At 65.6% G+C, this 55,345-nt stretch carries 54 protein-coding genes and 1 tRNA gene (1 of these 55 cut by a window edge); 36 read left to right on the plus strand and 19 right to left on the minus strand.

The features are described 5' to 3' along the window. The first annotated feature begins 269 nt into the window (after positions 1-269). Positions 270-1,397 (plus strand): ATP phosphoribosyltransferase regulatory subunit, encoded by a 1,128-nt coding sequence (locus NN5_RS06845; RefSeq protein WP_067733407.1) that lies wholly within the window; start codon positions 270-272, stop codon positions 1,395-1,397. A 36-nt stretch (positions 1,398-1,433) separates the two neighbouring features. On the opposite strand, the gene NN5_RS06850 is transcribed toward NN5_RS06845, so the two are convergent. After that, the gene (locus NN5_RS06850) at positions 1,434-2,288 is read right to left on the minus strand and encodes an alpha/beta hydrolase (RefSeq protein ID WP_067733284.1); all 855 of its coding nucleotides are present in this window, start codon (positions 2,286-2,288) and stop codon (positions 1,434-1,436) included. A gap of 197 nt (positions 2,289-2,485) precedes the next feature. On the opposite strand from NN5_RS06850, the gene NN5_RS06855 reads away from it, so the two are divergent. Beyond that, the gene (locus tag NN5_RS06855) at positions 2,486-3,775 is read left to right on the plus strand and encodes an adenylosuccinate synthase (protein ID WP_067733286.1); all 1,290 of its coding nucleotides are present in this window, start codon (positions 2,486-2,488) and stop codon (positions 3,773-3,775) included. 4 nt (positions 3,776-3,779) lie between these two features. Next, a complete protein-coding gene (locus NN5_RS06860) occupies positions 3,780-4,280 on the plus strand; it encodes a L,D-transpeptidase family protein (RefSeq protein WP_067733287.1) in 501 nt (166 codons plus the stop codon). Between the two features lie 12 nt (positions 4,281-4,292). Here NN5_RS06860 and NN5_RS06865 read toward each other — a convergent pair whose 3' ends face one another. Continuing rightward, positions 4,293-5,081 carry a DODA-type extradiol aromatic ring-opening family dioxygenase gene (locus NN5_RS06865; RefSeq protein WP_067733289.1) on the minus strand — a complete coding sequence of 263 codons (789 nt, stop codon included), beginning with the start codon at positions 5,079-5,081 and terminating at the stop codon, positions 4,293-4,295. Positions 5,082-5,208: 127 nt separating this feature from the next. Between NN5_RS06865 and NN5_RS06870 the strand changes: the two genes are divergently transcribed. Beyond that, on the plus strand, positions 5,209-6,120 hold the full coding sequence (locus NN5_RS06870) for a LysR family transcriptional regulator (RefSeq protein ID WP_067733291.1): 912 nt from the start codon (positions 5,209-5,211) through the stop codon (positions 6,118-6,120). Positions 6,121-6,147: 27 nt separating this feature from the next. Here the strand turns inward: NN5_RS06870 and NN5_RS24995 are convergent, their stop codons facing one another. Then, positions 6,148-6,315 carry a DUF1674 domain-containing protein gene (locus tag NN5_RS24995; RefSeq protein ID WP_084384787.1) on the minus strand — a complete coding sequence of 56 codons (168 nt, stop codon included), beginning with the start codon at positions 6,313-6,315 and terminating at the stop codon, positions 6,148-6,150. A 54-nt stretch (positions 6,316-6,369) separates the two neighbouring features. Here NN5_RS24995 and NN5_RS06875 point away from each other — a divergent pair, with 54 nt between their 5' ends. Both NN5_RS06875 and NN5_RS06880 read left to right on the plus strand, forming a co-directional pair. Then, complete coding sequence (locus NN5_RS06875; protein ID WP_067733295.1) at positions 6,370-7,599, plus strand: RsmB/NOP family class I SAM-dependent RNA methyltransferase; 1,230 nt, start codon at positions 6,370-6,372, stop codon at positions 7,597-7,599. A gap of 89 nt (positions 7,600-7,688) precedes the next feature. Beyond that, positions 7,689-8,321, plus strand: a complete 633-nt coding sequence (locus NN5_RS06880) for a hypothetical protein (protein ID WP_067733299.1) — start codon at positions 7,689-7,691, stop codon at positions 8,319-8,321. A 3-nt stretch (positions 8,322-8,324) separates the two neighbouring features. Here the strand turns inward: NN5_RS06880 and msrA are convergent, their stop codons facing one another. Beyond that, the gene (gene msrA / locus NN5_RS06885; protein ID WP_067733301.1) at positions 8,325-8,852 is read right to left on the minus strand and encodes a peptide-methionine (S)-S-oxide reductase MsrA; all 528 of its coding nucleotides are present in this window, start codon (positions 8,850-8,852) and stop codon (positions 8,325-8,327) included. Positions 8,853-8,986: 134 nt separating this feature from the next. On the opposite strand from msrA, the gene aguB reads away from it, so the two are divergent. The 3 genes from aguB to NN5_RS06900 all read left to right on the plus strand — a co-directional run bounded on the left by aguB (position 8,987) and on the right by NN5_RS06900 (position 10,468). After that, entirely contained in the window at positions 8,987-9,850 is an 864-nt protein-coding gene (gene aguB, locus NN5_RS06890; RefSeq protein ID WP_067733303.1) for an N-carbamoylputrescine amidase, read from the plus strand. Positions 9,851-9,855: 5 nt separating this feature from the next. Then, entirely contained in the window at positions 9,856-10,410 is a 555-nt protein-coding gene (folK, locus tag NN5_RS06895) for a 2-amino-4-hydroxy-6-hydroxymethyldihydropteridine diphosphokinase (protein ID WP_084384782.1), read from the plus strand. Continuing rightward, positions 10,393-10,468 (plus strand) — tRNA-Lys (locus NN5_RS06900). Before folK ends, NN5_RS06900 begins: the two co-directional genes overlap by 18 nt. An 81-nt stretch (positions 10,469-10,549) precedes the next feature. Here NN5_RS06900 and NN5_RS06905 read toward each other — a convergent pair. The 4 genes from NN5_RS06905 to NN5_RS06925 all read right to left on the minus strand — a co-directional run bounded on the left by NN5_RS06905 (position 10,550) and on the right by NN5_RS06925 (position 14,658). Next, positions 10,550-11,377, minus strand: a complete 828-nt coding sequence (locus NN5_RS06905) for a protein-L-isoaspartate O-methyltransferase family protein (RefSeq protein WP_084384783.1) — start codon at positions 11,375-11,377, stop codon at positions 10,550-10,552. A 305-nt stretch (positions 11,378-11,682) separates the two neighbouring features. Next, positions 11,683-12,567, minus strand: a complete 885-nt coding sequence (locus NN5_RS06915) for a diguanylate cyclase (RefSeq protein WP_067733309.1) — start codon at positions 12,565-12,567, stop codon at positions 11,683-11,685. A 233-nt stretch (positions 12,568-12,800) separates the two neighbouring features. Then, the gene (gene rlmN, locus NN5_RS06920) at positions 12,801-14,078 is read right to left on the minus strand and encodes a dual-specificity RNA methyltransferase RlmN (RefSeq protein WP_067733311.1); all 1,278 of its coding nucleotides are present in this window, start codon (positions 14,076-14,078) and stop codon (positions 12,801-12,803) included. A gap of 76 nt (positions 14,079-14,154) precedes the next feature. After that, a complete protein-coding gene (locus NN5_RS06925) occupies positions 14,155-14,658 on the minus strand; it encodes a hypothetical protein (RefSeq protein ID WP_067733313.1) in 504 nt (167 codons plus the stop codon). Between the two features lie 231 nt (positions 14,659-14,889). On the opposite strand from NN5_RS06925, the gene sthA reads away from it, so the two are divergent. Further along, the gene (sthA, locus tag NN5_RS06930) at positions 14,890-16,284 is read left to right on the plus strand and encodes a Si-specific NAD(P)(+) transhydrogenase (RefSeq protein ID WP_067733409.1); all 1,395 of its coding nucleotides are present in this window, start codon (positions 14,890-14,892) and stop codon (positions 16,282-16,284) included. Positions 16,285-16,306: 22 nt separating this feature from the next. On the opposite strand, the gene greB is transcribed toward sthA, so the two are convergent. Continuing rightward, complete coding sequence (gene greB / locus NN5_RS06935; RefSeq protein ID WP_067733315.1) at positions 16,307-16,792, minus strand: transcription elongation factor GreB; 486 nt, start codon at positions 16,790-16,792, stop codon at positions 16,307-16,309. Between the two features lie 57 nt (positions 16,793-16,849). After that, positions 16,850-18,817 carry a lytic transglycosylase domain-containing protein gene (locus NN5_RS06940; protein ID WP_067733317.1) on the minus strand — a complete coding sequence of 656 codons (1,968 nt, stop codon included), beginning with the start codon at positions 18,815-18,817 and terminating at the stop codon, positions 16,850-16,852. 101 nt (positions 18,818-18,918) lie between these two features. On the opposite strand from NN5_RS06940, the gene dapA reads away from it, so the two are divergent. Next, the gene (gene dapA, locus NN5_RS06945; protein WP_067733319.1) at positions 18,919-19,794 is read left to right on the plus strand and encodes a 4-hydroxy-tetrahydrodipicolinate synthase; all 876 of its coding nucleotides are present in this window, start codon (positions 18,919-18,921) and stop codon (positions 19,792-19,794) included. A 31-nt stretch (positions 19,795-19,825) separates the two neighbouring features. On the opposite strand, the gene NN5_RS06950 is transcribed toward dapA, so the two are convergent. Next, entirely contained in the window at positions 19,826-21,763 is a 1,938-nt protein-coding gene (locus NN5_RS06950) for an alpha/beta hydrolase family protein (RefSeq protein ID WP_245656299.1), read from the minus strand. A 260-nt stretch (positions 21,764-22,023) separates the two neighbouring features. Here NN5_RS06950 and smpB point away from each other — a divergent pair, with 260 nt between their 5' ends. From smpB to NN5_RS06990, 8 genes are all read left to right on the plus strand, one after another. After that, positions 22,024-22,506, plus strand: a complete 483-nt coding sequence (gene smpB / locus NN5_RS06955) for an SsrA-binding protein SmpB (RefSeq protein ID WP_067733321.1) — start codon at positions 22,024-22,026, stop codon at positions 22,504-22,506. Beyond that, positions 22,503-23,114, plus strand: a complete 612-nt coding sequence (locus tag NN5_RS06960) for a DUF2062 domain-containing protein (protein ID WP_067733323.1) — start codon at positions 22,503-22,505, stop codon at positions 23,112-23,114. The genes smpB and NN5_RS06960 overlap by 4 nt, the downstream gene beginning before the upstream one ends. Next, positions 23,111-25,531 (plus strand): hybrid sensor histidine kinase/response regulator, encoded by a 2,421-nt coding sequence (locus tag NN5_RS06965; protein WP_067733325.1) that lies wholly within the window; start codon positions 23,111-23,113, stop codon positions 25,529-25,531. Before NN5_RS06960 ends, NN5_RS06965 begins: the two co-directional genes overlap by 4 nt. 202 nt (positions 25,532-25,733) lie before the next feature. Continuing rightward, on the plus strand, positions 25,734-26,804 hold the full coding sequence (gene recA, locus NN5_RS06970; RefSeq protein ID WP_067733327.1) for a recombinase RecA: 1,071 nt from the start codon (positions 25,734-25,736) through the stop codon (positions 26,802-26,804). Positions 26,805-27,011: 207 nt separating this feature from the next. Continuing rightward, positions 27,012-29,657: an alanine--tRNA ligase gene (gene alaS, locus NN5_RS06975; protein ID WP_067733411.1), complete on the plus strand. Its 2,646-nt coding sequence runs from the start codon at positions 27,012-27,014 to the stop codon at positions 29,655-29,657. Positions 29,658-29,845: 188 nt separating this feature from the next. Next, positions 29,846-30,151: a hypothetical protein gene (locus NN5_RS06980; RefSeq protein WP_169800962.1), complete on the plus strand. Its 306-nt coding sequence runs from the start codon at positions 29,846-29,848 to the stop codon at positions 30,149-30,151. A 35-nt stretch (positions 30,152-30,186) separates the two neighbouring features. Beyond that, the gene (locus NN5_RS06985; RefSeq protein WP_067733330.1) at positions 30,187-31,119 is read left to right on the plus strand and encodes a glutaminase; all 933 of its coding nucleotides are present in this window, start codon (positions 30,187-30,189) and stop codon (positions 31,117-31,119) included. Between the two features lie 118 nt (positions 31,120-31,237). Further along, a complete protein-coding gene (locus NN5_RS06990) occupies positions 31,238-31,759 on the plus strand; it encodes a hypothetical protein (protein ID WP_067733331.1) in 522 nt (173 codons plus the stop codon). Positions 31,760-31,782: 23 nt separating this feature from the next. Here NN5_RS06990 and NN5_RS06995 read toward each other — a convergent pair whose 3' ends face one another. After that, a complete protein-coding gene (locus NN5_RS06995) occupies positions 31,783-33,552 on the minus strand; it encodes a cation:proton antiporter domain-containing protein (protein ID WP_067733332.1) in 1,770 nt (589 codons plus the stop codon). A gap of 180 nt (positions 33,553-33,732) precedes the next feature. On the opposite strand from NN5_RS06995, the gene NN5_RS07000 reads away from it, so the two are divergent. The 6 genes from NN5_RS07000 (at position 33,733) to ligA (ending at position 39,925) form a co-directional block, all read left to right on the plus strand. Further along, entirely contained in the window at positions 33,733-34,530 is a 798-nt protein-coding gene (locus NN5_RS07000; protein ID WP_067733334.1) for an outer membrane protein assembly factor BamD, read from the plus strand. 168 nt (positions 34,531-34,698) lie between these two features. Next, complete coding sequence (locus tag NN5_RS25685) at positions 34,699-34,848, plus strand: hypothetical protein (RefSeq protein WP_157081046.1); 150 nt, start codon at positions 34,699-34,701, stop codon at positions 34,846-34,848. 110 nt (positions 34,849-34,958) lie between these two features. Next, a complete protein-coding gene (gene recN / locus NN5_RS07005) occupies positions 34,959-36,623 on the plus strand; it encodes a DNA repair protein RecN (RefSeq protein WP_067733335.1) in 1,665 nt (554 codons plus the stop codon). After that, positions 36,620-37,309, plus strand: coding sequence for a GNAT family N-acetyltransferase (locus NN5_RS07010; RefSeq protein WP_067733337.1), 690 nt, complete (start codon positions 36,620-36,622; stop codon positions 37,307-37,309). Before recN ends, NN5_RS07010 begins: the two co-directional genes overlap by 4 nt. A 178-nt stretch (positions 37,310-37,487) precedes the next feature. After that, the gene (locus NN5_RS25000; protein WP_245656301.1) at positions 37,488-37,790 is read left to right on the plus strand and encodes an endonuclease domain-containing protein; all 303 of its coding nucleotides are present in this window, start codon (positions 37,488-37,490) and stop codon (positions 37,788-37,790) included. Further along, the gene (ligA, locus tag NN5_RS07020) at positions 37,787-39,925 is read left to right on the plus strand and encodes an NAD-dependent DNA ligase LigA (protein ID WP_067733341.1); all 2,139 of its coding nucleotides are present in this window, start codon (positions 37,787-37,789) and stop codon (positions 39,923-39,925) included. Before NN5_RS25000 ends, ligA begins: the two co-directional genes overlap by 4 nt. Positions 39,926-39,983: 58 nt before the next feature. Here the strand turns inward: ligA and sciP are convergent, their stop codons facing one another. Next, a complete protein-coding gene (sciP, locus tag NN5_RS07025; RefSeq protein WP_067733343.1) occupies positions 39,984-40,286 on the minus strand; it encodes a CtrA inhibitor SciP in 303 nt (100 codons plus the stop codon). A 236-nt stretch (positions 40,287-40,522) separates the two neighbouring features. Here sciP and NN5_RS07030 point away from each other — a divergent pair, with 236 nt between their 5' ends. Beyond that, complete coding sequence (locus NN5_RS07030) at positions 40,523-40,798, plus strand: PilZ domain-containing protein (RefSeq protein ID WP_067733345.1); 276 nt, start codon at positions 40,523-40,525, stop codon at positions 40,796-40,798. Positions 40,799-40,810: 12 nt separating this feature from the next. On the opposite strand, the gene NN5_RS07035 is transcribed toward NN5_RS07030, so the two are convergent. Both NN5_RS07035 and bla read right to left on the minus strand, forming a co-directional pair. After that, positions 40,811-41,713 (minus strand): 50S ribosomal protein L11 methyltransferase, encoded by a 903-nt coding sequence (locus tag NN5_RS07035; protein ID WP_067733346.1) that lies wholly within the window; start codon positions 41,711-41,713, stop codon positions 40,811-40,813. Positions 41,714-41,718: 5 nt separating this feature from the next. After that, the gene (gene bla / locus NN5_RS07040; RefSeq protein ID WP_067733347.1) at positions 41,719-42,624 is read right to left on the minus strand and encodes a subclass B3 metallo-beta-lactamase; all 906 of its coding nucleotides are present in this window, start codon (positions 42,622-42,624) and stop codon (positions 41,719-41,721) included. Positions 42,625-42,771: 147 nt separating this feature from the next. Here bla and sdhC point away from each other — a divergent pair, with 147 nt between their 5' ends. From sdhC to NN5_RS25690, 4 genes are read left to right on the plus strand one after another with little or no spacing between them, the layout of a single operon-like run. Continuing rightward, positions 42,772-43,167 carry a succinate dehydrogenase, cytochrome b556 subunit gene (gene sdhC / locus NN5_RS07045; RefSeq protein WP_067733349.1) on the plus strand — a complete coding sequence of 132 codons (396 nt, stop codon included), beginning with the start codon at positions 42,772-42,774 and terminating at the stop codon, positions 43,165-43,167. A gap of 12 nt (positions 43,168-43,179) precedes the next feature. After that, positions 43,180-43,563, plus strand: coding sequence for a succinate dehydrogenase, hydrophobic membrane anchor protein (gene sdhD, locus NN5_RS07050; RefSeq protein ID WP_067733354.1), 384 nt, complete (start codon positions 43,180-43,182; stop codon positions 43,561-43,563). Continuing rightward, positions 43,563-45,371, plus strand: coding sequence for a succinate dehydrogenase flavoprotein subunit (gene sdhA / locus NN5_RS07055; protein ID WP_067733356.1), 1,809 nt, complete (start codon positions 43,563-43,565; stop codon positions 45,369-45,371). Before sdhD ends, sdhA begins: the two co-directional genes overlap by 1 nt. Then, positions 45,371-45,709, plus strand: coding sequence for a hypothetical protein (locus tag NN5_RS25690; RefSeq protein ID WP_157081047.1), 339 nt, complete (start codon positions 45,371-45,373; stop codon positions 45,707-45,709). Before sdhA ends, NN5_RS25690 begins: the two co-directional genes overlap by 1 nt. A gap of 101 nt (positions 45,710-45,810) precedes the next feature. Here the strand turns inward: NN5_RS25690 and NN5_RS07060 are convergent, their stop codons facing one another. After that, positions 45,811-46,101, minus strand: coding sequence for a type II toxin-antitoxin system RelE/ParE family toxin (locus tag NN5_RS07060; protein WP_067733361.1), 291 nt, complete (start codon positions 46,099-46,101; stop codon positions 45,811-45,813). Then, positions 46,089-46,340 carry a type II toxin-antitoxin system ParD family antitoxin gene (locus NN5_RS07065; RefSeq protein ID WP_067733363.1) on the minus strand — a complete coding sequence of 84 codons (252 nt, stop codon included), beginning with the start codon at positions 46,338-46,340 and terminating at the stop codon, positions 46,089-46,091. Before NN5_RS07065 ends, NN5_RS07060 begins: the two co-directional genes overlap by 13 nt. Before the next feature lie 110 nt (positions 46,341-46,450). Between NN5_RS07065 and NN5_RS07070 the strand changes: the two genes are divergently transcribed. The 3 genes from NN5_RS07070 to creD all read left to right on the plus strand — a co-directional run bounded on the left by NN5_RS07070 (position 46,451) and on the right by creD (position 50,108). Continuing rightward, entirely contained in the window at positions 46,451-46,837 is a 387-nt protein-coding gene (locus NN5_RS07070; RefSeq protein ID WP_067733365.1) for a BlaI/MecI/CopY family transcriptional regulator, read from the plus strand. Beyond that, the gene (locus NN5_RS07075; RefSeq protein ID WP_067733366.1) at positions 46,834-48,504 is read left to right on the plus strand and encodes a M56 family metallopeptidase; all 1,671 of its coding nucleotides are present in this window, start codon (positions 46,834-46,836) and stop codon (positions 48,502-48,504) included. Before NN5_RS07070 ends, NN5_RS07075 begins: the two co-directional genes overlap by 4 nt. Before the next feature lie 158 nt (positions 48,505-48,662). After that, positions 48,663-50,108: a cell envelope integrity protein CreD gene (gene creD, locus NN5_RS07080; protein WP_067733413.1), complete on the plus strand. Its 1,446-nt coding sequence runs from the start codon at positions 48,663-48,665 to the stop codon at positions 50,106-50,108. 66 nt (positions 50,109-50,174) lie between these two features. On the opposite strand, the gene NN5_RS07085 is transcribed toward creD, so the two are convergent. Continuing rightward, positions 50,175-50,840 carry a hypothetical protein gene (locus NN5_RS07085; RefSeq protein WP_067733367.1) on the minus strand — a complete coding sequence of 222 codons (666 nt, stop codon included), beginning with the start codon at positions 50,838-50,840 and terminating at the stop codon, positions 50,175-50,177. Positions 50,841-50,888: 48 nt separating this feature from the next. Then, positions 50,889-51,761, minus strand: coding sequence for a KPN_02809 family neutral zinc metallopeptidase (gene ypfJ / locus NN5_RS07090; RefSeq protein ID WP_067733368.1), 873 nt, complete (start codon positions 51,759-51,761; stop codon positions 50,889-50,891). A 265-nt stretch (positions 51,762-52,026) separates the two neighbouring features. On the opposite strand from ypfJ, the gene NN5_RS07095 reads away from it, so the two are divergent. From NN5_RS07095 to NN5_RS07105, 3 genes are all read left to right on the plus strand, one after another. Next, positions 52,027-53,520, plus strand: a complete 1,494-nt coding sequence (locus NN5_RS07095) for a M28 family peptidase (protein WP_067733414.1) — start codon at positions 52,027-52,029, stop codon at positions 53,518-53,520. Positions 53,521-53,644: 124 nt separating this feature from the next. Then, complete coding sequence (gene guaB, locus NN5_RS07100) at positions 53,645-55,102, plus strand: IMP dehydrogenase (protein ID WP_067733372.1); 1,458 nt, start codon at positions 53,645-53,647, stop codon at positions 55,100-55,102. A gap of 150 nt (positions 55,103-55,252) precedes the next feature. Continuing rightward, on the plus strand, positions 55,253-55,345 hold the beginning of the coding sequence (locus NN5_RS07105) for an RsmB/NOP family class I SAM-dependent RNA methyltransferase (RefSeq protein ID WP_067733374.1). It continues 1,080 nt past the right edge of the window; only the first 93 of its 1,173 coding nucleotides appear in the window; the start codon lies at positions 55,253-55,255; its stop codon lies beyond the right edge, outside the window.

Below are 55,345 nucleotides of genomic sequence, written 5' to 3' on the forward strand. Positions count from 1 at the left end.
CAGTAAGACTAAAGCCCACCGATTCGGCGGAATCGTCGACTAGATCGTCCTCATTGCCGTCCAGGAAGCCGGGCCGTGACAGGTCCGCTGCCCGTTTCATAGCCTTGAGATCGTCTGGTTCGTCGTGCCTCATGAGGCGGCATTTTAGCGCAGGCTTGGTTGGGAGGAGGTTTCGAACAATGGTTACGCGGCTCGCAGGTACGGGCTCGCATGACCGCGAGCCAACCCATTCGACATTCCTGCCTTACCCGGCTAAGGGCGCGGCCATGATGCAGGATACCGATCGCGATCTTCTCCCCGAGGGGCTGGGGGACCGGCTGCCGCAGCAGGCGGCGGCGTCCCAGCGGGTGCGCCGTGCGGCGCTCGATGTCATGGCGGGCCATGGCTATGAGCGGGTCGAGACGCCGATGCTCGAATTCGAGAAATCGCTGGCGAGCCGCATGGCCGGGGTGCAGGTGCGGCGCATGTTCCGCTTCGTCGATCCTGTCAGTTTGCGGATGCTGGCGCTGCGCTCGGACATCACCGCGCAAGTCGCGCGCATTGCCGCGACCGGGCTGGCGGGATCGCCGCGTCCGCTGCGGCTGTGCTATTCGGGGCAGGTCGTCACGACCAAGGGCGACGGGCTCGATCCCGCGCGCGAGCGGGTGCAGCTTGGCGCTGAACTGATCGGCACCGATACCGTCGCGGCGGCGGCCGAACTGGTCGAAATCGCCATCGAATCGCTGCGCGCTGCGGGCGCCACCGGGATTTCGGTGGACTTCACGCTGCCCGATCTGGTCGATACGCTTTCGGCCGGGCCGCTGCCGCTGGCCGGCACGCAGATCGCCGCCGTGCGCCAGATGCTCGATGCCAAGGATGCCGGCGGACTGGTCGATGCGGGGGGCGGGGCCTACCTGCCGCTGCTCTATGCCGTCGGCCCGTTCGAGACCGCGATCGAGCGGCTTGCCGAATTCGATACGGGCAGCGTGCTCGCCAGCCGCATCGCCGGTCTGCGTGAGATCGCCGCACGGGTGGACGGCGCGGCGCGCCTGACGCTCGATCCCTCGGAGCGTCATGGCTTCGAATACCAGTCGTGGTTCGGCTTCACGATCTATGCCGATGGCATTTCCGGCGCGCTGGGGCGTGGCGGCACGTATCGCATTCTCGGCAGTGCCGGGGACGAGCAGGGCGAGCCGGCTGCCGGTTTCTCGCTCTATCCCGATCCGCTGATCGAGGCGCTGGCCGCTGGAATGCCTGCGCGCAAGGTGCTGTTCCTGCCGCTCGGCCATGATCGCGCCTTGGCGGCCCGCCAGCGCGCGATCGGCTGGACCACGGTAGCGGCGCTGTCCGCCAGCGACGATCCCGTGGCGCTCGGCTGCTCGCACCGGCTGGAGAACGGCGAGGCGGCGGCGCTGTAAGCGCGCCTGCCGCCTGGGGTTTGCGGGGATGCAGCCTTAACCCAGCACTTTCGCCAGCCAGGCATCGACAACCGGCGTTGCCGGATAGTCCGGATCGCCCAGGTCCCGATTGATCTCCATGTGGCCGCGCAGCCCGGTGCCGTCGAAGGCATGGCGTTCGACCCGCGTTCCCGCCCGGCGCAGCGCCGCTTCCAGTTCCTCGGCTTGCCGGACGCCGTCCGGGCGCTGGACGTGGAGCAGCAGGAAGGCCGGAGCATTGGGCGCGGCGGCCTGAGCGGTGGGAGACAGGGCAAGCTGGCGGGAACGGGCATCGCCGAAGGCCTGCAGATAGGTCTTGCGCATGAACCGGCCGCTTTCGGCGATCTGTTCAGGCACGTCGTAGGCGGCCCCGTCGATGGGCACGACTCCGGCCACGTCGCGGTAGGACAGCCCGGCCTTGCGCAGATACTGCGGATCGGTGCCGACCAGCGCGACGAGATGCGCGCCTGCGCTATGGCCCATCAGCACCACTTTGCCCGGCGCGATGCCTAGGGTCTTCGCGCGCCGCAGCAGCGCGGCAAGCGCATCGGCTACGTCCTGTGCCTGCTGTTCCACCGTGGCATCGGGCACGAGCCGGTAGTCGGCAGAGGCGAAGGCATAGCCCTGGCTGGTGAAGTGTTCCGCTTTCCAGTGGCCGGTCGCATTGTCCTTGTCGCCGCGTTTCCAGCCGCCGCCGTGGACGAACAGGATCAGCGGGGCGTGGGCGCTCACGCCTTGTGCCGGGGTGAAGTCCAGCGTCTGGAGACGGTCCGGCCCATAGGCGATGGTCGCGGGGGCGGGCGTATTTGGCATGGCCGTCAGAGGAGGGGCCGCGAGAGCCATGGCCAGCGCGGCGGCGAGGGGCTTCAACATGCGCAAGGTCCTCGGAACACAAATCAAATGCGTCCCGTGAGCATCGGCTCATATCGGCGCCCGGACAATATCGAAGCTGTGACAAACCGTTTCAGTGCAATCATATTGCCACATAACGTCACCCGCGCCTTGCTCTCGGCGCTCGACTCCCCTAGGGCGCGCGGCGGACTTCAAAACAGCAGTGAAAGCGTCAAACGTTGGCCAACGTAACCGTGATCGGCGCCCAGTGGGGCGATGAAGGCAAGGGCAAGATCGTCGACTGGCTGGCAAGCCGCGCCGATGCCGTGGTGCGTTTCCAGGGCGGCCATAACGCCGGCCATACGCTCGTCGTCGGCGATCAGGTTTACAAGCTGAGCCTGCTGCCTTCAGGCATTGTCACCGGCACGCTCTCGATCATCGGCAACGGCGTGGTTCTGGACCCTTGGGCGCTTCAGGCCGAGGTTGAGAAGCTGCGCGGGCAGGGCGTCGAGATCAATGCCGAAAACTTCGCGATCGCGGATAATTGCCCGCTGATCCTGCCGGTCCACCGCGAGCTCGACGGAATGCGCGAGGCGGCGGCCGGTGCAGGCAAGATCGGCACTACCGGGCGCGGCATTGGCCCGGCCTATGAGGACAAGGTGGGCCGCCGCGCGATTCGCGTGTGCGATCTGGCGCACCTCGATGCGCTGGAGCCGCAGCTCGACCGTCTGTGCGCCCATCATGACGCGCTGCGCGCAGGCTTCGGCCAGCCGCCGGTCGACCGTGAGGCGCTGCTGAACGAGCTGCGCGAGATCGCACCGTTCGTGCTGCAGTTCGCGCAGGTGACGTGGAAGCGGCTCAACAAGGTCAGGAAGGCGGGCGCCCGCATCCTGTTCGAAGGCGCGCAGGGCGTGCTGCTCGACGTCGATCACGGCACTTATCCTTTCGTCACCAGCTCGAACACCGTTTCCGGCACCGCCGCCAGCGGTTCGGGTCTTGGCCCTTCGGCGACCGGCTTCGTGCTGGGCATCGTCAAGGCTTACACCACCCGCGTCGGTTCGGGCCCGTTCCCGACCGAGCTGGAGGACGAGACCGGCCAGAAACTGGGCGAGCGCGGGCACGAGTTCGGCACCGTCACTGGCCGCAAGCGCCGCTGCGGCTGGTTCGACGCGGTGCTCACGCGCCAGTCCTGCGCGATCTCCGGCGTGACCGGCATTGCCCTGACCAAGCTCGACGTGCTCGACGGCTTCGAGAAGGTGAAGATCTGCACCGGCTATCGTCTGGGCGGCAAAGTGCTCGACTACTTCCCCAGCCACGCCGCCGATCAGGCGGCCGTAGAGCCGATCTACGAGGAAATGGACGGCTGGCAGGGCACGACTGCCGGTGCCCGTTCCTGGGCCGACCTGCCAGCGCAGGCGATCAAGTACATCCAGCGCGTGCAGGAACTGATCGAAACCCCGGTCGCACTGGTCTCCACCAGTCCCGAGCGCGAGGATACTATCCTCGTGCGCGATCCTTTCGTGGATTGAGGCGGTGAGGGGCTGGCGCAACCTTGCTCCGCTCCTCTCCCTGCTCACGCTGGGCGCCGCGCAGCCGCAGGCGCCGCTGACCCTGCCGGAGATCGACTTCGTGCGCGTCCACAAGGCGGCGCGGACGATCGATCTCTATGCCGAAGGGCGGCTGGTCCACGTGATAGAGCATATCCAGCTCGGCGGCGCGCCGGCCGGGCCCAAGCATTTCGAGGGCGACGAGCGCACGCCCGAGGGGCTCTACGCGATCGACTGGAGTAACCCGGACAGCAGCTACTATCTCTCGCTCCACATCTCCTATCCGAACGCGGCGGACGTGGCCTATGCCGCCGCGCAGGGACGGTCTGCGGGCGGCATGATCATGATCCACGGCCAGCCCAACGCCTTGCCGGTGGGGCGTGTGCCGGGAGACTGGACCGATGGCTGCATTGCCGTGGCCAACGACGAGATGGACGCGCTGTGGGAAGCGGTGCCGGACGGGACGCCGATCGAATTGCTGCCCTGACCTGCGAAGGGATCAGTCGAAGCGGAACCCGGAAATCGCCGTGCGCATGACCAGTTCGTTATAGACCCGCTGGCCGGGCTGCTCGCTGGTTCCGGCCGCCACCATCAGCGGCAGCAAGTGCTCTTCGCGGGGATGCGACAGCCGTCCCGATGGCGCTTCGGCCCATTGCGCCAGCGCTTCCGCCCGCCCGCCGGCATCCTGCGCGGTGGCGGCCGTCAGCCAGGCATCGAATTCCTGCGAAACCGGGCTGAAGCGGGGATCGCCATAGGCGCGCATGTTGTGGAAGCTCATGCCCGAGCCGATGATCAGAACGCCTTCGTCCCGCAACGGCGCGAGGGCCTTGCCCGCGGCGATGTGCAGCGCCGGGTCGAGCGAGCGGTCGAGCGACATTTCCACCACCGGAACATCGGCATCCGGCCATGCCACCATCAGGGGAATGAAGACGCCATGGTCGTATCCGCGATCCGGATCGACATGGGCGCTCAGCCCGGCCGCTTTCAGCAGTTCCGCAGCCCGGGCCGCAAGGGTGGGATCACCGGGAGCAGGGAACTGCAACTCGTAGGTGTGCGGCGGAAAGTTGTAATAGTCGTAGATCAGGCCGGGCGCGGCGCCGCCGGTGAAGGCAAAACCGTCAGTTTCCCAGTGCCCGGATGCGACGATGATGGCGCGCGGTGGCTCGGGCAGGCGCTGCGGCAGGCTGCGCAGGAAGGTGGCCATGCCGGTCCACATGCCATGCGGATCGTCCATGAAGAAACATGGGCCGCCGCCGTGCGGGATGTAGAAGCTGGGCTGGCGAGTCATGCGATATACCTCCGGAATGGGATGCGCGGCGGCCTGGGGACACCGTTCTGTCCTCCACCATATGGGCTATTGTGTATGGATTGATAATAATACAATTTTGATAATCATTTTCAACTAATGGTATGTAATGGCAACCGACCGTCTCACCGGGATCGAAGTGTTCGTCAGGGCCATCCGCCTTGGCGGCCTGTCTGCCGCAGCCCGGGAATTACACATGTCCCCGGCGATGGCTGCGCGGCACCTGAATGCGCTGGAGCAGCGGCTCGGCACGACGCTCGTCAACCGCACGACCCGCAAGCTGGCGTTGACCGAAGCCGGCGCCGCCTATCTTGAGAAGATGGAGCGCCTGCTCGGCGATCTGGGCGAGGCCGAGGCGGAAGCACGGGCGCAGTCGGCATCGGTCGAGGGGCTCTTGCGCGTCTCGGCGCCTGCAGCGTTCGGTGTCGCGCATCTTGCCGGGCTGGTCCACGATTTCCACCGGCTGCATCCGGCCGTAACTGTCGAACTGGGGCTGAACGATCGCTATGTCGATCTGCTTGAGGAGCGCTGGGACGTGGCGATCCGGATCGGGCGGCTGGCGGACAGCAATCTGGTCGCGCGCAAGCTGGCGGACGTGTCGATGTGCGTCTGCGCCAGCCCGGCCTATCTCGACCGGAACGGGGTGCCGGTCTCGCTCGCCGATTTGGAGCGCCACGATTGCCTAGCCTATACACTGAGCCTGGAAACGGGGCGAAGCCACTGGAATTTCGGCCGCGACGGCGCACGGCAGGTCGCGGTGCACGGCTCGCTTCATGCGAACAATGGGGAGTTGCTCGTGCGTTCGGCGCTGACGGGACAGGGCATCGTCTATGGCCCCAGGTTTCTGGTAGCCGATGCGTTGGCGCAGGGGTTGCTTGTCGAGCTGGATCTGGGGGTGGAGCTTGTCGAGCTGGGCGGCATTCACGCAGTGACCCATCGCACACGCCGTCCGGCGGCAAAAACGCGGGCCTGGATCGACTTTCTTTCGCAGCGCATGAAAACGGCCGCCCGGAACTGGTGACCGGGAGCCTGTCACGCCTGTTGGCGATCAGAAATCGACGGCGATGCCCTTGCGCACCCAGTCGCCGTAGCGGGTGGGGGACAGGCCGTCCGGATCGGCCTGTTCCTTTGCAGCCTGCGGCTTGGGCGCAGGGTCATTGGTCCAGTGGGCCGGCTTGCGGAACTCCTCGGGACGTTTGGTGGCGCGCTGTGTCATGAACTGCATGTGGGGTGACTGGCGGCAAAAGGCAATCCGCTATAGGGGCACGGGATGGATATTCCCGGCCTTCCCGCGCGCCGTGCCGCGCTCAACCTTATCGATGCCGTGCTGCGGCGGGGCGAAACGCTTGACCAGGCGGCAGGCGCGGCCCTGGCGCGGGTGCGCGGCGACGCCGACCGGGCACTGGCGCGCGCGATCGCCGGAGAGGTGCTGCGCTGGAAGGTGGACCTCGATGCCCTGATCGACAGCGCCACCCGCCAGCGCCTGCCCGACGATGCCAAGCCGCGCGCGGTGCTCGAACTGATGCTGGCGCAAGTGCTGCGGCTGGAGACGCCCGCCCATGCCGTGATCGCGACCGGCCTGCCGCTGCTGGCGGGCGGGCCGCGGCGGCTGGCCCACGGGGTGTTCTCGACACTGACGAAGCGGGACGCGGTGCTGCCCGAAGTGCCGACGCTGCCCGATGCGGCGCAGATGCGCTGGGGCGCGCGGGTCGGGGCGATCGCTGCCGGGCTCGCGGTGCCGCCGCCGCTCGATCTGGCGCTGCGCGATCCGGCGCACACCGGGGAATGGGCGCAGAAGCTGGGCGGCATGTCGCTGATGCCCGGTCACGTCCGCCTGCCGCGCGGCACGGCCGTGGAGCAGCTCGAAGGGTTCCGCGAGGGCGCATGGTGGGTGCAGGACTTGGCCGCGAGCCTGCCTGCCCGGCTGCTGGGCAAGGGGGAAGGGCGCCGGGTACTCGATCTGTGCGCGGCCCCGGGCGGCAAGACGCTGCAACTCGCGGCGGCCGGCTGGGAGGTTACGGCGCTCGATATCAGCAAGCGCCGTCTTGAACGGCTGCGCGAGAACCTTGAACGCACCGGCCTTTCCGCAGAGGTGGTGCAGGCCGATGCGCTGAAATGGGAGCCGCTGTTGCCGTTCGATGCCGTGCTGATCGATGCACCGTGCACGGCGACGGGCACCTGCCGCCGCCATCCGGACGTGCTTCACCGCATCGGCCCGCGCCAGATCGCGGAGATGACGGACCTGCAGGCGGCCCTTGTCGCACGGGCCAGAGACTGGCTGAGGCCGGGCGGCACGCTGGTCTATGCGGTCTGCTCGCTGGAGCCGGAGGAAGGCGAAGCCCAGGCCCGCAAGGTCCCGCTGCAGCCCGTGCCCATTACTCCGGCGGAATTGCCGCAAGGGCTGGAAGTCACGGGTGAAGGCTGGCTGAGGACCGATCCGGGAATGCTGCCGGAAGCGGGCGGGCTCGACGGCTTCTTCGTGGCTCGCTGGCAGGCGTGAGGCTTGCGGCGGAAATGTCGAAAACCTCGGATAAACCCCTATAAAACTTTCCCGAGCCGCCGTTCTTCAGGGCGGTAAAGGAATCTATCATGTCCATTTCGGCTATCGGATCGTCCGGTGATCTCTCCAGCATGCTGCGCACGAGCGGTTTGTCGGCAGACAAGATCGCTGTCGTCCAGAAGGACGTCCAGGATCTTCAGGAGAGCACTTCGCCTTCGATCTCGGCGTCGGGTACGTCGTCGCTCGACAGCGAATCGTTCCGCAAGGCGCTGGAATCGCGTATCGACAGCGATGTCGAATCGGGCAAACTGAGTGAGCAGGACGGGACTGCCGTCAAGCAGGCGCTGGGCCTGACCGACGCAGCTTCGGCCGATGGCAGCGCCGATGCGGATGCCGATGGCGACACCACGGATGCCGCGGCCGGGACGGCCGCTTCCGGAGGCGCAGGCCGCGCTGGGGGACACGGCGGCGGTGGCGGCGGGACTGCGGAAAAGACCGAAGTCTCCCGCACCGAGACAGTGTCGAAAGGCGTCAAGACCACAGTGATCCTCTACGACGACGGATCGAGCGAAACGCAGACGAGCTTCACTTCGGCCCCCGACACGAAGCCGTCGAACGACACCGGCGCTTCCTCTGCCGAGGCGGCCCAGGCCTATGGGCAAGGCGCTGACGCTTATCTCAAGACGCTCGATCCGGGCACGCTGTTCGACGTGAAGGCATAACCTTCAGGCCTTCACTTTGGCCTGAAAGCTCTTGCGCAATTTCATCAGCTTGGGCGGGATGACCGCGAGGCAATAGGGGTTACGCTGCCCTTCGCCTTCCCAGTATTCCTGATGATAGCCCTCGGCCGGATACCACGGCGCCGGGCCTTCGATCGTGGTCACGACTTTGCCACCATGTTCTGCGTTGGAGCGGGCGATGGCGGCTTCGGCTTCCGTGCGCTGGGCATCGCCGAGCGGAAAGATCGCCGAGCGGTACTGCGTGCCGACATCATTGCCCTGCCGGTTGAGCTGCGTCGGATCGTGGGTGCCCATGAACACGTCGAGCACTTCGGCATAGGAAATCGCGTGGGGATCGTATGTGATCTTGATCGCCTCGGCATGGCCGGTCGCGCCCGAGCAGACTTCCTTGTAGGTCGGGTTCTCCACGATGCCGCCGATATAGCCGCTTTCCACTTCGGCAACGCCGATCACGTCGCGGAACACCGCCTCGGTGCACCAGAAGCATCCGCCTGCCACGATTGCCGTTTCCATTGCCTGTTCTGTCCTTGTCGCTCGGGTGGCTGTCACGAAGGGCGAAGATAGGAAGCCGGGCGGAACTTGTCATGGGGCATCCTCGCGCCTTGTTCGTGCTTCTGTTCCGCGCGCGCTGCTGATAGGAGGCCGGCATGGCTGAAATCACTGTCGCAGCATTGCAACTTGCCCTGGGTTCCGCCGACGAGGCGGAGAACATCGCCGCCGTCTCCGCGCTGGTCGAGGAGGCCGCCGGGCAGGGCGCGCAGATCGTGCTGCCGCCCGAGCTGTTTTCCGGCCCCTATTTCTGCAAGGTCGAGGAAGAGGAGCTCTTCGCGCTCGCCCGGCCGACTGCCGAGCACCCGTCGGTCGTGGCGATGCAGGCGCTGGCGGCGAAGCTGGGCGTGGCGATCCCCACCAGCTTCTTCGAGCGCGACGGCCACCATTACTACAACACGCTGGCGATGATCGGCCCGGACGGCCAGATCATGGGCACTTACCGCAAGAGCCACATCCCCGACGGGCCGGGCTATGAAGAAAAGTACTACTTCCGCCCCGGTAACGACGGGTTCAAGGTGTGGGACCTGTTCGGCACCCGCATCGGCGTCGGCATATGCTGGGACCAGTGGTATCCGGAATGCGCGCGGGTGATGGCGCTGATGGGCGCGGAACTGCTGTTCTACCCCACCGCGATCGGCTCCGAACCCTATGACGCCGATCTCGATACCAGCCGCATGTGGCGCCGGGCGATGCTGGGCCATGCAGTGTCGAACTGTATGCCGGTGATCGCCGCCAACCGGATCGGCGTCGAAGCCGAAACCGGCAGCCAGCAAACATTCTATGGCCATTCCTTCATTACCGACGAGTGGGGCGATTTCCTCGCCGAATTCGGCAAGGAGGAAACCGGCGTGCTCACCGCGACGATCGATCTTGCCCGCGCCGCGAAGCACCGCGCCGGCATGGGCTTCTTCCGCGACCGCCGCCCGCAGCTCTACACCCGCATCGCGCAGGATATCTGAGCCCTGTGAGCGGCCATCGCTACCTGATCGCGCTGGGTTCCAACATGCGCCACCCGCACCACGGTGCCCCGCGCGCGGTGATCGCGGCGGCGATCAGGGCGCTGGATCATGGCAAGTCCAAGGTTCTGGCCGCCTCGCCGGTGATCGAGACGGCGCCGCTTGGCCCTTCGCGCCGCCGCTATGCCAATGCCGCGGTCCTGCTGCGCAGCAAGCGTGATCCGGACGAAGTGCTGCACAAGCTGCAGAAGCTCGAACGCAAGTTCGGCCGCAGGCGCACCGGCCAGGCCTGGAGCGCCCGCGTGCTCGACCTCGATATCGTGCTGTGGAACGGCGGTGCCTGGGTGGGAGGCGAGGGCGATACCAGCCTCGTGATCCCGCACCCCGCCTTCCGCGAACGCGCCTTCGTGTTGCGCCCGGCCGCGGCGATCGCGGGCCACTGGCGCGATCCGCTGACAGGATTGAGCGTCCGCCAGCTATCAGCCCGCTTGACCAAGCCCCGTCCGGCCCTTAGGGCACCCGTTCCGCCGTCAAAATGCGGCAGTGGGCCCGTAGCTCAGTAGGTAGAGCAGCTGACTTTTAATCAGCGGGTCACAGGTTCGAATCCTGTCGGGCTCACCACACTTTCAAGCACTTGGATGCCGTTGCGCAAGGCGACTGCATTTTTCAGTCCTCCTCGCCTGGCGGCCTGCCAGTTAGTGCTTACGCGCCCGTAGTGACGGCGTTCCGGCTCACGCCTGTCAGGGGAACGAATTGGGCCGGGCAGATGATCGTCTCGTCCAGCCGGTCATGGGCGGTTTTGCGGAACAGCACCAGGTTCTGGCCGGAGCCGGCGTCTTCGATGGGCATGACCAGCCGGCCGCCGGTCTTGAGCAGGCTCACGAGGTTTGCCGGAGGCCTGTCCGACCTTGCCGCGATCACGATGGCGTCGAACTGGTGGCGGGGAAACGCGGCGGTCAATTCGCCGGCATCGCCATGCACTACCGAGGCATTCTCATATCCGCATTCGCGAATCCGCTGCCGGGCCCGCTCTGCGTGCGGGGCGATGATCTCGATCGAGGTCACATGCTCCGCAATCAGCGACAGGACGGCCGCCTGATAGCCGGAGCCGGTGCCTACGTCCAAGACATGACCGCCATCCGGATCTGCTGCGGCGACCAGGATGGCGACCATTTCGGGATGGGATATGGTCTGATCCAGTCCGATATCGATGGCCATCGGCAGATAGGCGAGGTCCGCAATCCAGGGGCAGATAAATCGCTCTCGCGGAACGCGGGACATCGCATCAAGCGCGCGCGCGATGGCGGCTGGCGGCAATCCATGCGCAAGGACGCTCAGGCGATGGCGAAGGGCCTCGACCATGAAATGGCGCTGCCCGTCGAATGCGCGCGGGGCTCTCAGGAGCCATTCCTCTCTGGTATCCTCATGCCACAACGCAGGATCAGAGGGGGCGCTCTCCGGTTCCAGAGAATGCCGAAGCTGTTCGATTTCAAGCCGGAGACCGCTCAACAGGATACCCTTTGGAGGCATCACGGGCCGCTGCCGTGCCCGACGGTTCCCGCGATGCACGTTTCGTGCACATCGGGCAATTGACGCCGCCGCTGGCTTCTTCCCTCACCGGGCTTCGGGCACGAAAAAGGGGCCGTGCCCCCCGACACGGCCCCCCGCACAGGGTAAGTTCCCCCCGGTGCTTATTTCGCCGGCATAAGGATCACGCTGCAGAGGCGGATGCACTGGCCGTTGAAACGGGTGTTACGCGAAAGTTTCGTCACAAGCGAGGCAAAATCCTCAGCAGGGTCAAGATGTTTCGGAAAAGGCGTAACGGCCCGACATTTTCATGCCATGACCGGCGTCCAGACTTGGGTCCGGTTGCGACCGGCGGCCTTGGCGGCATAGAGCGCCTTGTCCGCCCGGTCGATCGATGTCTCGACGGACACGTCGGGCGCCAGCATCGTCAATCCTGCGGACACGGTGACATGGAAGGGCGCGTGGTCCTCGCATTGGAACGTGGCCGCTGCGAATTCGGTGCGGATCTTCTCGAGAATGGCCGTGCCCTTGGTGATGTCCGCGCCGGGCATGCAGAGCAGGAATTCCTCGCCTCCGAAACGGAAGAACCTCTCTTGGGGGAGGATGTTCGCCGCGGCGAGGCGTGCGAATGCCTTGAGGACCTTGTCGCCCGCGCAATGGCCATGCTCGTCGTTGACCGACTTGAAGTTGTCGATGTCCAGCATCCCGATGGCGCAGGCGTGGATGTCGCAGCGCACCAGCCGCAGTTGTTCGCGCAAGTGCGGCAGCATACTGGTGCGGTTTTCCGCCCCTGTCAGCGGATCGAGGTTGCTCAGGGCATCCTCCAGTTCGCGTTTCATCGTCAGGACTTCCAGCCGCATCCGTTTCAGGACCGTGGCGAAGCGCTCGAATTCGTCGGGCGAAGGCGGACCGCTGTGCGCAGACGTCTGCAGCAGGGCTGCCGCGAGTTCATGGACCTGCTGATGTTCGACGGCGATCTCGGTGAAACCGGGATGCTCGTGCAGCACCCTTGCACCGTCCCCATAGTACCACTGGCCGAACCGGCAATGCATGTGGGCTTCGGGATCCGTGTCGCGGCTGTCGAGCGGGACGTGGCAGATCAGGGCCCGGACGATCTCCTCGGACCATTCTTCGTGATTGGTCAGCGCCTGGTCCAGCTGCGTCAGCGCCGTACGCATCAGGTTTGCATCCATGAATCCCGTTCCCGCCTTTCCGGGGCCGCCGGATTGGGCTCCGGTTGGGCCATCGACAGGTTTATTGCGACCTTGATTCTCCCTGCTTACCGGGAAAAGGTTCCCATTTGCTTGCGCAGGCCCCTGCGGCGGGAGCGGAGCCGCCGCTTTTTTTCATCAAGGCAGGCTTTCGGCGAAAGCGCGGACGCTTTCCCGGCCGGCCGTCTTCCAAGCCGCCCCGCAGGGCCGGGCGGTCAGCCCAGCGCCTTTTCCTTTTCGGCGTAGAGGCGCTCCAGTTCGGCGCGGCTCTTCTTTTCGGCGGCAGTCTTGAGCTGGCCGCAGGCGGCATCAATGTCACGCCCGCGCGGCGTGCGCACAGGGGCGGAAATCCCGGCTTCAAAGACGATGTTGGAGAAGGCCTTGACCCGCTCCGGCGTCGAGCACTCGTAAGGCGCACCGGGCCAGGGGTTGAACGGGATCAGATTGACCTTGGCCGGCAGCTTGTAGTGCTTGATGAGGCGCACCAGTTCGCGCGCATCCTCGTCGCTGTCGTTCTTGTCCTTCAGCATCACGTATTCGAAGGTGATGCGCCGGGCATTGCTGGCGCCCTTGTAGTCGGCGCAGGCCTGCAGCAGTTCCTCGATACCGTACTTCTTGTTGATCGGCACGATCTCGTCGCGCACGTCCTTGGTGACGGCATGGAGCGAGACGGCCAGATTGACGCCGATTTCCTCGGCGCAGCGTTCCATCTTCGGCACCACGCCGGAAGTGGAAAGGGTGATGCGACGCTTGGACAGGGCGAGGCCGTCGCCGTCCATGACCAGCTTGAGCGCATCGCGCACGTTGTCGAAGTTATAGAGCGGCTCGCCCATGCCCATCATCACGATGTTGGTGAGCAGGCGCCCGTCGGCCGAATAGCCGCCGTCTTCATCGACCAGATCGTCGTCCAGCGCGGCAAGGTCCGCCTGACCGGACTTGGGCCATTCGCCCAGAGAATCGCGCGCCAGCATCACCTGGCCGACGATCTCGCCCGCCGTCAGGTTGCGCACGAGGCGCATCGTGCCGGTGTGGCAGAAGCGGCAATTGAGCGTGCAGCCGACCTGCGAGGACACGCACAAGGTGCCGCGGTCCGCATCGGGGATGAAGACCATCTCGAAATCGTGCCCGTCCGCCGTGCGCAGCAGCCACTTGCGGGTGCCGTCGCTGGAGTGCTGGGCCTCGACGATCTCCGGGCGGCCGATCACGAACCGTTCGGCGAGCCAGGGGCGCATAGTCTTGGCGATATCGGTCATCGCCTCGAAGTCAGTGACGCCGCGATGGTAGAGCCAGTGGAACACCTGCTTGGCGCGCAGTTTTGCGGCCTTGGCATCGAGCCCGGCGGTTTCGAACAGTTCGGCAATGCGCTTCTTGGGCAGGCCGATAAGGTCGACGCGGCCATCCTCGCGCGGGGTGATCCCTTCGACGAGATCCGGGCGCGGAACGGGAACCGGGTCGATGTGGCCCGGGATCGGCATGAGTTTCGTGGCTGTCATGATTGGCGGCCATATAGTGCATACCGCGCGATTCCGGAAGAGCGCACGATTCTTGCGCCTGCGGGGAGAGTTCCGGTCAGCGCAGCTGGGCGCAGCCGATCGCGGCGGCATCCATGGCCGAGGCCGCCCCGGCCAGAGGCCAGGTGTTGGAAAAACCGCCGCCGGTCTCGCCGCGGGCATAGACGGTCATGCGCTTGGCTGAGCGCATGGCGGCGATGATCGCGGCATTGTCGCGATCGTCCTTCGGCCAGGCATCGCCGCCGCCGCCGGTCAGCTCTATGCGCTGGGCGTCGATGCGCAGGACGATCTTCGTGCCTTCCGCCATCTTGCGCGAGAGCCGGAAATGCACCTGATTGCGCGCCGCGCGCTTCGGCCATGTCCCGATCGCGGCAAAGGGCTGATAATCGCGGCGCTGCGTGCTCGGCTCGGCCATGGCAATGGCATAGCAGCGCGGCACCAGCGGATCGCGAAAGGCGCCCCATGTGCCGTAGAGGCCAAGGCTTTCACGCGCCTGCGCCACGCTTGCGAAAGAAGCGAGAGCGCAAATCGCGGCAATGACAGTGACCGGAAGGCGAGGCATGGCGGGTCTATAGGCTGCCCATGCCCGGCCGGGGAAGGGGGCTCGGGCAATTTCGTTTTCTGTTTCATCCACCGTCTTGCCGCCTTGTCTGTGAGCCATCCACGCCGCGAAAATGGGAGCCGGTGCAAATCATGTTGCGTTGCGGCACGCGGCGACGCACACTCCGCCGGCTCACGGAGGAGAGGGAACGGGCCCGGCCAACCGGCCGGCATGGCTTCCGGAGGCATGGACATGGCGGGGCGTTACGAGTTCGTCGTTATCGGCAGCGGGCCATCCGGCCGGCGGGCCGCGATTCAGGCGGCGAAACTGGGCAAGTCGGTCCTCGTGATCGAGGGGCGGCTGAAAGTGGGCGGGGTGTCGGTCCATACCGGCACGATCCCGTCCAAGACCTTGCGCGAGACGGCGCTGAACTTGTCCGGCTGGCGCGAGCGCGGCTTCTACGGCCGGTCCTACCGGGTGAAGAAGGAGATCGGCAGCGAGGACCTGTCGATCCGCCTGGGCAAGACGCTGGATTATGAAGTCGACGTGCTGGAGCACCAGTTCCTGCGCAACGGCGTTTCCACCATGGCGGGTTTCGCGCGCTTCCTCGATCCGCACAAGCTGCTGGTGACGTCGCCCGACGGCAGCGAGATGATTGTGGAAGGCGAGCGTTTCCTGATCGCGGTCGGCACCGTGCCGTTCCATCCCGAAGGCATAGATTTCGACGATCCGGCGATCATGGACAGCGATCAGGTGGTTGATATCCCGCGCCTGCCGCGCTCGCTGACGGTCGTGGGCGCCGGGGTGATCGGCATCGAATATGCGACGATCTTCTCGGCACTCGACGTGGCGGTGACGGTGATCGAGCCGCGCAGCACATTCCTCGATTTCGTCGACCGCGAGATCATCGAGGAATTCGTCCACCAGCTGCGCGACCGCGGCGTGACTTTCCGGCTCGGCGTGGCGGTGGATGCGGTGGAAAAGGGCGCGGACGGGCGCATTCTCACCACGCTCAAGGACGGGCGCGCGGTGCGCACCGAGATGCTGCTCTATTGCGCAGGCCGCATGGGCGCGACGGCGAATCTCGGGCTCGATAGCTGCGGCCTTGCCACGGACGCACGCGGGCGCCTCTCGATCAATCCGGAGACCTATCAGACCGATGTGCCGCATATCTATGCGGCGGGCGACGTGATCGGCTTTCCCAGCCTTGCCTCGACCTCGATGGAGCAGGGCCGCATCGCGGCCTGCCACGCCTTCGGCCTGCCGCTGCCGCCGGCGCCCGCGTTCTTCCCCTACGGCATCTATGCGGTGCCCGAGATCTCGACCGTGGGCATGAGCGAGCAGGAAGTGCGCGAGCGCGGGATCAATTACGAGACCGGCATAGCCCGTTTCCGAGAGACCTCGCGCGGGCACATCATGGGGCTGGAGCAGGGGCTGATGAAGATGATCTTCTCGAACAAGACCCGCCGCCTGCTGGGCGTCCACATCATCGGCGAGGGCGCGACCGAGCTGATCCACATCGGTCAGGCCGTGCTCAACCTGAAGGGCACGATCGACTATTTCATCGAGAACACGTTCAATTACCCGACGCTGGCCGAAGCTTACAAGATCGCCGCGCTCGACGCGTGGAACCGGATGGCCCGCTGACCTTTGATCGCGTGCGGGCCTGTCAGAGGCGCGGATATTCGATCGTCATCACTTCCCATTCCTTTTCTCCGGAAGGGAGGCGCACGGTCCGCAGATCGCCGATCCCCGCGCCCCGCAAGGCGCGGGCGAGAGGAGCGCTCCAGCCGATCTTGCCGGCCGAGGCGTCCTGTTCGTCGTCACCGACCAGCGTGACGGTCATGCGTTCATCGTCCTCGTCCGCCAGTTCGACAGTGGCGCCGAAGAAGACTTTGCCGCGCTCTTCCTGCCGCGCCGGATCGACCACGCGCAGGGCCTTCATCCGCCGGGCGAGGTGGGCGAGCTCCCGGTCGATCTCGCGCATCCGTTTGCGGCCATAGAGGTAGTCGCCGTTCTCCGACCGGTCGCCATTGCCGGCGGCCCAGGAGACGATCTCGACGATCTCGGGGCGTTCCTTGCCCAGCAGGTGGTCGTAACGGGCGCGCAGGGCGGCCATGCCTGCGGGGGTGATAGGAGGACCGGCGGGTTTCATGCGCGTGTCCTTAGGGGAGGGCTTGGCCGCGGCCAAGCACCTTGCCCTCCAGTCCGCTCAACCCGGCGTGCGTTTGCCCGGCATCAGGTGGCTGAGCTTGTTGGGGCCGTTGTAGTCGGACTTGTCGGGATACATCGCTTCATAGACCACGGCGTTTTCCAGCACCCGCTGGATGTAGTTCTTGGTCTCGTAGATCGGGATCTGCTCGATCCAGTCGATCCAGTCGACTGCGCCGGTGCGCGGATCGCCGTTGGCGCGCAGCCACTTGTTCACATTGCCCGCGCCGGCGTTGTAGGCGCCCACGGCCAGCGGGGTGGCGCCGCCGTAATAGTCCATCATGCGCCCGAAATAACCGTCGCCCAGGCGGATGTTGTACGTGGCATCGCTGGTCAGCATGTCGGCGCTGTAGCCCATGCCCATCTTGCCCGCCTGTTCGCGCGCGGTGGCGGGCATGAGCTGCATCAGGCCGCGCGCGCCGGCGTGGCTCAGTGCGTTCTGGGCGAACTGGCTTTCCTGCCGGGTGAGGGCGTGGACCATGGTCCAGTTGCTGCCGGGCGGAGTCGGGACCAGCGGGAAGGCGATTTCGCCGAATTCGCCGAAGCCGTCGGCATGGGCTTCCTGTCCGAGGATCACGGCGAGATCGCGGCGGCCGATTTCCTTGGCCAGTTCGGCGACAAGCACGTGGTCGGCCTCGGTCTGCGCATCGTCGGCGATTTCGCGGAAGAACTGCACGGTCGTGCGCCAGTCCCCGTCGCGGGCGACATCGCGCACGGCGTCGACGATCGGCCGGGCAAGGAAGGCCTTGCGTTCCTCTTTGGTCGGCACCGCCTGCGGCAGTGTATCGAGATTGGGCAGAGGACGGCCGAGGCGTTCGAGCGCGAGCTGGCCGTAGAAATACTGCGGATATTGCGCCGCCATCTCGAAATAGCGGTTGGCGCCCTGCATGTCGCCACCCTGTGCCAGCGCGCGGCCGGCCCAGTAGAAGCCCTTGGAGCGTGTCCCCGGCGTCTGTGCGGCCGCGCCGTAGCGGTAGAACAGCGGTGCGGCCCTGCGCGGATCGTGCAGTTCCCACAAGGCCTTGGACCCGCCCAGCCAGACCAGCGAGGTATAATCGTCGCGCAGGCGGTAGGACATGCGGGAGATGTCGGTGCCGGGCGCAAAGGCATCGTCGATCGAACTGGCGATCTTCACCGCGCTGTCCGCCCCGGCGCCGCGCGCGGCCGTAAGCAGTTCCTTCACCCACTTTTCAGGATCGAACACGGTTGCGGCCAGCAGCGGACGGTTGGCCAGCATGGTGATCTCGCTGGGCAGGTTGCCCGAGCGGCGGGCCTGCACCGCGCGGTTGTAGATATAGCCCGGATCGGCAGCGGCCATGGCGGGCAGCGCCAGGCCGAGGCTGCCGGGCGCAGACCCCTGCAGCAGCGCCAGCCGCTCCATGAAGATGGCGCGGTTGGCTGCCGAGACGAAGGAGATCTGCCGCTCTGCCTGATCCGTCTGGCCCTGCCAGAGCAGCGCGTTCATCCGCGCATCGTGGTCTGCGGGAGTGAAGACATCGCTGTAGAGCGAAAGCAGCGTGGCTTCCGCGTTCGGCGTCAGGCTGCCGCTGCGCCAGGCGGCGACGGCCTTGTCGCGCGCGTCGAAGCGGCGCACGGAGGCGAGCGCGGTGGCATAGCGCCCGGCCGCCTCACTGGTGAGCGGAGGGTAGCGGTCGAAGAAGGCGATCACGGTGGCCGCATCAGGCGATTCGCTCAGCAGGGCCTTTTCCGCGAATCCGCGGATTTTCGCTTCCTGCGGATAGCCGGGATACGTCAGCAGGAAGCTGGCATAGGCGGAAAAGCCCATCTGGCCGTTGGCCACGAGCTGGCGCCAGCGGTCGATCGACTGGTGCACCGCCATGTCGTGCGACTGCATCGACCGGGCGCGCGCAACGTCCCATTCGCGGCCGTCCTCGCCCCAGGCCGGCGCTCCCAGGCCTGCGAGCGAAACCGTCAGAAGCAGGGGGGAGACACGCAACATGCTGGACATTTTCGAAGAAGGCTCCTTATCAGGCGCTGAACGTTAAGGCCGACGTGGAGGGGAGAGTCCCCGACGGGCCCGATAATTGAACGTCAGCAGGGGTAAAGTCCATGTTCTCGGGGTCTATTCCGGCACTTGTCACACCGTTTCGCGACGAGACGTTTGACGAGCCGGCTTTCTGCCGTCTGGTTGAGTGGCAGATCGAGAAAGGCTCATCCGCGCTGGTCCCTTGCGGCACCACCGGCGAATCGCCGACAATCAGCCTTGAAGAGCACATGCGCATTACCGACGTGTGCATCGAAGTGACGGCTGGCCGTGTTCCGGTGATCGCCGGGGCGGGATCGAATTCGACGGCCGACGCCATCATGCTTGCCCGCCACGCCGAGGAAGCCGGCGCCGATGCCGTGCTGGTCGTCTCACCGTATTACAACAAGCCGAACCAGGAAGGCCTGTTCCAGCATTTCAAGCATATCCACGATGCCATCGGCATTCCTGTGGTGCTCTACAACATTCCCGGCCGCTCGATCGTCGATCTGGGGCTGGAAACCATGGTGCGGCTGGCGGAACTGCCGCGCATCGTCGGCGTGAAGGATGCGACCGGCGATATCGCGCGTGTTTCGGACTATCGCCGCGCGATCGGCGAGGGCTTCTGCCAGCTTTCCGGCTGCGACGAGAGTGCGCTGGCTCATTTCGCGCACGGCGGCTCGGGCTGCATTTCGGTGACGGCCAATGTCGCGCCCAAGCTCTGTGCCGATTTCCAGGCGGCCTGCGCGGCGGGCGACATCGTTGCCGCGCGCACCCTCAACGACAAGCTGCACCCGCTGCACCGCGCGATGTTCGCCGATTGCTCGCCGGGGCCGGTCAAGTACGCGATGACGCGCGTGTTCGACTGGATGACTGCCGACGTGCGCCTGCCGGTCGTGCCTTGCAGCGATGCCGCCCGCCAGGCGGTGGATCAGGCCCTCGCGCACGCGGGCCTGATCTGACCGGCCACGGACCGTTGCCACCCCGGCGGGGTCAGTCCGCCGGGTTGTATTTCTGGACGAAAGCCATGGCCGCCTGCAGCATCTGCTTGCGGGTATCGGCGCGGGAGAGCCAGTGGTCCTCTTCCTTGAGCGTGACGAAGTCATAGGGCTTGTGGGCATCCTTGAGCGCGTCGGCCATGGCGAGGCTCTGCTTGTAATAGACGACAGTATCGTCCTTGCCGTGGATCAGCAGGATCGGCGCATCCGCACGGCTGGCGAACTTGCGCGGCGAGATGCTGTCATAGCCTTTGGGATCGCCCAGAAATTGCCGCAGGACCCGTTTGGTCATGCGTGAGCCGTTGCTGGCATAGACGTCGGCGTCATACATCATGTCGACATCTGCGACTCCGGCGACAGCCACGGAACAGCGGTAGAAGCCCTGTTGCAAAGTCACGCCGGCAAGGGCCGCGTAGCCGCCGTAGCTGGCCCCCATGATGCAGGCGCGCTTGGGATCGACGATCCCGCGTTTGACCAGTTCGGCCAACCCGTCGGTCATGTCGCTCAGCATCCTGTGCCCCCATTCCCCGTCGCCCGCGTGCTGGAAGGCATCGCCGCGATTGGTCGAGCCGCGGAAATTGGGCTGGAATACGGCATAGCCGCGCGAGGCGAAGGCCTGGGCCCACCAGTTGAAGGCGACTTCGTCGTGCGAGGCGGGGCCGCCGTGCGGGAATACGATGACCGGAAGGTTCCTGGCTTCGCGCCCCGGCGGCAGCGTCAGGATGCCGTCCATTTCCAGACCGTCGCTGGCTGCGTAGTCCACTTTCGATATCGGGCCGACATCACTCGCATTGATGAGAGGGCGTTCGTTACCGATCGGGTCCGCCCGGCGATGGGGAAGGTCGACGATGAACCAGGTGCCGCTGTCCTTGTTGCCGTTGGTGCGGACAAGGACTTTGGTGAAGTCCGGCGTCCAGTCGACGAGCCGGGTGTCGCGCCCGGGAAAGGCAGCGAAGATCTTGGCGATCAACTTGTCCAGCACCGGATCGAACATCACTGTCTTGGGCGTGTCGCTGCGTTCGCGGTAGCCGATGATGCGGCCGGACGTGCGGTCGGTGTAAATGCGTTCAACCGCGGTGTCGGCCAGGAATTCCTGCGGCGTGCCTCCCACCAGCGGGACTTCGAACCAGCGCTTGTTTCCGTCCTCATCCTCGATCGCGTAAATGATCGTCGAGCCGTCCTTGCCGAAGGACAGGAGGCTGATGTCGCCGGTGGGCGCCAGGCCTTGCGCCAGAGTGTCGTGGCGGGCGTTGCTGATATGCCAGGCCCCCTTGTCCTCGGAGACGTCGAGCGTGGCGGCAACGGTTCCGTCCGGATCGACCAGCCAGTCGGTGTAATGTCCCTCTGACGGCGGTTTGGCGACCAGCCGGGCCCGGTCTTTGCTCAGATCAACCGCATAGAGGCCAGCGCGGCCATGGCGGAAGTAAACGCCATTTCCCGAGACATCCATGGCGATCCCGCCGAAATAGCCCGTCGTCTTGCCGTCGACCTTGCGGATGCCATAGCGGCCGCGCGTGGTGTTCGCGATTGAGGCTGTCCGCGAGAAGAGCATTTCCGAGTGATACGGGTCGAGCGAGATGACGATCGTCCCGGTCATCTCGTACTTGTCGAGCGTGAAAGTGGGGCCAAGCGAGACCGTGGCGGTGTTGGTCACGAGCAGGGTCTTGTCGTCGGCCCAGTCCAGCCAGCGTATCTTGGATTTTCCGGCCGGGGCGGAGAAGAGAATATTGCCCTCGGGATCGATGGCGACGACGCGCGCTTCGCCGCCGATTTTCGCCAGCGTGGCGATCTTGCCGCCGGGCGAGATGGCCATGTCCTCCACCGAAGGCAGGTCGCCATAGGCATCGAGCGGCGGCGGCGCGGCCAGTGCCGGCCATGACGTTGCAGTCAGCAGAAATGCCGGCGCGAGGGCCGGCAGGATAGTCTTGCGCACCTTGTTTGTATCCCCCCGTTTGCAAACGCTATTGCAGTAGGCGGTATCGCGATAGGTCCTGTGCAAGACAAGTATTTGACGGTGTTTCCTGCCCTTAACTCTTTGTAACTTTGCCTGCTTTGTGCCTTGGAGGCAGGGCAGGCAGGCGCGTTCACCGGGCATCTGTTGGCGGTGCGAGTGACGCATGGCCCCGCTGCTGGTGGGATTCGCCGAAAGGGCCGTTTTCTTTTCGCGCGCGCATCCCTACATGGCGCACCACCATGGCACGTCCGCAACATTCCACATTCGACAAGGTCAAGACCGTCGCCGAGAACCGCAGGGCCCGCTTCGACTATCATATCGAGGACAAGTTCGAGGCCGGCATCGCGCTCACCGGGACCGAGGTGAAGAGCCTGCGCTTCGGCGAAGGCTCGATCGCCGAGTCCTATGCCGAGATCAAGAACGGCGAATGCTGGCTGGTGAATGCCAATGTGCCCGAATTCAGCCACGGCAACCGCTTCAACCACGAGCCCAAGCGCCCGCGCAAGCTGCTGCTCCACGAGCGCGAGATCGCCAAGCTGCAGGGCGCGGTGGAGCGCAAGGGCATGACGCTGGTGCCGCTGTCGGTCTATTTCAACAGCCGCGGCCGCGCGAAGGTCGAACTGGCGCTTGCCAAGGGCAAGAACGCGGCGGACAAGCGGCATACGATCAAGGAACGCGACTGGAAGCGCGATCAGGCCAGGATTTTGCGGGACAACCGATGAACACCTTTCTTTCCCGCATGGGCCGCTGGCTGCACCGTCAGATGCCGACGCACGAACAGCTTGAGGCGAATCGCTTCACGGCGCCTTTCGCACACCGTCCGGAACTGTTCCGGTTTACCCGCCGTTCGGTGCCGCGTGGCGTTGCGGTGGGCCTGCTGGTGGGCATCTTCGCGCTGATCCCCGGCGTGCAGATCGTCGGGGCGGCGCTGATGTGCGTGCCGTGCCGGGGCAATATCCCGCTCGCCGCTGCCATGACGTTCCTGTCCAATCCGGCGACGACACCGCTGATTCTCGCGGGATCGATCTGGATCGGCAACCTGCTGGGATACCACGCCGACCTGACGACGTTCTACGCGCTCTATGAACGTCATGCGGGGCTGGGGTCCTGGACGCACTGGCTGGTGTCCGACGCCGCGCCCGCGCTGCTGGTGGGCCTCTTCGTGATTTCCACGGTCGCGGCCTCAATCGGCTATGTGCTTTCTGCCTGGTTCTGGCGTTTCTGGATCGGCCGCAAGCATCACGCCCGGCGGATGCGCTGGCACCACCAGGTGCATGGCACGACGCCCGATGCTCCGAAGACCCCCGCTGCCCCGGATACCTCTGCATGAAGCCCATGCCGGACGGGACCCGGCGTCTGCCCGATGCGCTGATCGTCGCTCTGGCCCTGATCCTGAGCGCTGGACTGGTCTGGCTGGTGTCCGGCGATAGCGTGCTGACGGTGATCTTCCTGGCCGCCATGGCCGTATTCGCCGCACTGGCCTGGATGATCTCGCACCGCCGGACTCCTGAGACCGAACCCGAGTTCGCACAGCCGGACTGGTCGGTGACGGTGACGGCGATCGACAGGCCGGATACGGCAGTTTCGGTGACGGACCGTGCCGGGCGTCTGGTCTGCGCCAATGCCTGTCACGAAGCATGGTTCGGCGTCGCCAGTGCGCCGCCGCGGCTGCCGGTCGACGATGCCTCGCTCGAATGTCTGGCGGATGCCACGCGCCTCGTCTGGCGCGAAGGTTCTGCAGAAACCGAGGTCGCTGGCCATCACGGCGAACGCTGGTGGGTGGAGGCGCGGCGGGCCGGGCGCGGTGACGATTTCCTCGTCTGGCGCATCACCCCGGTGAATGCGGCCGATTTCGTGGGCGATCTGGTGCGCCATCTCGATGGCAAGCTTGGCCGCTCTCTGGCAAAGGCGGGCATTGCCGCCGCGCTGGTCGATCCCGATGGCATGATCCGCGCCGCCAGCACCGGCTTTGCCGAGCGCGCCGCCGGCGATGCGCTGGCTGACATGACCGGGCAGGACTTCGTTTCGCTGCTGACCCAGGACGAGGGCGAGCGCATCGGCTGGGCCCGCGAAGGCGGCCGCGGCAGCGCGCTGGTGCTCTATCACCTGCCGGTCGCAGATCCCGATCTGCCGGTCGAGCCCGATCCCAACACCACCCCCTCGCTGATGCTGGTGGTGGAAGCGGGGCAGGGCATCGGCGCCAGTGCGGGCGGAAGCGCCGCCGTGCCGCATCTCGAAGCGCTGCTCAGCCAGCTTCCGCTCGGCCTTGCCATGGGCGACCGTGACGGACGCCTGCTGTTTGCCAATCCGGCCTTCATGCGCGCCGCCGGGCGGGAAGGGCAGGCCCCGCCGACCTATCCGACCGACCTTGTCGTCCGCGAGGACAAGCGCGCCCTGTCCGAAGCGATCCGCCGTTTCGCGCAAGGCCCCGCGATGGCCGGCGACATCGCCATCCGCCTCACCACCCAGCCTGACGATCCGGTCTCGCTCAGTCTCGCCGGCGTGCGCGGTCTGGGCGAAGCGGCGGTGCTGCTGGGGCTGACCGACACTTCGGAGGAAACCCGGCTCAAGCGGCAGGTCGCGCAGGCCACCAAGATGCAGGCCGTCGGCCAGCTCGCGGGCGGCGTTGCGCACGATTTCAACAATGTGCTCACCGCGATTCTCGGCACCTGCGATCTCATGCTGATGCGCCACACGCCAGGCGATTCGGACTATGACGACATCCAGCAGATCCGCGCCAATTCGAACCGCGCCGCTTCGCTGACCCGCCAGCTTCTGGCCTTTTCGCGCCAGCAGACGCTGCGGCCCGAAGTGCTGCAGCTTCCCGATGTCGTCGCCGATGTCTCGCAGATGCTGCGCCGCCTGATCGGCGAGAAGATCCAGTTCGTCGTCAGCCATGACCGCGATCTTGGCCCGGTACGCGCCGACCCGACCCAGCTTGAGCAGGTCATCGTCAATCTCGCGGTGAACGCGCGCGATGCCATGCAGTCGCGCGGGGATGGCTCGGGCACGCTGACGCTGGCCACCCGCAAGGTGAGCACCACCGACGTGCGCGCCATGCGCAGCGAGATCATCCCGGCGGGCGAATATACCGCGCTGATCGTCGAGGATACCGGCGGTGGCATTCCGCCCGAGCATCTCGGCAAGATCTTCGAGCCGTTCTTCACCACCAAGGAACAGGGCAAGGGCACCGGCCTCGGCCTCTCGACCGTTTACGGCATCGTCAAGCAGTCGGGCGGCTTCATCTTCGCCGAAAGCGAAGTGGGCAAGGGCACGCGCTTCATCGTTTACCTGCCGGTGTACCACGTCGCCCCCGGCAGCCTGTCCGACAGTGCGCCCGCCAAGGAAGAGGCGCCGGTCAGCCAGTGGGCGGGCGGCGGCCGCATTCTCCTTGTCGAGGACGAGGACCCGGTGCGCATGGTCGCCGAGCGCTCGCTGATGCGGCAGGGCTACGAAGTGACCAGCGCGCGCGACGGCGAGGAAGGGCTCGTGCTGGTGGAAGAGGGCGGCCAGTTCGATCTCGTCGTGTCCGATGTGGTCATGCCGTCGATGGACGGCCCCGCCATGGCCCGCGAGATCCGCAAGATCGCGCCGCACCTACCGGTTCTGTTCATGTCCGGCTATGCCGAGGAACAGCTGCGCAAGGAAATCGGCCTCACCAACGCCTGGTTCATGCCCAAGCCGTTCTCGGTGCAGCAGTTGGGTGAGAAAGTGGGCGACGTGCTGGCACGCACCGCCAAAAATTGACGCCTGCCAAATTCCTCCCTGTCGCGTAGCGATGGGGAGAGGGACCGCCCGCGAAGCGGGTGGTGGAGGGGTATGCCCCCGCCCGCAATTAAATTTGGGAAAACTCCCTTTGTTCTCCTCTTGTTCACCGTGAACAAATGCGATACATCGTTCCCCGTGACGTTGACCTTTCCGGTCAGACCGGTAGCAAAGGGGAAGTGTAATGGCTGCTCAGCTCAAGCTGATCCAGGAAGGCAAGGACAAGGAATCGATGGACCGTCAAAAGGCGCTCGAAGCAGCGCTCGCCCAGATTGACCGCGCGTTCGGCAAGGGCAGCGCGATGAAGCTGGGCTCCAAGGAGACGATGCAGATCGAGGCGATCTCCACCGGCTCGCTGGGTCTCGATATCGCGCTCGGCATCGGCGGTCTGCCCAAGGGCCGCATTGTCGAAATCTACGGTCCGGAAAGCTCGGGCAAGACCACGCTGGCGCTCCACGCCATTGCCGAAGCACAGAAGGCGGGTGGCACCGCGGCTTTTGTCGACGCCGAACACGCGCTCGACCCGGTCTATGCGAAGAAGCTGGGTGTTGATATCGACGAACTGATCGTCTCGCAGCCCGACACCGGCGAGCAGGCGCTGGAAATCACCGATACGCTGGTGCGTTCGAACGCGATCGACGTGCTGGTGGTGGACTCGGTCGCCGCGCTCGTTCCTCGTGCCGAAATCGAAGGCGAGATGGGCGACAGTCACGTCGGCCTGCAGGCCCGCCTGATGAGCCAGGCGCTGCGCAAGCTGACCGGCTCGATCAACCGCTCCAAGTGCCTCGTGATCTTCATCAACCAGGTCCGCATGAAAATCGGTGTGATGTACGGCAATCCCGAGACGACTACGGGCGGCAACGCGCTCAAGTTCTACGCCTCGGTCCGCCTCGACATCCGCCGCACGGGCCAGATCAAGGATCGCGACGACATCGTTGGCAACGCCACGCGCGTGAAGGTCGTCAAGAACAAGGTGGCGCCGCCGTTCAAGCAGGTCGAATTCGACATCATGTATGGTGAGGGCATTTCCAAGATCGGCGAAATCCTCGACCTTGGCGTCAAGGCGGGCATCGTCGAGAAGTCGGGCGCGTGGTTCAGCTACGATTCGATCCGTATCGGGCAGGGCCGCGAGAATGCGAAGACCTACCTGAAGGAAAATCCCGAAGTCTGCGACCGCCTCGAAAAGGCCATCCGCGGCCGGACCGAAGGGCTTGCCGAGGAAATGATGGTCGGCCCTTCGGCCGACGACGAATAAGTTTCATTCCTCCCCGAGCTTGCTCGGGGAGGGGGACCGCCGCCGCAGGCGGTGGTGGAGGGGGATTGCTCCCCCTCGTGGCAGGCGGGCCGTTGCGTGCAAACCCGCGGCTCTTTTGTGGCCGGATACCATCCATCGCAATTCCCGAACACGCTGACTGCACCAAGCGGCTTGCCGACCTCGCGCGCGTGGCTTATCGGCGCCAACATGCAGACGACGAACGAGATCCGCCGGTCCTTCCTCGATTACTTCGGCTCACAGGGCCATGAAGTGGTGCAGTCAGCGCCGCTCGTGCCCTATAATGATCCGACGCTGATGTTCGTGAACGCGGGCATGGTCCCGTTCAAGAACGTCTTTACGGGGCTGGAAACCCGCGCCACGCCGCGCGCCACCTCCTCGCAGAAGTGCGTGCGCGCGGGCGGCAAGCACAACGATCTCGACAACGTCGGCTATACCGCACGCCATCACACCTTCTTCGAGATGCTGGGGAATTTCTCCTTCGGCGATTACTTCAAGGAACAGGCGATCACCCACGCCTGGACCCTGCTGACGAAGGAATGGGCGCTCCCGGTCGAAAAGCTGCTCGTCACCGTCTATCACACCGACGATGAAGCCTTCGATCTGTGGAAGAAGATCGCCGGGCTTCCCGACCAGAAGATCATCCGCATCCCCACCAAGGACAATTTCTGGGCCATGGGCGATGACGGCCCGTGCGGCCCGTGTTCGGAAATCTTCTACGATCACGGCGACCACATCTGGGGCGGCCCTCCGGGATCGCCCGAGGAAGATGGCGACCGCTTCATCGAGATCTGGAACCTCGTGTTCATGCAGTTCGAGCAGGCCGCCGGCGAGATCGTCGGTAACCTGCCCAAGCCCTCGATCGATACCGGCATGGGGCTGGAGCGCATCTCGGCGGTCATGCAGGGCGTGCATGACAACTACGATATCGACACCTTCAAGGCGCTGATCGCCGCCTCGGAAAGCCTCACCGGCGTCAAGGCCGAGGGCGCCACGCAGGCCAGCCACCGCGTCATTGCCGACCACTTGCGCTCGACCAGCTTCCTGCTCGCCGACGGCGTGCTGCCCTCGAATGAAGGGCGCGGCTATGTCCTGCGCCGCATCATGCGCCGCGCCATGCGCCATGCGCATCTGCTCGGCGCCAAGGACCCGCTGATGCACCGCCTCGTGCCCGCGCTGGTCGCCGAAATGGGCCAGGCCTATCCCGAGCTCGGCCGCGCGCAGCCGCTGATCGAGGAAACGCTGGAGCGCGAGGAAGTGCAGTTCCGTCGCACGCTCTCGAACGGCCTCAAGCTGCTCGATGAAGCGACGGCCGAGATGGGCGAGGGCGCCCAGCTTCCCGGCGAGACCGCGTTCAAGCTCTACGATACGTATGGCTTCCCCTACGACCTCACCGAGGATGCCCTGCGCCCGCGCGGCATCTCGGTCGACAAGGACGGGTTCGATGCCGCCATGGCCCAGCAGAAGGCCGCTGCGCGCGCCGCGTGGAAGGGCTCGGGGCAGGCGGCGGACAGCGAAGTCTGGTTCGACATCGCCGAGCGCGAAGGCGCCAGCGAGTTCACCGGCTACACCTCGACCTCCGGCGAAGGCCGCGTTGTGGCTCTGGTCGTCGATGGCAAGGAAGTCGGGAGCGCCAAGGCTGGCGATGCGGTGACGGTGCTCACCAACCAGACCCCGTTCTACGGCGAATCGGGCGGCCAGGTCGGCGATGCCGGCACGATCACGGGCAAGGATCTGAAGATCGCGATTGCGGATACCGCCAAGCCGCTCGGCCGCCTGCACGCGATGAGCGGCACGGTGGAAGCGGGCACGATCAAGGTGGGCGACGTGGTCAACCTTGCAGTGGACGTGGCGCGCCGCGATGCGATCCGCGCCAACCACTCGGCCACGCACTTGCTGCACGCGGCGCTGCGGGGCCGGTTGGGCGATCACGTCACCCAGAAGGGCTCGATGGTTTCCGCCGACCGCCTGCGCTTCGACTTCTCGCAGCCCACGGCGCTTTCGGCCGAGGATATCGCTGCGATCGAAGCCGAAGTGAACGCCGAAGTACGCGCCAACGAGCCGGTGCTCACCCGCCTGATGACGCCCGAGGATGCCATTGCGGCAGGCGCCATGGCGCTGTTCGGCGAGAAGTACGGCGATGAAGTGCGCGTGCTCTCGATGGGCCGCAACACGGGCGATCATGCCTATTCGGTCGAACTGTGCGGCGGCACCCACGTGCGTGCCACCGGCGATATCGGCGTGTTCCGCATCGTTTCGGAAAGCGCCGTCAGCTCCGGCGTGCGCCGCATCGAGGCATTGACCGGCGAAGGCGCGCGCCAGTGGCTGGTGGGCCGTGAGGACGCGCTCAAGAACGCGGCGGGCCTGCTGCGCACCAATCCCGAAGACGTCGAGAACCGCATCGCCGCGCTGCTCGACGAGCGCAAGAAGCTCGAACGCGAACTGGCCGAAGCCAAGAAGGCGCTGGCGCTGGGCGGCGGCGGTGCCGCGTCCGGTCCGGCGGATGAGACTGTCAATGGCGTGACGTTCTCGGGCCAGGTGCTCGAAGGCCTCGATCCCAAGGAACTGCGCGGCCTGCTCGATCAGGCCAAGCAGCGCATGGGTTCGGGCGTGGCGGCGATCGTCGCGGTGAACGAGGGCAAGGCCTCGATTGCCGTGGCCGTGACCGACGATCTCAAGGACAAGGCGAGCGCCGTCGATCTGGTCCGCGCGGGCGTGGCCGCGCTCGGCGGCAAGGGTGGCGGTGGCCGTCCCGACATGGCGCAGGGCGGCGGTCCGGACGGCGACAAGGCAGCCGATGCCATCGCGGCGGTGAAGGCTGTGCTGGCGGGGTGAAGCCCGCGTCGCCTGACGCACCCGGTTCTGAGCCGTGGGGCTATGCCTTCCGCTCATCGTTCTTGAGGACGAAAGCTGGTCAGGCCCTTGGATGGGTGACTTGGTGCCTTGCCAGGCTCGGTTGGAGTGATCTGGCCAATCGCGGGGTCGACTGGGCAATTCTGATGGCCCGAGTGAACCCCGGCGCGTTGGCGACGCTTCGTCTGCTCAGTTCCCGCGACGGTCGTGTGGCTGGCCGAGCCGGCCGCCTGTTGGTAGAAGGCAGGACGTTGCCGGAAAGCGAATGGCGGGGGATGCAGTACTGCGCATCGTACTACGTTGCTGCCTGCAATGAAGAGCGTGCGCTTCAGCTGATTTCCCGCTGGGAGCAGTCTACTGATCCAAATTCGCTACGCATTGAAGACGGAGAGCTGGATGAACCGTTTGACGGGCCGGAAATGCTCATATCGGTGGAGGGCGGAAGGGCGTTCTATCGGGATGGGAGCCGTGCCTAGGCGTATAGGTATCCGAACCGGCGAGACAGCCCTGCATGACTGACATCGCGACCATTGTCGCCGAAATCGCCGAAGAGATGCGCGCCCAGGAGCATCGCGGCAAAGTGGCGGACTATATCCCGCCGCTGGCTGCCGTGCCCGATACCCGGTTCGGCCTCGCCGTCGTGCTGCACGATGGCACTGTCCACACGGCGGGCGATGCCGAGGAGCCGTTTTCGATCCAGTCGATCTCCAAGGTCTTTGCGCTGACGCTGGCGCTCGGGGCGGTCGGGGATCAGCTCTGGCAGCGGGTCGGGCGCGAGCCCTCGGGATCGGCGTTCAATTCGATCGTCCAGCTTGAGACCGAGCACGGCATTCCGCGCAATCCCTTCATCAATGCCGGGGCGATCGTCGTGTGCGACGTGCTGCTCGGGCGCCTGCAACCGCGCGAGGCGATCGGGCAGATGCTGCGCTTCGTACGCACGGTGGCGGGCGATGACGGTATTGCCATCGACGAGACGGTGGCCCGCGCCGAGCAGGACACCGGCTTTCGCAACCGGGCGCTTGCCAACTACATGCGCGCTTTCGGCAATGTCCATGCGCCGGTGGAGCTGGTGCTGGGCACTTATTTCCACTTCTGCGCGCTGGCGATGAGCTGCCGCCAACTGGCGATGGCGGGGCGCTATCTGATGGATGGCGGGCGTTCGGACGGACATTCGGTCATCTCGCCCCGCCGCGCGCGGCGCATCAATGCCCTGATGATGAGCTGCGGGCACTACGACAATTCGGGCGATTTCGCCTATCGCACCGGTCTGCCGGGCAAGTCGGGCGTGGGCGGCGGCATTCTTGCGGTGGCGCCGGGGATCGCCAGCATCGCGGTGTGGTCGCCCGGCCTCAACGCCAGCGGCAATTCGCATCTGGGGCAATTGGCGCTGGAGCGGCTGGTGCAGCGGACCGGCTGGTCGGTGTTCGAGCCGCGCAGCCTCTGATGATCTCTCCGCATGTGAGACCTTGATATAACACGGCTTTAACATGACAGGCCGGTGCGGTGCAGTTAGCGTGATGGCGCCGCCGGGGTGTGCCGGCGATGGCGGAGGATAGCGGGCGATGATGGATTTTCTGGCGATTGCGGTCATGGCCACGGCGGTGACGGCTCCGGCTGTTGCGCCTGCATCACCACCACCGCCACCGCCGGTTGTCATCCAAGCTTCGCAGATGCCGCCGCGAATGTCATCTGACGAGCTGCCGGTGGCGGAGTTCGATGTCGCGGTAACGGCGGCAGGGCGCCCCTTGTGGGGCGGCCGGATGTCCGTCGCCCGTACCGGTGCATCCTATACGCAGTCGCTTCGGGAAGCGCCGCAGGCTTGCGGCGGCCGGACGGGCGGCGACCCGCGGTATGACGTCACGGCCGAAAACCGGCTGAGCGTCTCCCTGAACCGCGCTTTCGCGCGCAATGACGAGAACCGTTTCCGCGTTCGTCTGGAATGGGCGCGGCCGCTTGCGGCATGTGAGGGGAACGGAACACGCCAGGTCGTGCTCGATCAGCAGTTTGAACTGGCAGCCGGGCAGACCCTGCGGCTGACGGGCGATGCCGGACTGGCGATTACGCTCAAGCGGGCCGCCCGCTGACCGCTCGCTGGCCATCTGGGAGGTCAGTCCCCCAGACCTGCACTTTTCAGCTTCGGCCGTTCGGCCAGCCCGCCTTCCTGCATGATCATTTCGCGCAATTCGTCGCGCTTTTCGTGGATCGAGGCGATCACCGGGCCCATCGCGACGCCGGTTTCCACCAGCACCGCTTCGGATAGCTGGAGCGAGCTTTCCAGCGTTTCGGGCACGGCATGGGTGGCCCCGGCGCGATAGAGCTGGGCAGCGTCGCTGGCATCGCGGGCGCGGGCTATGATCGGCAGGTCCGGGAACTGGGCGCGCAGCTTGCGCACGATGCGCTGGGCCGTGACGGGTTCGTCCATGGTCAGGATCACCGCGGCGGCATGGGCCGCGCCCATGCGCATCATGGCATCCCCGCGCCCGGCGTTGCCGAACGTGACGGCATAGCCCTGCCGGCGTCCTTGGGTGACGAAATCGGTGTCGCTGTCGATCGCGGCGTAAGGGCGGCCGTGCCGGGTCAGCATGTCGGCGACGAGCCGGCCGACGCGGCCGAAGCCGACAATGATGGTGCGCGGTTTCCCGTCATCCTCGGCGGGCTGGTGCGGGGCCTCCACGCTGTCGACCCGGCGCGCCATGATCTTGCCCGCCAGCGACAGCAGCGGCGTGACAGTGAGTCCGATCGCCGTCACGATCTGCCAGAACTGGGCAGTTCCCGGCTGGATCAGCTGCGCCGAGGCGGCGGCACTGAGCACGATCAGGGTCGTCTCGGATGGGCTCGACATCAGAATGCCGGTTTCGGTCGCGGTGCCGCGCCGGGCGCCCATCAACCGCAGCAACACGCCGGTGACGATCGCCTTGAGCAGAATCACGCCGACCGTGGCGACCACGATCGAGCCGAAGTTTTCCCAGACGACCTCGATATCGATGCTCATGCCGATGGTAATCAGGAATACGCCCAGGGCCAGGCCCTTGAACGGCTCGGTGATCTGCTCGACTTCCGAATGGTATTCGGTCTCGGCAATAAGCAGCCCCGCGACCAGCGCGCCGACGATCGGCGAAAGCCCGGTCGCCGCCGTTGCCAGCGCGGCGAGGATGACCACCAGCAGGCTGGCGGCGAGGAACAGTTCAGGGCTCTTGGTGCGCGCCGCCTGCGCAAAGAGCGGGGGCAGCAGATAGCGGCCGAGGACCAGCAGGGCGATCACCGTCACGCTGCCCCACAGCAGGGTGTGCAGCAGGTTGCCCATGCTGTCGCTGTCGGCATGGGGCGCAAGCGCGCCGAGCAGGAAGATGATCGGCACCAGCGCGATATCCTCGAACAGCAGCATGGCGAGCGCGGCGCGGCCCACGGGCGTGGCGGTATTGGTGATCTTGAGCACCAGCGCGGTCGAGGAGAGGGCCAGAGCCAGGCCCAGTGCCAGCGCGCCGGCAAAGGCCTGGCCGATCGCGGCGAGGATGAAGGTCAGCGAGGCGCCGATCACGATCAGCTCCAGCGAACCGAGCCCGAAGACCATGCGCCGCATCTGCCACAGGCGTGCGAAGGAGAGTTCTAGCCCGATCGAGAACAGCAGCAGGATAATGCCGAATTCGGCAAAGACGGCGAGGCCGTCCGGATCGGTGATCGTTATGTAGGACAGCCACGGGTGGTCGAAGACGTGCCGGCCCAGACCAAATGGTCCCACCAGCAGCCCCACCAGGATGAACCCGATCACGGGGGTGATCCGATACCGGTTGAACACCGGAATGACGATTCCCGCCGCGCCCAGAATCACCAGGGCGTCGGAGAGGACGGGGGAATAGAGATCGCTGCTGCCGGCCATGTCGGACCACTATGACACGAGGAGACGTCCAGACAATGGCTAACCTTAGGGGCTAACCTTAGGAGCTAACCTTAGGCGCGGCCCGGTCGCGGGGCGGAAAGGCACGCATTGCAGATACCCACTGCGAGGGAACGCAACTTCACTTGGCGTTCAGCATCGTGCTGGCTATAGACCCTCGCCATGCTCGAACGTTCGCGAATGAAGACCGCCCTGCTTGCCGCCGCTACCGGGGCACTCGTTCTTACCGCCGGCTGTGCCGGACGTGGGGGCAAGAACAAGGATACCGCTTACGTCGCCCGCGACGTCGATACGCTTTACGCGGCGGCGAAGGACCGGCTGAACGAGGGGCGGACCAAGCAGGCCGCGGCGCTGTTCGACGAAGTCGAGCGCCAGCATCCCTATTCGCCCTGGGCCCGCCGCGCCCAGCTGATGAGCGCTTTCAGCTATTACGCCGCGCGCGATTACAACAAGGCGATCCAGTCCGCGCAGCGCTTCCTGTCGATCCATCCGGGCAACAAGGATGCGCCTTACGCCTATTACCTCGTCGCGATGTGCTATTACGAGCAGATCAGCGACGTCACGCGCGACCAGAAGACGACCGAGCAGGCCAAGCAGGCGCTGACCGACATCATCCGCCGTTATCCCACCACCAGCTATGCGTCGGACGCCAAGCTGAAGCTGGACCTCGTGAACGACCACCTGGCCGGCAAGGAAATGACCATTGGCCGCTCCTACGAGGATAGCGGCAAGTGGCTGGCCGCCACGCTGCGCTTCCGCAACGTGGTCGATAATTTCCAGACCACCAGCCACACGCCCGAGGCGCTGTTCCGTCTGGTTGAAAGCTATCTCTCGCTGGGCATTCCCGAAGAAGCGCAGAAAGCGGCGGCGGTGCTGGAGAGGAACTATCCGGGCAGCAAGTGGTATGCCCGCTCCTACAAGCTCATGAAGAAGTACGCGCCCGAAGACGTCGCGGCCTGATCCGAGAATCGGCGCGCGCCCGAAAAGGCGCGCGCGGAAAACCGGTGCCCTAGATGCCGGTTTACGATTTTCGCACGAATTTTCTGTAGACCGGCACAATGACGGGACAGGAATGTCCGCGTCCGGAAGACGCATTTCCGGGCGTGTGCGGTCGCAAGGACAAATGCCATGAAGGCAAAGGAAACAGGAAGGCTTGATCATCCGCACTCTGCCAGGCCGGCCTCGGGCTGGAGAACCTGGGAGCTGGAAACGATTGGCGCCCTGATTGCGCTGGTGTGGCTTCTGGGGGCTGTCCAGTTCGTCCATCACATGATCTGACCGGTTCTGCCACCCTTGTGGCGGGCGGAAGGGCCCACATCCGAAGCAGGGGGCAAGCGCGCGAAGCGGGGTGACGGCGGCCTTGCTCTTCGCTAGAACGCTTCGCGAACATGCTCAGCCGTCTCTCCATTCGCAATATCGTTCTGATCGAGGCGCTTGATCTCGATTTTGCCGGCGGACTCGGCGTCCTCACCGGTGAAACGGGCGCGGGCAAGTCGATCCTGCTCGACGCGTTGGGCCTCGTGCTCGGCAACCGGGCCGACAGCGGCCTCGTGCGCGGGGGTGAGGATCGCGCGAGCGTGACTGCGAGCTTCGACTTTTCGGCGCTTCCCGATGCGGTGCGCTCCGTGATCGAACAGGCCGATCTGGAGATCGAGCCGGGCGAGGCGCTGATTCTCAAGCGCCAGCTCCGGGCCGATGGCGGATCGAAGGCATTCCTCAACGATCAGCCGGTGGGTGTGGCGCTGCTGCGTGAGATCGCCCCGGCGCTGGTCGAGATCCATGGGCAGCATGACGATCGCGGCCTCGTCAACCCGCGCGGGCACCGGGCCTTGCTCGACCGGTTTGCCGGTGGTGATGTTGCCGGTGTGGAAGCGGCATGGAAAGCCTGGCGCACCGCGCAGGGCGAGCTTGAGGCCGCGCGCGCTGAGGTCGCCAAGGCGGCCGAGGATCAGGACCTGCTGCTGGCGCATCTGGCCGAATTGACTGCGCTGGCGCCCGAAGAGGGGGAGGAAGAGCAGCTCGCTCTGGCCCGCGCGGCGATGCAGAAGGGCGAGAAGCTTTCCGACGATCTCTCCGCGCTGCAGCACTTGTGGACAGGCTCCGATTCGGCGCTGGCCAATCTGCGCAGCGCAGCCCGCCGGCTCGACCGGATCGCGGGCGAGCACGACCTTTTGGCCGAGGCGCTGGCTGCGCTCGACCGCGCGGTGATCGAGGCGAGCGAGGCGGAAGACAAGCTGGAGCGCGCCGCCGAGGCGCTGGCGTTCGACCCGGCCGAACTCGACCGCATCGAAACCCGCCTGTTCGATCTGCGCGCGGCGGCCCGCAAGCATGGCTGCCAAGCCGATGACCTGCCGGGCCGGATGCATGAGATGCGCGCGGCGCTCGATGCCATCGAAGGTGGCACCGAGCATCTCGCGGCGCTGGAAAAGGCGGCGAACAAGGCCGCGCTGGCCTACCGGCAGCAGGCCGAGGCGCTGCACGATCTGCGCCGGGCGGCGGCAAAGCGGCTGGATGCGGCTGTGGCGGGCGAACTGGCGCCGCTCAAGCTCGATGCGGCGCGTTTCCAGACCTCGGTCGTGCGCCTGCCCGAGGAGCGCTGGGGCGCTCAGGGCATGGACGCGGTCGAATTTCTCATCAGTACCAATCCCGGCGCCGATTTTGCCCCGCTCGCCAAGATCGCCTCGGGCGGCGAGCTTTCGCGCTTCATCCTCGCGCTCAAGGTCGCGCTGGCCGAAGAGGGCGGCGCGGCGACGGTGATTTTCGACGAGATCGACCGCGGCGTGGGCGGCGCGGTCGCCAGCGCCATCGGTGAACGGCTGGCGCGGCTGGCGAGTGCCGGACAATTGCTGGCGGTGACGCACAGCCCGCAAGTCGCGGCGCGCGGGGGGCAGCACTACATGATTGCCAAGTCGAGCGAGGGCACGGTGACGCGCACTTCGGTGACGCCGCTCGATGCCGCCGAACGCAAGGAAGAGATTGCGCGGATGCTGTCAGGCGCCGAAGTGACCGACGAAGCGCGCGCGCAGGCCGATCGCCTGCTGGAGGGGGTATGAGCGCGCATCCGCTCGACCGGCCGGTGTGGAACATGCTGGGCGGACGGCAGGCCTCTCTGTCTGTCGCCAGCGGCGGGGCGGTGCGGATCGATCCGGGCTATGGCCCCTTCGCCGCTGCGCGCGACACCGGCGAGGAGGCGCAGGCGGCTTTGGCAACCCTGTTGTCCGGGCCTGATGACCAGATCTGGCTCGTCGAGAACCGGGAATGGCCGGTGCCGCCTGGGACTCGTGTGGTCAAGAAGGCCGCGCTGGTGCAGATGGTCGCGGCCAGCCCGGCGCCGGTGCGCGCCGATGACGAACCGGCGGTGCTGCTGGGCGACGGTGACGTTGCGCAGATGTCGGAGCTGGCGCTGGCCACGCAGCCCGGCCCGTGGAGTACGAACACGCAAAGCTACGGCGCCTATTACGGAATCCGCCGCGACGGCAGGCTGGCGGCCATGGCGGGAGAGCGTATGCGCCCGGCGCCGGGCTTTTCGGAAGTCAGCGGCGTGTGCACCTGGCCGGACTATCGCGGGCAGGGCATGGCCGCCACACTGATCCGGCGCGTCATGGCAGGCTTCACCGCGCGCGGCGAGACGCCGTTCCTGCACAGCTATGCTGCCAATGAAGGGGCGATCCGGCTCTACCAGTCGCTCGGCTTTGAAATTCGCGGCGAAATGATGGCGATGGTGCTGGAGCGGGCGTGAGCCGGAGCAGGCCTCACCACCCCCCGGCCCCCTCCTCTGAAGAGGAGGGGGAGAATTACGTTGTGACCCAAGGAGCCCCCTCCTCTTCAGAGGAGGGGGGTGGGGGTGGTGGAGGCCCCGACCGCCGTACAATGTTGCAACGCGCGTCCGCCATGCGCCGGGAACCCACCGAACCCGAATGACGCCTGTGGATGGCGCTGCGGGATCGTCGCTTTCAGGGCTACAAATTTCGCAGACAGGCGGTATCGGCTTGCGTATCGTGGATTTCTTCTGTCCTGCCAAAGGGCTGATAGTTGAAGTCGATGGCGGTACGCATGATCGTGAGCTGGATTTGCACCGTGATCGTGCTTTGGAACGGAATTTGGGTTTCCGCACTGTGCGGTTCACCAACCTTGAGGTGATGTCGAACATGGAGGGCGTTTTGCTGTCCTTGCTGCATAGGCTGGATTCGCTGCCGGATCGTTGGAGGAGGGGGCAATGAACATCTCCGAAGCCGAAGCCGCCAATGAACTGATGCGCCTTGCCAAGGCCATCGCGCATCATAACCGGCTCTACCATGCCGAGGACGCGCCGGAGATTCCCGACGCGGAATACGATGCGCTGGTGCGGCGCAATGCCGAGCTGGAAGCGGCGTTCCCGCACCTGATCCGGCCGGACAGCCCGTCGCAGGCGGTCGGGCACGAAGTCGCCGCTTCGCCGCTGGGCAAAGTGACGCACGAAGTTCGGATGATGAGCCTCGACAATGCCTTTTCCGATGAGGAAGTGGCCGAGTTCGTCGCGCGTATCCGGCGCTTCCTATCGCTGTCCGCTGACGAGCCGGTGGTGATGACCGCCGAGGACAAGATCGACGGCCTGTCCTGCTCGCTGCGCTATGAAAACGGCAAGCTGGTGCGCGCGGCCACGCGCGGGGACGGGCAGGTGGGCGAGGACGTCACACCCAATGTCGCGCATATTGCCGACATCGTGCAGGAACTGCGCGGCGATGGGGCGGGTGGGCCGATCCCGGACGTGTTCGAGGTGCGCGGCGAAGTTTACATGGAGAAGGCGGCGTTCCACGCGCTCAATGCCCATCTGATGGACGAGGCGCGCGCGCAGGCGGAAGCGAAGGGCGAGGCCTTCGACGAGGCCAAGGTCCGCCAGTTCGCCAATCCGCGCAATGCCGCTGCCGGATCGCTGCGCCAGAAGGATGCGAGCGTGACCGCCAAGCGCCCGCTGCGCTTCTGGGCGCACGGCTGGGGGGCGGCGTCCAGCCTGCCGGGCGAATCGCAGCACGAAGTGATCCGTCGGATCGAGAGCTGGGGTCTGCCGGTCTCGCCGCAGTTCCGCCAGTGCGGTTCGGTGGAAGAGATGCTCGAAGCCTATCGCGCAATCCGCGACGGGCGGCCGGACTTGCCCTTCGAGATCGACGGTGTGGTTTACAAGGTTGACCGGATCGACTGGCAGCAGCGGCTCGGCTTCGTCGCCAAGGCGCCGCGCTGGGCCCTGGCGCACAAGTTTCCCGCCGAGCAGGCCGAGACCGTGCTCGAATCGATCGATATCCAGGTTGGCCGCACCGGCAAGCTGACGCCGGTCGGGCGCTTGAAGCCGGTGCTGGTGGGCGGCGTCACCGTCACCAATGTCACGCTGCACAACCGCGACGAGATTGCGCGCCTCGGCGTGCGGCCGGGGGACCGGGTGGTCTTGCAGCGGGCCGGGGACGTGATCCCGCAAGTGGTCGATAACCTATCGCGCGAGGAGGAGCGCCCGGCCTATGTCTTCCCCGATCACTGCCCTGAGTGCGGTTCGGAAGCCGTGGCGGAGGAAGGCGAAGTCGATGTGCGCTGCACTGGCGGGCTGATCTGCCCGGCCCAGCGCACCGAGCGCCTCAAGCACTTCGTCAGCCGCGCCGCGCTCGATATCGAAGGGTTGGGTGAGAAGACCATCGACGAATTCTTCGCGCACGGCTGGCTGGAAAGCCCCGCCGACATCTTTCGCCTCAAGGCCCGCAAGGACGAGATCCTCGCGCTTGAAGGCTGGAAGGACAAGTCTGTGGAAAATCTGTTGAGTGCTGTGGAAAGCAAGCGCGCGCCCGATGCCGCGCGGCTGCTGTTCGGCCTCGGCATCCGCCATGTCGGCGCGGTGACTGCGCGCGACCTGATGAAGCGCTTCGAGACCTTGCCGGCGCTGCGCCAGATCGCCGAACTCGCGCATCAGAAGCATGGCGAGGAAGAGGCCAAGGCTGCCAGCGATGCCTATGCCGAACTGATCTCGATCGACGGGATTGGGCCGGTGGTGGTGGAAGCGCTGGGCGACTTCTTCCACGAGGATCACAACAAGCAGGTCTGGGACGACCTGCTCTCCGAAGTCTCGCCGCCGCCCTATGTCGTGGAGACGAAGGACAGCGCGGTGGCGGGCAAGACGGTGGTGTTCACCGGCAAGCTCGAAACCATGAGCCGCGATGAGGCCAAGGCGCAGGCGGAACGTCTGGGCGCGAAGGCCGCCGGGTCCGTTTCGCCCAAGACCGATCTGGTCGTGGCCGGACCGGGCGCGGGATCGAAGCTCAAGAAAGCGGCGGAACTGGGCATCGAAGTGATCGACGAGGCGGCTTGGGCGGAAATCGTGAAGGCTGCTGGCTGACGGGAGCCATCAGCCGCTCTTCTGCGATTTCCGCCCGTCCTCTCCGCTTCGGGAATTCTCAGGAATAGCGGCCCTGGCGCTCGTGCACCTGGCGGTAATGCTGCACGCGCGTGGCGCGCAGCCCCGCCATGCCCTCGCGATCGACGGCGCGCTGCCAGGATGCGAGTTCTTCCAAAGTGAGATTGTAGCGTTCGCAGGCTTCGGCGATGGTCAGCAGTCCGCCGTTGACGGCAGCGACGACTTCGGCCTTGCGCCGCACGACCCAGCGGGACGTGTTGGGCGGCGGCAGATTTTCCGTTCCGAGCGCCTCGCCGAGTGGACCGATAACCTTGTCCGGCCGGTCGAGATCAGATTGAAACATGGCTGGTCCCTTGTGTCAGTACCAACCCCCCTTGCCGCCGGATTCTTGGTGAAATTCATTAACGCGGCATCACTCAAGATGGTTAATTCGAAATTACAGAATTGATTGTAAGTATTTGAGAAATATGTGGAAAAGTGGAGGTGAAAAGATTCAGATTCATTTACGCGGCGTTTACCTCTCCTAATTACTTTTCCGGATGAGCACTTCGGGTGTTGTGGAGATCATCGGACAGGGACATGATTTCGGCTGGGCACAAGCACTCTGCCTGCAAGGCATTGGCAAAGCACGTCTTTGCCGAGGGCTGCCAGTTCGTTGTCAGGGAGGAAAGCATCACGCCCGGACAGCGTTTCCGCTTCAATCTTGAAGGCTTGGAACCGGTGATCGGCACGGTGCGGTGGGTCGTGCAGGACCGGATCGGATTCGCCTTCGACCGGCCGCTGAACCACAAGAGCCAGGATGCGCTGGCTCGTCATTGCCGTTCCGTGCTGGGGCTGGACCTCTACCTGGCCTGACGGGCAGCGGACTTACCGCCGGCGTTTGCGCAGCCAGAGAATCGACCAGTCGCCGTTGACGAGTCGCGCTGCGAGTCGCAGCCCGGCCTTGCGGCAGGCGGCCCTGACGGCGGCTTCCTGGGTTTCCAGCAGTCCGGCCAGCAGCAAGTGCCCGCCGGGCACCAGCGCACCGCCGAAATCGGGCGCCAGCGACACCAGCGGTCCGGCCAGGATATTGGCCATGATGAGGTCGTAAGGCCCGCGCGCGGCCAGCAGGGGATGGCCCATGCCGTCCGCCACTGTCATCACCAGCTCGCCTGCGCCCGGCCCCATGGGTACGCCGTTGGTCCGGGCATTGGCGTCCACCACATCCACGCAGACGGCGTCGATGTCGCTCGCGGTCGCCAGTGCGTGCGGCCACAGCGACAGCGCCGCGAAGGCCAGCAGCCCGGTGCCGGTGCCGATGTCGGCGCAATTGCGCACGACCACGCCTTGCGCCTTCATGTGCGTCAGCATCGCGAGGCATCCGGCGGTCGTCGCGTGCTGGCCGGTGCCGAAGGCCTGGCTGGCGGGAATGGTGAAGTCGAACAGGCCCGGTTCGCTGATGGCGGGATGGTCGGGCGTATGGACGTGGAACCGTCCGGCCCGGATCGGCTGGAGGTCCTGCTGGCTGGCGACGAGCCAGTCGGTATCGGGCAGCTTCTCTACCGCGAAGGCTGGCACTTCTCCAGCGAACAGCGCGGCGAGCGCGGCCTTGTCCGCGGCTTTGGGTTTGTGGGAAAGCCAGGCTTCCAACTGCCAGTCGTCGGGCCGGTCCTCGGCCACTTCGCTGCCGGACAGGACGATGTCCGGGTCCCAGTCCAGCGCGTCCTCGTGCGCGACCAGCGCGGCCTCGATCACGGAGCGGGGCGCGAAAGCGATCATTTTCCAGCTCATGGCGGTCAGTCTTTCGATTCGCTGGCAAGGCGGCCGTCGAAGCGCTGCTGCGCCGCCTGCGCATAAGTGCGGCAGGCCGAGGCATCGATGAGCGGTGCCTTGCCGGCGAACCGCTCCATCATCGCGCTGGCCGAAGGATGCGGCGTGAGCAGGATATCGCAGGGCAGGGCGGCGATTCGCGTCAGCCCCTCACGGACTTGCGCGACGCGGCCGGGATGATCGGTAAAGCGATAGCCGCCTGCCGATATTGCCGTGGCGCTGTCGGCATAGGCGATCATGCGGCAGGCGAATGCCTTGTCGCACGTTTGCCAAGTCCAGCTTGTCGATCCCGGGGAGTGGGCCGGGGTCACATGGGCCGTCGCCGCGATGGCCCCCACTACGATGCTGTCCCCGTCGGTCAGGATGCGGTCCACCTTGGCCGGGGCGATTCCCTTGAGATCGCCGTATTGCGGATCGTCCGAAGCCGGCTCGCCGGTTTCCAGCACGGCGGCCGCCGGTTTCACGGCCGCCACTTTGGCGCCGGTCGCGCGCTGCAGTTCGGCGAGCGCGCCTGCGTGATCGAAATGTTCGTGGCTGACGAGAATCCAGCGCACGTCCCTGGCCTTGAAACCCAGCGCGGCGATGTTGGCGAGGACGAGCGGTGCAGCCTCGGCCATGCCGCCATCGATCAGCACGTGGCCTTTCTCGCCGGTGATCAGCACTGCCGAGATACCGCATGTGCCGACATACCAGGTATTGCCGAAAACATGCGCGGGCGGGGCCGGATCGGTCCAGCCGTCATGGCCGCTGCAGGCCTTGGCCAGCGCTTCCATCGTGTGCGGCGTCGGAGCGGCCTCGGCTGCGGCCGGGATCGGGGCCGAAATGGCGGCCAGTAGAGCGGCGGACAGGGCGGTCTGGAGCGGGAGAGTCATGCCGGTGCTTTAAGCTGCACCTGCGAGATAAGCCAGAACTGCAAACGATCTTGCGTTGCAGAACTTGCACCAGCCCGCGATTTGGCTAAGGGGACTTCCAAGAGGGCAGCGTGCTGCGCTGCCGCAGGCAAGGGGATTCGTTAAGCCATGGCCAACGCCGGCACCAGAAACCGACCGCTATCGCCCCACCTCCAGATCTGGCGTTGGGGCCCGCACATGTTCGTTTCGATCATGCACCGTGTCACCGGCAACGGCGCTGCCGTGGCCGGGCTTGGCATGCTGCTGTGGTTCCTGGGTGCGCTGGCCAGCGGCCCCAAGGCCTACGAGACCTTCTCGTGGGCGATGACGACCCCGGTCGGCTACATTGTCATGGTCGGCGTCTCCTGGTCCGTCATCACGCACATGATGAGCGGCATTCGCCACTTCTTCCTCGATGTCGGCGCCGGCTTCGAGCTCAAGACCAACCGGACCTGGTCGATTCTCTCGCCGGTCCTGGGTGTTGTCTTCACCGCCGCCTTCTGGGCGCTCCTGCTGCTTCGCTGAGGGACAGGCACAATGGGTAACGGAACTTCCATCGGCCGCGTTCGCGGTCTCGGCTCGGCCAAGAGCGGCTCGCACCACTGGCTGGTGCAGCGCTTCACCGCCATCGGCAACCTCTTCCTGCTGCTGTGGCTGGCGGTCTCGCTCGTGCTGCTGCAGGACTACAGCTACGCCACTGTGGCGGAATGGCTTTCGAAGCCGGTCCCGGCGGTCGCCATGATCCTGCTCGTCGTCTCGACCTTCTGGCACGCACGCCTTGGTATGCAGGTCGTGGTCGAGGACTACGTTCATGAAGACGGCAGCAAGTTCGCCTGCCTCGTCGCCCTCAACTTCGCCGCATTCGCTGGCGCCGCTTTCGGCGTCTTCTGCGTCGTCCGCCTCGCGCTGGGAGCCCATTGATGTCCGCCCCTGCTTACAAGATCATCGACCACACTTATGACACCGTCGTCGTCGGCGCCGGCGGTTCGGGCCTGCGCGCCACGATGGGCTCGGCTGAAGCCGGCCTGAAGACCGCGTGCATCACCAAGGTGTTCCCCACCCGCTCGCACACTGTCGCGGCGCAGGGCGGTATCGCTGCCTCGCTGCAGAACAACACGCCGGACCACTGGACCTGGCACATGTACGACACCGTCAAGGGGTCGGACTGGCTGGGCGACCAGGACGCCATCGAATACATGGTGCGCGAAGCGCCCGACGCGATCCTTGAGCTTGAGCACGCGGGCATGCCCTTCAGCCGCAACGAGGACGGGACGATCTACCAGCGTCCGTTCGGCGGCCACATGCAGAACATGGGCGATGGTCCGCCGGTGCAGCGCACTTGTGCCGCGGCCGACCGTACCGGCCACGCCATGCTGCACACGCTGTACCAGCAGTCGCTGAAGTACGATGCGGACTTCTTCATCGAATACTTCGCCATCGACCTCATCATGGACGGCGGCAAGTGCGTTGGTGTGATCGCGCTGTGCCTCGATGACGGCTCGATCCACCGCTTCCGTTCGCAGGCCGTCGTGCTGGCGACCGGCGGTTACGGCCGCAGCTACTTCACCGCGACGTCCGCGCACACTTGCACCGGCGACGGCGCGGGCATGGTCCTGCGTGCCGGCCTGCCGCTGCAGGACATGGAATTCGTGCAGTTCCACCCCACCGGCATCTACGGTGCGGGCGTGCTCATCACCGAGGGCGCGCGCGGCGAGGGTGGTTATCTCACCAACTCCGAGGGCGAGCGTTTCATGGAACGCTATGCTCCTTCGGCCAAGGACCTTGCCTCGCGTGACGTCGTCTCGCGTTCGATGGCGCTCGAAATCCGCGAAGGCCGCGGCGTGGGCCCGAACAAGGACCACATCTACCTGCACCTCGATCACATCGATCCCAAGGTGCTGGCGCAGCGCCTGCCGGGCATCACCGAATCGGGCAAGATCTTCGCCGGCGTCGACCTCACCCGTCAGCCGCTGCCGGTGGTTCCGACCGTCCACTACAACATGGGCGGCATTCCGACGAACTACCACGGCGAAGTCATGACCATCGGTGCCGATGGCAACCCCGAAACGGTCGTTCCGGGCCTGTTCGCGGTGGGCGAGGCGGCCTGCGTGTCGGTCCATGGCGCGAACCGCCTCGGCTCCAACTCGCTGACCGACCTTGTCGTGTTCGGTCGCGCGACCGGCCACCGCCTCAAGGAACTGCTGACGCCGATGGCCAAGCAGCCCGAACTGCCGAAGGACTCGGCCGACCTCGCGCTGACTCGCCTCGATCACTTCCGTCACGCCGACGGCAGCACGCCGACCGCGCAGATCCGCACCGAGATGCAGCAGACCATGTCGGCCCACGCTGCCGTGTTCCGCACCGACGAAGTCATGGCCGAAGGCAAGGTCGCCATGGCCGAAACCTACAAGAAGATGCAGGACATCAAGGTTTCGGACCACGGTCTGATCTGGAACTCCGACCTCGTCGAGACGATGGAGCTGGACAACCTGATCGGTGCCGCCACCGTCACGCTGCACGGCGCCCACGCGCGCAAGGAAAGCCGCGGCGCCCATGCGCACGAGGACTTCCCCAACCGCGACGACGCGAACTGGATGAAGCACACCGCCGCCTGGTTCAACGGCTGGGGCGGCAAGGGTGGCGAGGTTCGCCTCGACTACCGTCCGGTGCACGAATACACGCTGACCGACGATGTCGAGTACATCAAGCCGAAGGCGCGCGTGTATTGATGGATCTTCAGGACTTTATCGCTGAAACTATACGCCAGATCATGTCTGGAGTATCGTCGGCGATAAAGTCCCATGACGTGGGGCAGCTAGGTGGGATTATAAATCCTCTTCCTGCGTCAGTGGAAGATCTGCAAGGTCAACGTGAACGGACTAGCATTGACTTTAATGTTGCGGTGACGGTCGAAAGCAGCACGTCAGGTGCCAAGGAAGGTGGCCTGAACATAAAGGTTCTCGAAGCCTCGCTTTCCAAAAATTCGGAAAATCGGACGGTTGGAGAGTCGCGCGTCAGCTTTTCCGTTCCTGTTACGTTGCCCTATACGCTTGTAAATAACGCGTAAGATCTGCAACTGCGTACATATTTGCACTCGAAATTCGGTCGCACAATGTCCCATTGAAAGTGGGGCAGTTTTTTCCACGCGGTCGATAAAAGCGATCGTCCTCACATAAGCCACGCATCGAAATCCGACGCGATGTGCAGAATCCGGACGATCTCGATGGCGTCGCCAGAGACGCAATAAATCACCATGTGCTGCCCGCAGCGCATTCTGTGCAGCCCGGGGCGGGCTTCAACCTGAGGATGGCGGAGCGGGAATTCGCGCAGGGCCTTGATCCGTTCGCGCAATTGGGCGGCATATTTTCGGGCCTGATCCGTGCCCCACGCCGCCTTCGTGTATCTGGAAATCTGGCGCAGGTCCTTCGACGCGGCGGTGCGAAAGATCAGTCTTCGCACGCCGGACCGAATTCCTCGTTGAACCAGGCGTCAATGTCGAAGGTGTCATCGATCGGGCTGGCAAGCCCTTCGTCGATCGCTTCAAGCAGCTTCGATTTGAACACCGCGCGCTCCTCATGCAGCCGCAGCGCATCGCGCACGACCTCGCTGGTCGAAGCGTATTCGCCGGATTCGACTTGGCGGCGGGCGTAGTCCGCGAAGTGGTCGCCCAGAGCGATTGAGGTGTTCTTCGCTGCCATGATTGGGAGAGTACCAGATTTTGGTACTGCCACCAAGCTGCCTCGATCATTCATCCATCGTTCATGTTTACAGACGTAGTCGATTACGTGTGTAAACGATGGAGGGATGAGTGGCGGCAAAGCCCGATCAGCCTGAGCGTATTTCCGAGGCCGAGCAGGCCGTCATGGAGGCCCTGTGGCAGCGCAGCCCGCTGACGGCGCAGGAAGTCTGCGAGACGGTCTGCGGTGAGCGCGGGTGGAGCCTCAATACGGTCAAGACGCTGCTCTCGCGTCTCGTCGCCAAACAGGCGGTGGCCACAGAGCCGGACGGCAAGCGCTTCCTCTATTCGCCACGCATTGCGCGGTCGGACTATGTCGGCACCGAAAGCCGCCGTCTGGTCGACCGCCTGTTCGGCGGGCGTGCGGCGCCGCTCTTTGCGCATCTCGCCAAGTCCGAGGCGCTGACCCCCGATGACATCGCCGAAATCGAAGCCCTGCTGAAGGAGCTGAAGTCATGATCGAATGGCTGACCGATACGCTCGTGATGACCGGGGCGCTCATGGCGCTGGTGCTGTTTGTCCGCAGGCCGGTGGGCCGCTGGTTCGGGCCCAATGCGGCCTATGCGCTCTGGGCCTTGCCGATGATCCGGCTGGTCCTGCCGCCGCTGGCCCTGCCGCGCGGGTTCATGCTGCTGCCCAAGGTCGCGATCGAGCCGGTCGTGGCAGGCGCGGCCACTGTCGAGCCCGTCACGCAGGCTGCTCCGGCACTCCCGGTACTTCCGGCGGCGGCAACAAGCGCGCCGCTGGAAATGGCCGGTCCCGGCCTGCTTGCGCAGGTCCCGGGGACGGAACTGCTCCTTGGGCTCTGGCTGGCGGGCGCTGCGGCCTTCCTGGCATGGCGGTGCTGGAACTATTTCACCATGCGCCGGGAGCTTCTGGCCGAGGCGCGTCAGGTCGCTACGGCCGGGGGCGTGCGCATCGTGGAAAGCCCGGCTGCGGCCGCGCCGCTCGCTTTCGGTGTGTTCGACAAGGTGGTGGCACTGCCATCGGGGTTCCTTGCGGAAACCGACTCCGAAAGCTCCGACTTCGCCATTGCGCATGAATTGGAACATCATGCCGGGAACGACCTCCTGGCGATCATCGCGATGCAGCCGCTCTTTGCTCTGCACTGGTTCAATCCGCTGGCATGGGCGGCATGGCGCGCGCTGCGCGGCGATCAGGAAGCGGCTTGCGATGCCCGCGTCATGGCGGGGCGCGACCGCAACGTCCGGGCGCGTTACGGCCGCCTGATCGCGTCCTATGCTGCGGGAACCCGGCTTGCGCTGGCCGCGCCGATGGCGGGGCCGCTCACCGGCGACAAGCCGATCATCCACCGCCTCAAGGCGCTGGCGCACAAGGATATCAGTCCGGCCCGCCGGGTGCTTGGCCGCAGCCTGTTCGCCGTCGCGGTCGTCACGGTGCCGGCCACGGCCACGGTCAGCTACGCCGCGATGGAGGATGCGGAAACCACGGGCCTCGCGGCCGTTCCCGCTGTACCGGCCGTTCCGGCGGTCCCTGCGGTGCCCACGGTGCCAGAGCATCTGGCTGTAGCCGAGGTTCCGGAGCCGCCCGCCGCGCCGGAACCGCCCGCGCCGCCGAAATGGGATGCGGGCGATGCTGCGGCCCCGATGCCTCCGGCTCCTCCGGCACCACCTGCTCCCCCGGCAGCGCCCTCCGTCGAGCGCAAGGTCTGGATCAGCAAGGCCCGTGAGCAGGCGATGGAGCGCCCGGCTGCCGAAGTCGAACGCCGCGCCGCGGAGGCCGAGCGTATGGCGACCGAAGCCGCCGCCCGCGCGCCGCAGGTCGAGGAATCGGTGACGCGCGATGGCAAGAAAGTCATCCGCATCACGCGCAAGGACGAGCGCGGCCAGCAGCGGATCACGCAGGAAATGATCCTCGACGAGGATTGCCCCGCCGACAGCCACCGCCGCGAAACCCGCTCGGGGAAGGATGGCAGCAGCACGTCGGCCGTGATCTGCACGGGCGTGCCCAAAGTGGCGATGACGGCAACCGTCACCGCGCTGAAATCAGCCCGTCAGGCCATCGTTTCCAATCGCGCCCTCGATGCCCAGACCCGCGCGAACATTCTCGCCGATCTGGATCGCGAAATTGCCGATGCCTTCAAGGAGATGCATGAGGAGCACTGATTTCGCCCGATCGGGACCACAGGAAGCACCGGATGCGTTTCATCGCGCCGGTGCTTTCGTTTTTCCGAACTTCGGCGGGCCGTTCAGTGGCAGGAAAGGCGGGGTAGCGGATGCCCCGCGATCCGGGCATCATGGTGCCGGAGGGAGAGAGGCACGTGATGACGAACTCTGGAGAGAGCACCAGGAAAGAGGCTGGCCCGAAGGGCAGGGCACTGCACCGCGAACGTTCGCCGGGCATGAAGCTGCTGTTCGTGGGACTGGTCAGCCTCGTGCTGATCGTGCCGCTGATGCTGGTCTATGCCCTCGTCTATGACCGGCAGGATCAGTCGGAAACCGCGCAGGCTTCGATCAATGCGGGGTGGGGCGGGCCGCAAGTGCTGTCGGGCCCGGTCATGGTCGTTCCCTACCGGACCACGCAGACCCAGAACGAGACTGTCGATGGCAGGCAGGTCAGCCGCGTCGTCGAGGTGGAAAAGCCTCTCTACATTTCGCCCCTGACCAACCGGGTTTCGACCCGGATCGAGCCGGAGGAACGGCGCAAGTCGATCTACCGGTCGGTGCTGTTCACGGCAAAGACGCAAGGCAAGGCGACGTTCGCGCTACCATCCGATCTCGACCGGTTCGGCGTCACGCGTGACAAGATCCTGTGGGATCGTGCGGAACTGCGGATTGGCGCGTCGGATGCGCGCGGGCTGACCACCGGCGGGACGATTTCCGTGGATGGCAAGCCGCTCGAAGTCCAGCCCGGCAATGGGCCGGCGGCGTCCGGCGGGCAGGGGTTCTTCGCTTTCGTCGACTGGGACGGCGCTGGCCGGATCGTCGTCGACTATGCCTTCGGCTTGCGCGGCAGCCGCACGATCAGTCTGGTCCCGCGTGGCGGATCGACGTCGTGGACCGTGTCCTCCGCCTGGCCCAGCCCCAGCTTCGAGGGTTCGTTCCTGCCCGAAAAGCCGCAGATTTCCGAAAAGGGTTTCAAGGCCAGCTACACGGTCGACAAGCTGGCACTGGGACAGCCGCCGGTGTCGATGGAGGACTATGGCGCCCCGCGAAATCCCGGCACTTACGATTACGATCCGGTCGAATTGTCGGGCAATGCCAGCCGCGCCGTCAGTGTCAGCCTGATCGAGACGGTGGACCTCTATTCCAAGGTCAATCGCTCGGTGAAATACGGCTTCCTGTTCATCGGCTTTACCTTCCTCGCTTTCTTCCTGTTCGATATTGTCGGCGGGGCGCGGGTGGCGTCGGTGGAATATCTGCTGACGGGCGCGGGGCTGGTGCTGTTCTTCGTGCTCCTGCTCGCCTTTGCCGAAGTGATCGGCTTTACCGCGGCCTATCTCGTCGCCAGCGCGGCCGTGATTGGCCTGCTGACCGCCTATAGCGCCGCCGTACTCAAGAGCTGGAAACGGGCGCGCTTCATCGGCGCCTTGCTGGTGGGGCTCTATGCGCTGCTGTTCGTGCTGCTCAATCTGGAAGCGTGGTCGCTGATGATCGGTGCGGTGCTGCTGTTCGTGGCGCTGGCCGGGGTCATGTACGCGACGCGCCATGTCGACTGGGTCAGCGTAGGCCGGCATGGGAATGAGGGAGGCGAGGCGCCGGCCGGTTGATCCGGCAGATGTGACACGCTTCGCCGTCGCGGGGCGAACACTGTGCGTTCGTCCCGGTGGCAGCTCTTACGGAACCGGCTGCACCACCGGTTCGGAAGTGTACGTGACGCCGGAGCCACTTTTTGCCTTGGCCTTCTTGGCGGCCTTGTCGCGTGCCGGCTTGCCGTCTTTGCGCTCTTCCGCGGTGAGCTGTTCGAGGTGGGCCTGGACGACGGCCTGCGGTGCAGGGCGCGCGGGATACTTGCAGCCACGGGCCGCGCCTACGCCTTTCAGGAACCCGCGCCGCGCCACGCCCGCCTGGATCGCGGCGCTGACCTTGCGGTCCTGATCGTTGGCGCCCGAGATTTCCCGGATCAATCCGCGGAAGGGGATGAACGAGGCCACCACCCATTTGGCCACCCGGCCGCCGCTGATGCGGTCGCGTTCTTCCTGCGGCAGGTCGATGTCGGGACCGAGCACGGCGTCCAGGTCGGTGATCGCGGAGGAAAGCTGGCGGCACTTGCCCAGCCCCGCGAGCGTATAGGGATCGGCGACGGCGGCGGTGAGCAGCGGCGGAATTTCGCCATCGCGCCCGACATTGAGATCATCCACCGGAGTCTTGGCAACGTCCATCGCGTTGGACGGGTCCTTGTCGGTGATCGGCTTGTCCTGCTGGCTGGCGAGCGCGGGGCCTGCCGCCATCGACGCCGCCAGCGACAGGACGATCGCGGCGGATATCCAGGAACGGGGCATGATCTCTGTCTCCTGTTTGCCCGGCAGAACGGAGCTTGGGCTGAGGCCCTAGCTCATATCACTGAACGTGTCACAGGCGTCCTCGTTCCCGGTATCGATGCCGGTCTTGAGCCATTTCATGCGCTGGGCGCTGGTGCCGTGGGTGAAGCTTTCCGGCGTCACGCGCCGGCCGGCGTTCTTCATCAGCGTATCGTCGCCGATGGCGCTGGCGGCCGTGAGGCCTTCCTCCATGTCGCCCGGATCGATCAGGTTCCGGTTCTTGCCTGCCCAGACCCCGGCATAGCAGTCCGCCTGCAATTCCATCCGCACTTGCAGGGCATTGGCCTGCGAAGGGCTTTTCTGCTGGGCGCTGCGCACCTGGCTGTCGAGGCCGAGCAGGTGCTGGATGTGGTGCCCGTATTCGTGCGCGACGACGTAGTAGCGCGCGAAGTCCCCCTTGGCGCCGAGTTGCTTGTCGAGCTGATCGTAGAAGCTGGTGTCGATGTAGATGCCCTGGTCGGCGGGGCAGTAGAACGGTCCCATCGCGCTCTGGGCCGCGCCGCAGCCGGACTGGCCGGTGCCGTTGTAGAAGCGCAGCACTGGCTGCTCGAACGAGATGCTGGCCTGCCGGAACAGCGGCTCCCAGGTGCTGTTGAGCGAATCCAGTGCGTTGCAGGCTTCGAGCGAATAGGCATTTTCGGTGCACAGGGCGGTGGCGTCGGTGGAGGTGGCCTGCGGCGCCGCGCTCGGGCTTTGTTGCTGCTGCACGTTTTCGAGCGTGCCCAGCATCTGGCCGGGATCGACGCCGAACACCAAGGCGCCGATCAGTACGATCACCAGCGTGCCGCATCCCACCGTGCCGCCGCCGCCGGGTATGCGGCTCCCGCCGCCGTCAGCCCGGCCGACGCGGATGTTGGCGGGGTTGAACCTCTTCAATCGCATGGGCGCGCGTCCTTCGTTACCGGCGCCCGGCGCGCCTCCGGATGAATGGGTAGCCGCGCGGCGGACCCGGGATCAATCCCTATCGCATGTCCCGTTGCGTGACCTCGCCGTGCAGCCGCAGCGCTCATGGTGTTGCCGGTCTGCCATGTCCGGACGCCGATTTCGGAAAAATGACGAAAGACCGGGGCCTTCCCGCAAATTTTTCACCCGGGAAGGAGAATCGGCGTATAGACTGATCGTGATGGGTCCGGGTTCATTGGCAGGCATGGCAAGGAAAGTGGCGCTGGCGTCGCTCGGCGTAGCCCTGATTGCCGTATCAGGGCCATCTCCGGCCAGACCCAGCCGCGCTGACCGCGATCTTGAAGCGCGGCTGCGGGCGCACATCGAAGTTCTCGCCAGCGACGATTTCGATGGCCGCGAGCCGGGCACTGATGGCGAGGCCAAGACTCTGCGCTACCTTGGCCGGGAATGGTACAATATCGGGCTGGTCTCGGGCACCAACGACCCCGGCAACGAATGGTTCGCGCCGGTTACGCTGGTCGCGCGCGAACCGGCGGCTTCGTCCGCGCGGTTCCTGCGCAAAGGGTATCGCACGCCGATCACGCCGCAGGACGTGCTGGTGCTGACGTCGGGCAAGCGCAGCCTTGTCCGCAACGCGCCGCTGCTGTTCGTTGGCCGCGCCGAAGGGGAGGAGTTTACCCGCAACGAGCTGGCCGGGCGGATCGCCGTCCTGCTCGATGGGGATACGCCCGACAGCAAGCGGCAGAACGCGCTGCTGGCGATGGGCGCTTCGGCCGTGCTGACCGTGCTCGACGGCGACCGTAACATGGAGGAAGTCGCCGCCCGGCGGCAGCGCTCCGGCTATGCCCTCGCCGATGACTCTCTTGGCGGCGATCTGGAAGCGTTCATCAGCCGCGATTCCATGGCAGCGCTGCTCAAAGGCACGGCGCATACGCTCGATGCTCTGGAAAAAGCAGCAGCAGAGCCGGGCTTCGCGCCGATCACGCTCGACGTGAGCGCTTCGCTGGAAGCAACGACCCGCGAAACGACGATCCACACCCACAACCTGATCGGTAAGATTCCCGGCAGGCATCCCGAAGCCGGGGCCGTGCTGTTCCTGGCCCATTGGGACCACTTCGGCGAATGCGGCGAGCCGACAGCAGAGGACCGCATCTGTAACGGGGCGATCGACAATGCCAGCGGTGTCGCGGCGCTGACCGAAGTCGCGCGCCGTCTCGCCAAGGGGCCGCAGATGGACCGCGACGTCTATTTCCTTTCGACCACGGCTGAGGAGCTGGGCCTGCTGGGCGCCCATGCCTTTGCCGAGAACCCGCCGCTGCCGCTCGACCATATCGTGGCCGCGTTCAATATCGATTCCGATGCGATCGCGCCGGCCGGCACGCCTTTCGCCATTGTTGGGCGGGGGATGACCGGGCTCGATGCCGATATCGCGAAAGTCGCCAAGGCCGAGCATTTCAAGCTGCTCGAAAACGATGAGGCCAACGAATATGTGCGGCGGCAGGACGGCTGGGCCCTGTTGCAGCACGATATTCCCGCCGTCATGGTGACGACGGCCTACGGCAAGATCGGCCTGATGCGCGATTTCTTTGAGGGGGACTATCACCGCCCGAGCGACGATCTCGTGCATCTTTCGCACCCGCTGCAACTCGGCGGGGAGGTGGAGGATGTGAAGATGCTGACGGCGCTGGGGCGCTGGTTTGCCGATCCGAAGAAAGTGCCTTTCAAAGCAGGCCAGTGACAGGCGCTGCCGCACCGGGCCAAAGTTTGGTTGTGGCCTAAGGAAACTCCCCCCTAGCCCAATCCCCTCTGCTTGATTACATGGGCCGCCACGATTCTCCCCCGCAAAGGCATTGGTGGCACATATGGATATCCAGATCGGACTCACTTTCGACGACGTTTTGCTGCGTCCGGCCAAGTCCGATATCGTGCCAACCCAGGCCGATACGCGCACGCGCCTGACTCGCGAGATCTGCCTCAACATTCCGGTCATTTCCTCGGCGATGGATACCGTGACCGAAGCGGACATGGCGATTGCCATGGCGCAGATGGGTGGCATCGGCGTGCTGCACCGCAATCTCACGCTCAAGGAACAGTGCGCCGCGGTGCGCGCGGTGAAGCGCTTCGAAAGCGGCATGGTGGTCAATCCCATCACCATCGCGCCCACCGCCACGCTGGGCGAGGCGCAGGAGCTGATGCAGGTCAACAAGATCAGCGGCATTCCGGTGGTTGAGGCTTCGGGCAAGCTGGTTGGCATTCTCACCAACCGCGACGTGCGCTTTGCCGACAACCCCGCGCAGCCGGTGCATGAGCTGATGACGCAGGAGAACCTTGCGACCGTCGGTCTCGGCGTCACGCAGGAAGAAGCGCGCCGCCTGCTGCACCAGCGCCGCATCGAAAAGCTGCTGGTGGTGGACAAAGCTTTCCACTGCGTCGGTCTCATCACGGTGAAGGACATCGAGAAGGCCGTCACTTATCCCGATGCCACCAAGGACGCCGCCGGGCGCCTGCGCGTCGCCGCTGCGACCACCGTGGGTGACAAGGGCTTCGAGCGCACCGAGGCGCTTCTGGCCGCCGAATGCGACGTGGTGGTGATCGATACCGCGCATGGCCACAACAAGGACGTGGCGCTCGCGGTCGAGCGGGTGAAGAAGCTTTCCAACTCGGCGCAGGTCATTGCCGGCAACATCGCCACGGCCGAAGCCGCGCGCGCGCTGATCGATGCCGGTGCGGACTGCCTGAAAGTGGGTATCGGCCCCGGCTCGATCTGCACCACCCGTATTGTCGCGGGCGTCGGCGTGCCGCAGCTTACCGCCGTAATGGAAGCCGCCGAAGAGGCCGACAAGTCGGGCGTCCCGGTGATCGCGGACGGCGGTCTGCGCACGTCGGGCGATGCCGCCAAGGCGCTGGCGGCCGGTGCCTCGTCGGTCATGATCGGCTCGATGCTGGCCGGCACCGAGGAAGCGCCTGGCGAGACGTTCCTCTATCAGGGCCGTGCCTACAAGTCGTACCGCGGCATGGGCTCGGTCGGCGCGATGGGCCGGGGTTCGGCGGACCGTTACTTTCAGGGCGACATCAAGGACCAGATGAAGCTGGTGCCTGAGGGTATCGAGGGCCAGGTAGCCTACAAGGGCCCGGCCAAGGACGTGATCCACCAGCTCGTCGGCGGCATCAAGGCGGCCATGGGCTACACCGGCTCGCCGACGATCGAGGATCTGCGCAAGAATTCGAAGTTCATCCGCATCACTGGTGCGGGCCTGCGCGAGAGCCACGTCCACGACGTGACCATCACCCGCGAGGCGCCGAACTATCCGACGCGGTAAGGCCATGAGAGGTCTTGTCCTCCCCGGCACGGGGAGGGGGACCATGCGCAGCATGGTGGAGGAGACTCTCGGTCTGGCACGGCGCTGTGGGGCGAATCCCCTCCACCGCCTGCGGCGGTCCCCCTCCCCGTGCCGGGGAGGACTGGCCCGATGACCCCCGCCGCGCGCGTTCAAGCCGCGATCGAGGTCCTCGACCTCGTGATCGAGGCCGCACGCACCAATGGCGCGCCTGCCGACCGCCTG

It is taken from the genome of Novosphingobium naphthalenivorans NBRC 102051 (assembly GCF_001590985.1).
GTDB lineage: Bacteria > Pseudomonadota > Alphaproteobacteria > Sphingomonadales > Sphingomonadaceae > Novosphingobium > Novosphingobium naphthalenivorans.

Bases quoted from the DNA above. Each gene is read 5' to 3' on its own strand.
- aguB (WP_067733303.1), top strand. From the start codon at position 8,987: ATGGCTGAAATCACTGTCGCAGCATTGCAACTTGCCCTGGGTTCCGCC.
- alaS (WP_067733411.1), top strand. From the start codon at position 27,012: ATGCAGACGACGAACGAGATCCGCCGGTCCTTCCTCGATTACTTCGGC.
- ypfJ (WP_067733368.1), bottom strand. From the start codon at position 51,761: ATGCGATTGAAGAGGTTCAACCCCGCCAACATCCGCGTCGGCCGGGCT.
- sdhC (WP_067733349.1), top strand. From the start codon at position 42,772: ATGGCCAACGCCGGCACCAGAAACCGACCGCTATCGCCCCACCTCCAG.
- recN (WP_067733335.1), top strand. From the start codon at position 34,959: ATGCTCAGCCGTCTCTCCATTCGCAATATCGTTCTGATCGAGGCGCTT.
- NN5_RS06990 (WP_067733331.1), top strand. From the start codon at position 31,238: ATGATGGATTTTCTGGCGATTGCGGTCATGGCCACGGCGGTGACGGCT.
- recA (WP_067733327.1), top strand. From the start codon at position 25,734: ATGGCTGCTCAGCTCAAGCTGATCCAGGAAGGCAAGGACAAGGAATCG.
- NN5_RS06985 (WP_067733330.1), top strand. From the start codon at position 30,187: ATGACTGACATCGCGACCATTGTCGCCGAAATCGCCGAAGAGATGCGC.
- NN5_RS07065 (WP_067733363.1), bottom strand. From the start codon at position 46,340: ATGGCAGCGAAGAACACCTCAATCGCTCTGGGCGACCACTTCGCGGAC.
- NN5_RS07000 (WP_067733334.1), top strand. From the start codon at position 33,733: ATGCTCGAACGTTCGCGAATGAAGACCGCCCTGCTTGCCGCCGCTACC.
- NN5_RS07085 (WP_067733367.1), bottom strand. From the start codon at position 50,840: ATGCCCCGTTCCTGGATATCCGCCGCGATCGTCCTGTCGCTGGCGGCG.
- NN5_RS06870 (WP_067733291.1), top strand. From the start codon at position 5,209: ATGGCAACCGACCGTCTCACCGGGATCGAAGTGTTCGTCAGGGCCATC.
- sdhA (WP_067733356.1), top strand. From the start codon at position 43,563: ATGTCCGCCCCTGCTTACAAGATCATCGACCACACTTATGACACCGTC.
- ligA (WP_067733341.1), top strand. From the start codon at position 37,787: ATGAACATCTCCGAAGCCGAAGCCGCCAATGAACTGATGCGCCTTGCC.
- creD (WP_067733413.1), top strand. From the start codon at position 48,663: ATGACGAACTCTGGAGAGAGCACCAGGAAAGAGGCTGGCCCGAAGGGC.
- NN5_RS07035 (WP_067733346.1), bottom strand. From the start codon at position 41,713: ATGAGCTGGAAAATGATCGCTTTCGCGCCCCGCTCCGTGATCGAGGCC.
- dapA (WP_067733319.1), top strand. From the start codon at position 18,919: ATGTTCTCGGGGTCTATTCCGGCACTTGTCACACCGTTTCGCGACGAG.
- NN5_RS07095 (WP_067733414.1), top strand. From the start codon at position 52,027: ATGGCAAGGAAAGTGGCGCTGGCGTCGCTCGGCGTAGCCCTGATTGCC.
- NN5_RS07030 (WP_067733345.1), top strand. From the start codon at position 40,523: ATGATTTCGGCTGGGCACAAGCACTCTGCCTGCAAGGCATTGGCAAAG.
- NN5_RS06925 (WP_067733313.1), bottom strand. From the start codon at position 14,658: ATGCCTCGCCTTCCGGTCACTGTCATTGCCGCGATTTGCGCTCTCGCT.
- NN5_RS06915 (WP_067733309.1), bottom strand. From the start codon at position 12,567: ATGGATGCAAACCTGATGCGTACGGCGCTGACGCAGCTGGACCAGGCG.
- NN5_RS06940 (WP_067733317.1), bottom strand. From the start codon at position 18,817: ATGTCCAGCATGTTGCGTGTCTCCCCCCTGCTTCTGACGGTTTCGCTC.
- msrA (WP_067733301.1), bottom strand. From the start codon at position 8,852: ATGGAAACGGCAATCGTGGCAGGCGGATGCTTCTGGTGCACCGAGGCG.
- NN5_RS06965 (WP_067733325.1), top strand. From the start codon at position 23,111: ATGAAGCCCATGCCGGACGGGACCCGGCGTCTGCCCGATGCGCTGATC.
- NN5_RS24995 (WP_084384787.1), bottom strand. From the start codon at position 6,315: ATGACACAGCGCGCCACCAAACGTCCCGAGGAGTTCCGCAAGCCGGCC.
- guaB (WP_067733372.1), top strand. From the start codon at position 53,645: ATGGATATCCAGATCGGACTCACTTTCGACGACGTTTTGCTGCGTCCG.
- sthA (WP_067733409.1), top strand. From the start codon at position 14,890: ATGGCGGGGCGTTACGAGTTCGTCGTTATCGGCAGCGGGCCATCCGGC.
- NN5_RS07010 (WP_067733337.1), top strand. From the start codon at position 36,620: ATGAGCGCGCATCCGCTCGACCGGCCGGTGTGGAACATGCTGGGCGGA.
- NN5_RS06850 (WP_067733284.1), bottom strand. From the start codon at position 2,288: ATGTTGAAGCCCCTCGCCGCCGCGCTGGCCATGGCTCTCGCGGCCCCT.
- NN5_RS06865 (WP_067733289.1), bottom strand. From the start codon at position 5,081: ATGACTCGCCAGCCCAGCTTCTACATCCCGCACGGCGGCGGCCCATGT.
- NN5_RS25000 (WP_245656301.1), top strand. From the start codon at position 37,488: ATGACGCCTGTGGATGGCGCTGCGGGATCGTCGCTTTCAGGGCTACAA.
- smpB (WP_067733321.1), top strand. From the start codon at position 22,024: ATGGCACGTCCGCAACATTCCACATTCGACAAGGTCAAGACCGTCGCC.
- sdhD (WP_067733354.1), top strand. From the start codon at position 43,180: ATGGGTAACGGAACTTCCATCGGCCGCGTTCGCGGTCTCGGCTCGGCC.
- NN5_RS25690 (WP_157081047.1), top strand. From the start codon at position 45,371: ATGGATCTTCAGGACTTTATCGCTGAAACTATACGCCAGATCATGTCT.
- NN5_RS06995 (WP_067733332.1), bottom strand. From the start codon at position 33,552: ATGGCCGGCAGCAGCGATCTCTATTCCCCCGTCCTCTCCGACGCCCTG.
- NN5_RS06875 (WP_067733295.1), top strand. From the start codon at position 6,370: ATGGATATTCCCGGCCTTCCCGCGCGCCGTGCCGCGCTCAACCTTATC.
- greB (WP_067733315.1), bottom strand. From the start codon at position 16,792: ATGAAACCCGCCGGTCCTCCTATCACCCCCGCAGGCATGGCCGCCCTG.
- NN5_RS07075 (WP_067733366.1), top strand. From the start codon at position 46,834: ATGATCGAATGGCTGACCGATACGCTCGTGATGACCGGGGCGCTCATG.
- NN5_RS06880 (WP_067733299.1), top strand. From the start codon at position 7,689: ATGTCCATTTCGGCTATCGGATCGTCCGGTGATCTCTCCAGCATGCTG.
- sciP (WP_067733343.1), bottom strand. From the start codon at position 40,286: ATGTTTCAATCTGATCTCGACCGGCCGGACAAGGTTATCGGTCCACTC.
- NN5_RS25685 (WP_157081046.1), top strand. From the start codon at position 34,699: ATGAAGGCAAAGGAAACAGGAAGGCTTGATCATCCGCACTCTGCCAGG.
- NN5_RS06960 (WP_067733323.1), top strand. From the start codon at position 22,503: ATGAACACCTTTCTTTCCCGCATGGGCCGCTGGCTGCACCGTCAGATG.
- bla (WP_067733347.1), bottom strand. From the start codon at position 42,624: ATGACTCTCCCGCTCCAGACCGCCCTGTCCGCCGCTCTACTGGCCGCC.
- NN5_RS06845 (WP_067733407.1), top strand. From the start codon at position 270: ATGCAGGATACCGATCGCGATCTTCTCCCCGAGGGGCTGGGGGACCGG.
- NN5_RS06905 (WP_084384783.1), bottom strand. From the start codon at position 11,377: ATGCCTCCAAAGGGTATCCTGTTGAGCGGTCTCCGGCTTGAAATCGAA.
- rlmN (WP_067733311.1), bottom strand. From the start codon at position 14,078: ATGACAGCCACGAAACTCATGCCGATCCCGGGCCACATCGACCCGGTT.